Genomic DNA, 55,987 nt, shown 5'->3' on the forward strand with positions numbered 1-55,987 from the left:
CCGAAGGCGTGCACTTCTTCACCCGCGGCAAGGTCGTCACCACCCGCTGGCTCGACCCCAGCCACGGCGGACTCAACCTCGGCTTCCCCCAGAACGCATAGGTACTGGTTCTCCGCGCCGGACCGTCCGCGGTCCGGCGCGGAGTCCGTTCGATCGAAAGGAACTTCATGAGCGACACCTCTCTCGCCCGCCGTCATCGGGTCGTGGTCATCGGATCGGGATTCGGCGGCCTCTTCGCCACCAAGGCTCTGAAACGGACGGACGTCGATGTCACTCTGATCGATCGCACGACACACCACCTGTTCCAGCCGTTGCTGTACCAGGTGGCGACGGGAATCCTGTCCGAGGGTGAGATCGCGCCCGCGACGCGACTCGTCCTCGAGGACCAGCAGAACGCGTCCGTCCTGATCGGCGGAGTCGAGAAGATCGACGTCGCCGACCGGACCGTCACGTCCACACACCGCGGCCGCACCACCGTCACCGAGTACGACAGCCTCGTCGTCTCGGCAGGTGCCCGTCAATCCTATTTCGGCAACGACCATTTCGCCGAACACGCACCCGGCATGAAAACGATCGACGACGCCCTCGAGCTGCGCGGCCGCATCCTCGGCGCCTTCGAAAGCGCCGAGGTGAGCGCCGACCCCGCCGAGCGGGCGCGACTCCTGACGTTCGTCGTGGTCGGCGCCGGGCCCACCGGAGTCGAGATGGCCGGCGAGATCGCCCAGCTCGCGCACCGCACTCTCGCCGGCGCCTACCGCACCATCGATCCCCGTGAGGCGCGGATCATCCTCCTCGACGCGGCGCCCACGGTGCTCCCGCCCTTCGACGAGAAGCTGCGTCGAGCTGCCGCCGATACGCTGGAGGATCTCGGTGTCGAGATCCAGCTCGGCGCGATGGTGACCGACGTCGACGACGACGGACTCACCGTCCGCGACCAGGACGGCGTCGAGCGGCGGATCGAGGCCGCCTGCAAGATCTGGTCCGCAGGTGTCGCAGCCAGTCCGTTGGGCCGGCAACTGGCCGAACAGACCGGCGCCGACACCGACCGCGCGGGCCGTGTCCTCGTCGAACCCGACCTCACACTGCCCGGCCACAGCAACGTCTTCGTCGTCGGGGACATGATGAACCGCGACGGCCTTCCCGGTGTCGCGCAGGTCGCGATCCAGGGCGGCCGTTACGCCGCGCAGCTGATCGCCGCGGAGGTGCGGGCCCACCGGAAAGGTCGCGACAAGCCCGAACGCACCCCGTTCCGCTACACCGACAAGGGCAGCATGGCCATGATCTCCCGATTCCACGCGGTCGCGAAGGTCGGCCGCCTCCAACTGACCGGGCTGCTCGCCTGGCTGCTCTGGCTCCTGATCCACCTGGTCTACATCGTCGGATTCAAGAGCCGACTCGCGACCGCCATGTCCTGGACATGGTCGTTCCTGGGCAGGACCCGGGGACACCTGGCGGTCACGGAGCAACAGGTGGTCGCGAGGACGGCGATCAACCGGCTCGATGCCTGGGAGGATTCTTCCCGGGCGGTACCCGAGGCGGCGACGGCCTCCGCACGGTGAGTACCGTCCCCTCCGTGCCTGCTTCCGCTCTCACCGTCGGCATCGACGTCGGTGGTACCAGTATCCGTGCCTGCGTGGTCGACGAGACCGGCGAGGTACTCGACTCCGTCCAGGCACCCACACCGCAGTCGGCGAAAGCCCTCGAGGACGCGCTCGACCGCGCCGTCCGCGAGCTCGCGTCCCGTCATCGGATCGCCGCCGTCGGTCTCGCCGTGGCCGGATTCATCAGCTCCGACCTCACCACGGTGCGCTTCGCCCCGCACCTGCCGTGGAAGAACGTGCCGGTCGCGAACGATCTGAGCGACCGGCTCGGACTGCCGGTGGTCCTCGAACACGACGCGAACGCGGCGGCGTGGGCGGAGCACCGGTTCGGTGCCGCCGCCGGTGGTCGCAATGTCGTGATGGTCGCGATCGGCACCGGCATCGGTGCGGCGCTGCTCATCGACGGCACGCTCTACCGCGGCAGTTACGGCGTCGCTCCCGAACTGGGCCACCTCCAGGTGGTCCCGGGCGGCAGACCGTGCGCGTGCGGCAAACGGGGGTGCTGGGAACGGTATTGCAGCGGAACCGCGCTCGTCGACACGGCCATCGAACTCCTCGCCGCCGACCCGACGAGTTCGACGGTCCTTGCACGCGAGGTCGCGAGCGATCCGGGATCGCTCACCGGCCGCCGTATCGCGAGCGCCGCGCGGGACGGCGACCCCCTCGCCGTCCGCACCATGGAGGAGTTCGCCCGGTGGCTGGGCGTCGGACTCGCCATGGTCGGTGACGTCTACGACCCCGATCTCGTCGTCGTCTCCGGTGGCGTCAGTGGCTCGGCTCCGCTGTTCCTCGACCACGCGCGCGACGTCTACGCCTCTCTCGCAACCGGTTCCGGACACCGCCCCCTCGCCCGCATCCGCGAAACCCAACTCGGCGAATCGGCCCAGCGGATCGGGGCCGCCACGATGGCAAGGGACGCGCTGCTGAGCGGAGCTCCGCTCCCCGTGCGTGGTTGACGAGTCTCTGGACTCCTCGAGCACTCACGGGCGCGGCCGCATCGGCCCGCCAAGTTGTGGCGGTTACCGAGTTCTACGACCTCTGCTGCGACGAGGACGAGCGCCGCGGCATCAACCCGGCCCACTCCGGCTCCCATACCTCATCGCCCGTCACGACCCCGACAGCATCGCCCACCGCAGCACACTCGCGGTCGCCGATCGCGACGTATGGATCCGCCCCGCGGAGAACGGTATGGCCTACCTCGACGGACACCTTCCCGCAGCCGACGCCCACACCCTCGCGATGCGGTTGCGGGAGATGTCGATCCACGACGTATGCGCCGACGACCCGCGTACACTCCCCCAGCGGCGAGCCGACGCTCTCACTACCCTCGTCCCCCAAGCACTTCGTGCAGGGAGGTACCCCCAGATAGCACCGGGCACCTCACGTGCCACTGCGGTCGGGAACAGTGCCCGGCCCGTGTCGCCACCGCGGGGACACGGCGGGCACCTCTCATTCAGGTCGTCGTCAACGCCTCGACGCTCCTCGGACTCGACGACCTTCCCGCCCACCTCGAGGGATACGGGCCGATCTGCCCCCAAGTACTTCGTACAGGGAGGTACCCCCAGCGGACTCCGCGCGTACATTGGCCGCCGACGGTGTCTTCCAGCGCATCCACACAATGGCCACCGAAGGCGACGCAGGTGGGCACGTCCTCGGGATCAGTCCCGTTCAGAAGACTCACGGCATACCCGTGACCTACATCCGGAACACAGCAACCAAACCCGAACTCACCTACGCACCGGGGACGGCTCTCGGCCGCAGGATCCGGGCCCGCGACGGCAACTGCCGCTTCCCCAACTGCCAGGTCCCGGCGCGGCTCGCGACATCGACCACACGACGCCGTTCGACCACCCCGAGAACGGTGGTCTCACCGTCGAGTCGAATCTCGCGTGCCTGTGCCGACGCCACCACCGGCTGAAAACCGACGGCTCCTGAACCGTGCGCCAGACCGGGGCAGGGAACCTCGAATGGACCACACCGCGCGGCGACATCATCCGAACCGAACCCGAAGGGGCAGCAATCGAACTCACCCACAACCACATCCGAGGGGTACAGCGCTCCCGTACCCTCCGACTGCTCACCGAGCGCTCCCACGACCAGCAGGACGCGAAATACTTGAACGAACTGCACGGGAGACGAGCCACACACCACCACGCACCGGCACCACCACCCGAAGGCGGCGGCACCGGTGCGTGAGAGCGTGCGATCAGTGGGCGGCGACGGCGGCGGTGGTGCCCGCGGCGGACGCGTCGGGCCTGCCTGCGCCGAGGCGGTCCTCCAACTCTTCGAGGCTGCGCCCCTTGGTTTCCGGGACGAAGCGGTACACGAAGTACACCGATACCAGGTTGACGAGGACGAACAGGCCGAACGTTCCGGTGGACCCGAGGACGGAGTTCAGGATCGGGAAGACGAACGAGATCAAGGCGTTCGTCGTCCAGAGCACGAAGACCGCGATGCCCATCGCGAACCCGCGGATGGCCATCGGGAAGATCTCCGAGAGCAGCAACCACACGCAGGTTCCGATGAAGCACTGCACGAAGGCGACGAACACCATCATCGCGGCGAGGATGATGTAGCTGCGACCCGTGGACGAGGGCAGCAGGAACACCAGCGACAACGCGGCCTGCGAGGATGCCACACCAATGAAACCGGTCAGCAGCATCGTGCGACGATTCACGTAGCCCAGCAGGATGATTCCGAGAATTGTCATGACCACCGACGTGACACCGACCGCGATGGTGGCCACCAGGGACGCGCTGACACCCAACCCGCTCTGTTCCAGGATCGTCGGGGCGTAGTAGTTGACCGTGTTGATGCCCGTCGCCTGCTGCACGATGGCCAGACCGCAGCCGATCCAGAGGATCCGGCGCATCCACGGGTAGTCGCGCAGATAGTGGACGGCGCCACTGACCTTCGAGTTCCGGTCGCGGGCGGCATGGAGGCTGATGCTGGCGTACTCGACTGCGGCCTCCGACTCGCTGCGGCTCAACTCGAGGGTGCTGCGCGTCTCGGTGAGCCGGCCCTTCGACGCGTACCAGCGCGGTGAATCCGGGAGCACGAGCATGCCGAGCATCAGTAGAACTGCGGGCACCGAGGCGATGGCCAGCATGTACCGCCACACCGTCGGATCCTCGATGAGGTGATCGAGTAGCGCGTTGATCGAGAAGGCGAGCATCTGACCGGTGACGATCATCAGTTCGTTGATGGTCACCATCCGCCCGCGACGCTCGACCGGCGCCATCTCGGCCAGGTAGAGCGGGCAGGTGACGGCGGCGGCGCCCACACCGAGACCGAGGACGATCCGCGCCAGCACCATGATCTCCACGTTGGGGGCCATCGCACACCCGAGGGCGCCGACGAGAAACAGACCCGCACAGACGAGGAGCGTGCGCTTGCGGCCGAGAGCGTCCGACAGCCGGCCTCCGAGCAGCGCACCGACGGCGGCCCCCGGGAAGAGCAGCGAGCTCACGACGGTGGCTTCGCCGACGGCGCTGAGGTTCAGCTCGTCCTTCATGTAGAGCAGCGCACCGGAGATCACACCGGTGTCGTAGCCGAACAACAGGCCGCCGAGCGTGGAGATGACGGTGAGCTTGGTCAGGAAGCGTTTGTGACTGCGCTCGTTGCGCGCAGCGCCGCCGCTTCCGCGGGCACTGGCAGCCGAGTGGGTTGTCGACATCAGGTGTTGGCCTTTCTGGGGAATGCTCACGCATCGCGACACGGAAGATCAGTTCACGTGTCGATACCGCCCGAGTGCGCTCGGCTCGATGCAGCCGAAGGGGCGTACTTTGCTGAACTGAAGCGCTTCACTAACGCGCTTCAGTTATCTACTATGATGTGAATCACAGAGGGTGTCAAGGGCAGAGATCGGGCTGCGTGAGAATGCCCCCTGACGACGCAACCGAGGGAGATCGAGATGCTCGACGATCGAGCCGCCGCGCACGACGGTGCGGAGCGGCTACCGGCCGGCCTGCACCGACGCCCCACGATGGCCGATGTCGCGACGCGGGCCGGGGTGTCGCGCACCCTGGTGTCACTGATCTTCAGCAACAAGCCCGGAGCGTCCGACGAAACCCGGGACCGCGTCCTCCAGGCTGCAGACGACCTCGGTTATCGGCTCGACCGGGCCGCCCGCATGCTCGCGCGCGGCCGCAGCCGCACCCTCGGCGTGCTCATCGACGTCCACCAGACGTTCCAGGCCGACCTGATCGGAACCGTCTACGCGGAGGCGGAGGCCGCCGGATACGAAGTCCTGCTTTCCGCGAGCGCACCCACCCGGGACGAACACAAGGCGATCGAAGCCCTCCTCAGCCACCGGTGCGAGGGCCTGATCCTGCTCGGCCCGCTCTCCGAGGTGGCGTATCTGCGCACGCTCGCGGACCGTGCCGTCGTCACCGTCGTCGGCCGCGCACTCCCTCACACCGCCGTCGACACCGTGCGGACAGCGGACGCCAAGGGCATCCGGCAGTCCGTCGACCACCTGGTCGAACTCGGGCATCGCGAGATCGTGCACGTCGACGGCGGCGCGGACCCGGGCTCACCCGAACGGCGTCGCGCGTACCTCGCGGCGATGCGCAGGCACGACCTCTCCGACCACATTCGCGTCATTCCCGGCCAGCACACCGAGGACGCAGGCATCGCCGCCGCGAACACCCTGCTGGCCGAGGACCGCCTGCCGACCGCCGTGCTCGCCGGCAACGACCGCTGCGCCATCGGTCTCATGGACGTGTTCACCCGCGCTCACGTCGACGTGCCGGGAGACATCTCGATCGTCGGGTACGACGACAGCCACCTTGCCCAGTTGTACCGGATCGACCTCACCACCGTGCGGCAGGACACGGAGGGCCTGGCGCGGCACGCCGTGCAGTTCGCCATCGGCCGGCTCGAGAACGACGACCTCGACCCGCAGGATTTCGTGATCGACCCCCACCTGGTGGTGCGCGGCNCCGGTCCGGCCCGGTCGTAGCCGCGCCCCGCCGGCACGATTCAGCGCAGAGGCGACGGCCTCACCGCGTGATGCTCCTCAGGTATTCGACGCTCCTGACCACGTCGCGCACGGGACCTTCGTCCTCCGGCTCCGACGAGAGAATGGTGTCCTGTTCGAGGACGTACCAGCCGTCGTAGCCCTGATTCTGCAGCCGCTCGACCACCCCGGCGATATCCACGTCCCCGGTGCCCAGTGGCGTGTACATCCCCTGCGCGACAGCCTCGGTGTAGGTGAGCTCGCCCACCCGGACCCGCGCGAGAAGCGCCGCGTCGACATCCTTCAGGTGCGCGTGGGCGATTCGTTCGGGGGCCGTGGTGACGAGGTCGAGGGGGTCGGTGCCGCCGATCAGCAGGTGCCCGGTGTCCAGGCACAGCGGAATCGACGAGCCGTCCAGGATGCGGTCCACCTCGGCACGGTTCTCGATCATCGTCCCCACGTGGGGGTGGATGACCGCCCGGAGCCCGCGGTCGGCAGCGGCCGACGACAGACGGTCGAGGTTGCGCAACAACGTCTTCCATCCCGAGTCGTCGAGTTCCGGTCGCGAATCGTAACCGACGGCTCCCGTCACCGCCGCCAGGACCATCACCTCCGACCCCGACGCGACGAGTGACTCGATCGCCCCGCCGACCGCAGCGACCGCGTCATGATCCGGATCGTGGAGCAGCACCGGAACGAATCCCCCGACCGCAGTCAGGTCGTACCGGGCGAGAGTGTCCGTCAGCTCGAACGGATCCGAGGGGAGGAATCCGTCCGGACCCAGTTCGGTGGCAGCCAGGCCGGCGTCACGCATCTCGGTGAGCACCCGGTCGGGGCCGAGCTGGTGACCCCAGCCCTCCACCTCACACACTCCCCACGAAATGGGCGCACCTGCAAGTCGAATCGTCATTGTCCTCTTTCATCCCATCGCACCGGTCGGTGCTGTTGTAGTGACAATGTGGCCGCGTCGGGAATCCCGCTCACGGCTGTCGCCGGGCGGTCTGCGCGACCAGACGTTCTGCGAGTACCACTGGATCGACGCTCTCCCGCAACGCTTCCCACACCGTGTCCACCTGAGTGGCCGGCGCGAGACTGTGCACCGGTTGATCGTGGTCGAGATTGGTGGGGAACGGGTAACACTCGGCCGTCGCGACGACGGCATTGCGGAGGGTGCGCTCACTCGCCCCGGCACTCTGCAGTGCCAGCAGGGCGGGGTACACGGCGTTCGCCATGCCCTCCCGGTCCAGCACCTCCATCGCCCTGCCGAACGGCGACGAGACCTGGAGCAGATTGGCCATCCGCCGGATCGCGTCCGAACGGTTGTGGCCTGCGCCGTGGTAGAGCGCCGGGTTGAAGAACACCGCGTCGCCCTTCCTCAGCGGCAGCTGAACATGACTGGCGCGGAAGAACTCGACGAACTCCGGTAGGGAGACCGCCAGGTAGCCCGCCTCGAACAGTTGCGAGTACGGCAGGTACAGGGTGGGACCGCTCTCGACGGGCATGTCGCAGTGCGCCACCGCCCCTTGCAGTGTCAGCGTGGCCGACATCCGATGCAGGTGCGCCGGATACTCGGCCAGCTCGTGCCGGGGCACGATGCCCAGGTGGTAGTCGCGATGCGGCACCTGCGCGGCGCCGCCGGGGTTGACCACGTTGACCTGCGACGTCACCTGATACAGCGGGCCCAGCCAGCTCTGGCAGATCAACGCGAGGATGTCGTTGGCGTAGTACTCGGCGAACACATCGGGGGCGCCGAAAGCCAGCTTCTGCGCGGCGTTCCAGATGCGGTCGTTGGCGCCCACCTTGCCGAAGTGGTCACCCACCACACCACCCGACGCGTGTTGCTGCGCGATGAGGAGGTCGAACTGTTCCGTGGCGCGATCCAGTACGCCGAGATCACTGAAGGCATTCTGGAACAACACGATTCCGGGACCGTCCGTGAGCGCGCGCCCGAGTTCGGTCTGCACGGCGCGGCGGGACTGCGCGTCGTCGAGGTGGGGCTTCAGCAAGTCACTGCGGTACAGCAGGACGTTCTGCTCCACGGAGTGAGCGAACGGGTAGTCGGCGAGGTTCGTCGAGCGATCCACGGAGACGCGAAACGCGTCGAGGTCGCAGTCGGAGTCGCGGATCCACTCACGCCGGCCGGTCGGCGGAGGAGTCGTGATGGTCATGGAGATAGTCTTGCCGTGATGTGAGTGGCAAACAACAGCAGAAATCCATCATTTTCACCTCAGGAGGCGGCCGTGAAGCACCGCTACAAGGTCCGTGAGATCGCCCAGCAGTCGGGATTGAGCGAGGCCACGGTCGACCGCGTGCTCCACGAACGCCCCGGCGTACGGGAATCGACGAGAGCGGAAGTGCAGCAAGCGATCCGCGATCTCGACAAACAACGCACCCAGTTGAAGCTGAGTGGACGCAAGTTCCTCGTCGACGTCGTCATGCAGTCCCCCGAACGCTTCACCACCGCGTTCCGCGCGGCCGTGGAGGCGGAACTGCCCGCTCTCGCCCCCGCCGTCGTGCGATCGCGGTTCCATTTCCGGGAAACCGGCTCGACACCGGCGATGGTCGAGACCCTCGATCGGATCGGGGCCCGCGGCACACAGGGCGTGATCGTGAAGGCGCCCGACTCCGTCGAGGTCGTCGAGGCCATCGACCGGCTCACCGCGGCGGGGATACCGGTGGTCACCTATGCCACCGACGTGCCGGGCAGCTCGCGGGCCGGCTACGTCGGGATCGACAACCGGGCCGCGGGGGCGACTGCCGCGTACCTCGTCGACCAGTGGCTCGGCGACCTGTCGTCCGCCGTCCTGATCACGCTGAGCAGCAATGCCTTCCGTGGCGAGGAGGAACGGGAGATGGGGTTCCGAGCCGCACTGCGAAGTTTCGGCACCGACCGTGCGGTGATCGACATCGCGGAGAGCGACGGGCTCGACGCGACCATCGAGAGCCTGGTGCTCCGGGCGCTCGAGCAGAACCCGGACATCGCGGCCGTCTACTCGATCGGCGGCGGCAACGTGGCCACGGCCCGCGCATTCGAACGCACCGGCCGCACCTGTCGCGTGTTCATCGCCCACGACCTCGACGAGGACAATACGCGGCTGTTGCGGGCCGGCACGCTCTCCGCCGTGCTGCACCACGATCTGCGGGCCGACGCCCATCTGGCGTGCCGCATGTTGCTGCAGGCCCGGGGCGCGCTCGGCGGTGTCGCGACCGCCGCCTCACCCATCCGGGTGGTCACCCCGTACAACCAGCCCTGACGGCGTGGATCAGCGCCTAGCCCTGCCCCTGGGGGACGGGCACGCCGCGGGACTGGAACCAGCCCGCCGGATCCATCTTGGTTCCGTTGACCGCCCACACCTCGTAGTGCAGGTGCGGGCCGGTCGACTGACCCCGGTTGCCCATGGTGGCGATCTGGTCGCCGGCCCGGACCTGCTGACCGACCGACACCAATGACTGGTCGATGTGGCCGTACACGCCGGTGGTGCCGTCGTCCTGCTGGATGCGGACCCACAATCCGAATCCCGACGCCGGACCGGTCTCGATCACAGTGCCGTTGGTGACGGCCTTGATCGGGGTGCCGATGGAGTTGGCGATGTCGATGCCGTTGTGGTTGGTGCCCCACCGCGGACCGAAGCCCGAGGTGAAGGTGCCGTCGGCCGGGACCAGCACAGCGGGTCGGCGTGCCGCTTCCGCGGCCGCAGCCGCGCGTGCAGCCTGTTCTGCGGCCTCGCGAGCCAGCCGCTCGACCTCGGCCTTCTCGAACGCGAGCCGCTCGACCTCACGCTGGGCGGCGCGCTGGAGTTGCTCGGCGTAGTCGACGGGCACTGGGCGCGTGACCTGTAGGAACTGGGGCGGTGTCGAGAGAGACACGCCTGTCTCGGTCGACGCCTGCGCTACCTCACCGGTGGCCGCGGAGGCGATCCCCCCGGATGCGAGCAGTGCAGCGGCCGCCAGCGAGGTCGCGACCAGCCGTCTACGGGAGGTCGTTGTCGAACGGAGGCGCCGGGTGCGCCGGGCGTGCGGGACGGTGTTCGGGTGTAGAGCCAAAACCACATTCCTCTGTCGAGTTCGTGATCGATAACGAAACGGTCACGGTTTCGACACAGGTTAGTACGGATCGGGCTAAATCCTGCGCGTCGCATTGACGAATGTGCTGCGATCTCGCGTCCCGAACCGGATTTTCCGGTCTCATCAGTCACATGCACCCCGTGAGCGCACATCGACGACAGTGGTCACGCACAAGAAGTGTCAGAAGTCACGGAGCCCGCGGTCGTGACCGCGGGCTCCGTGACCTTCGAATCAACCGCTCAGCCGGCGGCCCGCAGCTGCGCCGCCAAACGCATCGCGGAGTTCGCGTCCCCGTAACCCTCGTAGCCGCCGACGCGTTGCACCACCTCGAAGAACAGATCGGCGCCCACCGTCTGGGTGAACAGGTGGAAGAACTCGCCATGGGCATCGGCGTCGTACATGATGCCCGACCCACTCATCCGGTCCAGGAGCTCGCGGGAGAGTCCGAAGCGGGCCTCGAGATCGTCGTAGTAGTTCGGCGAGATCACGAGGGCCTCGAACCCGTTGGACTGCATGGTCGCGGCGGCGGTGAAAATGTCCGTGCACGAGAACGCGACGTGGCTGATGCCGCCGCGCCGGGCCGCGGCGATGTGGGAGTTGCCCGACACCGCACCCGGAACCATGTTCAAGGAGATGCGCAGCGGACGGTCGATGCCGTCGGCACCCGTCTGATCCATCGTCAGGGCCTGACTGCGCATCATGCCGACCGCGTCGGTGACGTCGAGGCCCTCGTGCGGCGCCATCGCGAACACCGAACGGAGCAGCAGCATGATGCCGTCCCAGTTGTCGGACGGCACGGCGAGCGCCACGTGATCGACCCCGGTGAACACGGGCACCTCGTCCTGCCAGCGCGACTCCGTCGGATACAGATCGAACGCCGACTGCCACGAGGCGGCACTGCCCGGGCCGCGCAGATCCAGCGACGTCGCATCGGTGATCTTCAGACGCACCACATCCGATTCGGGGGCCGTGTCCACACCGGGCAATAGGACCTCGTGCACCGGGACCTCGAGCGCCGCGGCGCGCTCACCCCACGCATCGGGATCGCTCGACCGGATACCGATCTGGGTGAGCACCGGCAGGTGCGCAGGCAGGCCCGGAGCGGTCCACACGGTGCCCGCGGTCGCGTCCACCACGATGGTCATCCGGCCGTGCCGCCACAGCTGGAGGTCGTGGCTGCGGTGGCGGCCCACCAGACGGAATCCGATGTGCTGCAGCGCCTGCCGAAGGTCGGAATCCTTGCCGGGACCGGCCGCGAGCCGGAGCGACACGATGCCTTCGAGGGGTGCGCGCGGCGGCGGCTCGAACAGGGCCAGACCGCGCCCGGTGTCCTCACCGTGCTCGGCCTGCACGCGTGCGACCTCCTCCTGGAGGTACAGCAGCGAGCGGTGAGCGTCGGCTGCCGTGCGGCCCGTGGACGACTGCCGGAACGTGTCGTTGAAGATCTCGAGCGACCACGGTCCGGTGTATCCGGCGGCCTGGACGTGCGCGCCGAACGTCGCGAGATCGAAGTTGCCCTGCCCCGGGAAGTTCCGGTGGTGCCGGCTCCACTGCAGGATGTCCATCGACATGCGGGGCGCGTCGGCGAGCTGGAGGAAGAAGATCTTCTCCCCCGGGATGTCACGGATGCCGGACGGGTCGTCGCCGCGGGAGAGGATGTGGAAGCTGTCGAGGCAGGTGCCGAGGGCCGGATGATCCGCGTCCTGCACGATCTTCCACGCGTGCCGGTACGTATTGACGTGCGTGCCCCAGGCCAGCGCCTCGTAGGCGATGCGGAGTCCCCGGCTGTGTGCGCGCTCGGCGAGGGTGTGGAGTTGCTCGGTCAGGCGGGCGTCGTCCCGCACCGCCTCGGGCAACGGCGAGGAGCACACCAGCAGGGTGTCGCAGCCGAGCTGCTCCATGATGTCGAACTTGCGCTCGGCTCGGATCAGGTTGCGAGCGAACGTCGTGTCGTCCACGGAGTCCAGATCGCGGAACGGCTGATACAGATCGAGGGTGAGTCCGAGATCCGCTGCGCGGGAAGCCAGCTCACGCGGCGACCACGGCGAGCTCACGAAATCGGGTTCGAACACCTCGAATCCGTCGAACCCGGCTGCCGCGATCGCGGTGACCTTCTCCTCCAGCGATCCGCTCAGGGATACCGTGGCAACGCTCGTACGAACCTGTCGTCCCATGTGGCGTCAGCCCTTGTTGCAGATGAAGTCGACGGCCAGCGCATAGCCGAGAATGCCGAGTCCGGCGATCACACCGGTCGCGACTCCGGACACGTACGAGTGGTGCCGGAATTCCTCGCGGGCGTGCACGTTGCTGATGTGCACCTCGACGAGCGGCACCTCGAGCGTCACCAGGGCGTCGCGCAACGCCACCGACGTGTGCGTGAAACCGCCGGGGTTGATCACGACGCCCGACGCCGTGGTCCGGGCCTCGTGCACCCAGTCGATCAGATGGCCCTCGTGGTTGGACTGCCGCGCGACGATCTCACGTCCGGCTTTCGCAGCAGCCGTGCGGCACAACTCGACCACGTCGTCGAGCGTCTCCCGCCCGTACACCTCGGGTTGCCGTTGCCCCAGCAGGTTCAGGTTGGGGCCGTTGAGAACAAAGATCGGTCCGGGAGCGGTCATCGCGCGCTTTACCTCCATTTGTACGAACTAGTGAGTTAGTTCGCACCCAGGATACAGCGCACTCCCGCCTAGGCGGACTTGTCTCGGCGTTCTCCCCGCTCCGGCTTGCGCGGAACGATGGTCGGAAGCACGTTGTCGTTGACCGTCTCGGCGCTGACCACGACCTTCTCGACGTCGTCACGGCTCGGGATGTCGTACATGACCGGCAGCAGGACTTCCTCCATGATCGCGCGCAGTCCACGAGCACCGGTTCCGCGGAGGATCGCCTGGTCGGCGATGGCCTCGAGCGCGTCCGTGGTGAACTCCAACTCCACGCCGTCCATGTCGAACAACCGGTTGTACTGCTTGACCAGCGCGTTCTTCGGCTCGGACAGGATCTGGACGAGCGATTCCTTGTCGAGGTTCGTCACCGACGCCACCACGGGAAGACGACCGATGAACTCGGGGATGAGCCCGAACTTGATCAGGTCTTCCGGCATGACCTCCGCGAAGTGGTCCTGGGTGTCGATCTCCGCCTTGGACCGCACCTCCGCACCGAAACCGATGCCGCGCTTGCCCACGCGATCGGACACGATCCGCTCGAGGCCGGCGAACGCCCCCGCCACGATGAACAGGACGTTCGTCGTGTCGATCTGGATGAACTCCTGATGCGGGTGCTTGCGACCGCCCTGCGGCGGCACGCTGGCCTGCGTGCCCTCGAGGATCTTCAGCAAAGCCTGCTGCACACCCTCGCCGGACACGTCCCGCGTGATCGACGGGTTCTCGCTCTTGCGGGCGATCTTGTCGACCTCGTCGATGTAGATGATGCCGGTCTCGGCGCGCTTGACGTCGTAGTCGGCGGCCTGGATCAGCTTGAGGAGAATGTTCTCGACGTCCTCACCGACGTAGCCGGCTTCGGTGAGCGCCGTCGCATCGGCGATCGCGAACGGGACGTTGAGCATCTTCGCCAGCGTCTGAGCCAGATACGTCTTGCCGCAGCCCGTGGGACCGAGCATGAGAATGTTCGATTTCGCCAGCTCGACCGTCTCGCCGCGCGCATCACGACCCTTGTCGCCGGCCTGGATGCGCTTGTAGTGGTTGTAGACCGCAACGGCGAGAGTCCGCTTGGCGGCATCCTGGCCGATCACGTAGTTCTCGAGGAAGTCGCGGATCTCGGCCGGCTTCGGCAGCTCGTCGAGCTTCACCTCGCTGGACTCGGCCAGCTCCTCTTCGATGATCTCGTTGCACAGGTCGATGCACTCGTCGCAGATGTACACCCCAGGCCCAGCAATGAGCTTCTTGACCTGCTTCTGGCTCTTACCGCAGAAAGAGCACTTGAGCAGATCCCCGCCGTCACCGATGCGTGCCATCTCGTCAGGTCCCTACTTCCTTCGTCTACGTGCAACCATCGAACCGATCCCACGCCGTGCGCGCACCGACCGAAAACGAAAGCCCGTTATGTGACCGTACCCGCAGATCGCGAGCGAGGTCGACTGGTTGTCGGTGATTCGCGCACCGATCTTCCGGGAAAGCCAGCCTTGCCGATCCCGCACCCGGCTCGCGGCAACCGCGCCGTCACGGCGTGTCGCCCGAGCCGGGGCGGCAGGAAATCACTTCTGGGCGCTGAGTTTGCGGTACTCGAGCACGTCGTCGATGATCCCGTATTCCTTGGCCTCGGCGGCCGTGAGGATCTTGTCGCGGTCGGTGTCCTTGCGGATCACGTCGGCGTCCTTGCCGGTGTGCTTCGCGAGGGTGGTCTCCATCAGGCGACGCATCCGCTCGATCTCGGCGGCCTGGATCTCGAGGTCGGAGACCTGACCCTGGATGCCGCCGGTGGCGGGCTGGTGGATGAGGACACGAGCGTTCGGCAGGGCGAGACGCTTGCCGGGGCTACCGGCCGCCAGCAGCACCGCGGCAGCCGAGGCCGCCTGGCCGAGGCACACCGTCGTGATGTCGGCGCGCACGTACTGCATGGTGTCGTAGATCGCCATCAGCGAGGTGAACGAGCCACCCGGCGAGTTGATGTACATGGTGATGTCGCGATCGGGGTCCAGCGACTCGAGAACGAGAAGCTGAGCCATCACGTCGTTGGCCGACGCATCGTCCACCTGCACGCCGAGGAAGATGATGCGCTCCTCGAACAGCTTGTTGTACGGGTTGGACTCCTTGACGCCGTAGCTCGAGTGCTCGATGAAGGACGGCAGGATGTAACGCGACTGGGGGCCTGCGGGCGCCTGGCCTCCCAGGCTGCGGGGATCGAACAGGTTGGTCATCAGTTCTCCAAGGGATGTGTGGGAGCGGTCAGTGAGGAAGCCGGGCTGCTACTGCCCGGTCCCGCCCGCCTGCGCCGCGCGGGAGACGACGTGGTCGACGAAACCGTATTCGAGTGCCTGCTTCGCGGTGAACCAGCGGTCACGATCCGAATCGGCGGTGATCTGCTCGACCGTCTGACCGGTGTGCTCGGCGATCAGCTCGGCCATTTCGCGCTTGGTGTGCGCGAACTGTTCGGCCATGATCGCGATGTCACTGGCGGTACCACCGATTCCGGCGGACGGCTGGTGCATCATGATCCGCGCGTGCGGGAGGGCGTAGCGCTTGCCCTTGGCCCCGGCGGAGAGCAGGAACTGGCCCATCGACGCGGCCAGACCCATTCCGAACGTCGCGACGTCGCACTCGGCGAACTGCATCGTGTCGAAGATCGCCATACCGGCGCTGACCGACCCGCCGGGCGAGTTGATGTAGAGGGAGATGTCCCGGCTGGGATCCTCTGCCGACAGCAGCAGGATCTGAGCGCACAGCTTGTTCGCGATGTCGTCGTCGACCTGGGTACCGAGGAAGATGATGCGCTCGCGCAGCAGGCGTTCGTACACCGAGTCGCTGAGGTTCAACCCAGCGGTGGCTGAAGTCATGGCGGGACTCTGCAAAGTCTCCAGGTGATTGGAAGTCACGGTACCTGCCTTCTCCGTAAATCGTTGATTGCTGACACAGACACTAACGAAGGAGGGCGGCACCGGAGTCCCGGTGCCGCCCTACTTCGCTCAAAGCGGAAAACAACTCACAGCCGAACGCGAGAAAAACATCCCGCGACCAGCATTACTTCTGGTCTTCGCTCTCGGTGGAATCCGACGAAGCCTCGTCCGTGGACGCAGCCTCCTCGGCCTCGGCCTCACCGTTGCCGAACAGTTCGGCGGTGTCGACAGCGGCACCCGAGGTGTCGGTGACGGTGGCCTGCTCGACGACACCGGCGAGAGCCTTGCCGCGACGCACGTCCGCGAAGACGGCGCCGAGCTGACCGGCCTGCTGAATCTGCTGGATGAACTGCTCGGGCGCCATGCCGTAGCGCTGCGCCTGGAACAGGATGCGCTCGGTGAGCTCGTCCTGGCCGACGGTGACGTCGGAGGCGTCGGCGATGGCGTCCAGCAGCAGCTGGGTCTTCACCGAGCGCTCGGCGCTCTCCTTGGCGTCCTTGTCGAACTCTTCGCGGCTCGTGCCCTGCTCCTCGAGGAGCTTGTTCAGCGCTTCCTCGTCGTGATCGAGACCGTGCACGGCGTCGTGGAGTGCAGCGTCGACCTCGGCCTTGACGACAGCCTCGGGCAGCGGGACCTCGACGGTCTCCAGGAGGGTCTCGAGGACCTTGTCGCGGATCTGACCGGCCTGCTCGACCTTGCGAACGCGTCCGACGCGCTCACGCAGGTCGGCCTTCAGCTCGTCGAGGGTGTCGAACTCGCTTGCCAGCTGAGCGAACTCGTCGTCCTCGGCGGGCAGCTCGCGCTCCTTGACGGTGCCGACGGTGACGGTGACGACAGCTTCCTTGCCCGCGTGGTCACCGGCGACGAGCGTCGAGGTGAACTCCTTGGACTCGCCGGCCTTGACGCCGACGACGGCCTCGTCGAGGCCCTCGATGAGCTGACCCGAACCGACCTCGTGCGACAGACCGCTCGCGGTGGCCTCGGGAACGGCCTCACCGTCGACGGTGGCCGACAGGTCGATGGAGATGAAGTCTCCGTCCTCGACCGCACGCTCGACACCGGTGAGGGTGCCGAAGCGCTGACGCAGCGACAGCAGCTGCTCCTCGACGGCCTCGTCGGTGATCTCGATCGGATCGACGGTGACGCTCAGCTCGCTGTAGTCGGGCAGCGTGATCTCGGGACGGACGTCGACCTCGGCGGTGAACTCGAGGAGCTCGCCGTCCTCGATCTTCGTGATCTCGATCTCGGGCTGACCGATCGCCTTCACCGAGGCGCTGGTGACGGCCTCGGAGTAGCGGGACGGGAGTGCGTCGTTGACGACCTGCTCCAGGACTGCGCCACGACCGACACGGGCTTCGAGCAACTTGGCCGGTGCCTTGCCCGGACGGAAGCCGGGGAGACGGATCTGTTGCGCGAGGGCCTTGTAGGCCTTGTCGAAATCAGGCTTGAGCTCCTCGAAGGGCACCTCAACGTTGATACGGACTCGCGTCGGGCTGAGCTGCTCGACGGTGCTCTTCACGGACTGGCTCCTTCGTGTGGTCGTGCTTTTTCGGTGCGGCAGTTGCCTGCCCTGTGGTTCTGGTCGGGGTGACAGGATTTGAACCTGCGACCCTCCGCTCCCAAAGCGGATGCGCTACCAAGCTGCGCTACACCCCGGTCGAAGCCGGCTCTCGCCAACCTCGCGAGGACCCGAGGAAGAATCCTACGGCCCCCCGATTATGAAATCCAAAGCGAGGTTGGGTACAGTCACTCATCGCAGACGACATGCATGGCGATCCCAGGTTGTCGAATGCACGGGGATGTAGCTCAATGGTAGAGCCTCAGTCTTCCAAACTGATTACGCGGGTTCGATTCCCGTCATCCCCTCCACACAGGAGCGTTCCCACCCCAGGGAACGCTCCTTTTTTGTCGCGCACGGGCGGTCGCGGACGCCTCGGCTGCTATGACATGCGTCACAGGCGCACGAGACGCGCCCGCGCCTCTCTTCTGCGGACCGCTCCCCCGTTCGCCGAGCGCGTAAGCACGATTTCGGTCAGTACTCTGGGAGATGTCTGATTTGTCCCCTACTCGTGGATGTTGCAGCCCCGCAGCCGGCGGTCCGCGAGAACTCCGGAGGCCCACCGTGGAACTGCTACTCATTCTCGTGATCGTGGCGGCGGTCGCCTTCCTGGTGGTGAGGAGCCGCAACAACCGCGCCGGGCAGACCGCGAACCAGCTCGAGGACGCCAAGGCGGACGCTCGCCAGGCCATCGAACGGCTCGGCGGACAGGTGTACAGCCTCACCGGGTCCGACACCGCCTCGCAGCAGGCACTCGCCGACGCGTCCGAGCGGTACACCGCGGCGGGCTCCCAGATCGATCAGGCCACGACGCCCGTCCAGGCGCGTCTCGCCAAGCAGACGGCGCTCGAGGGTCTCTACTACATCCGCGCCGCCCGGACGGCCATGGGCATGGACCCCGGCCCGGAGATTCCGTCGATCGACGGCCAGAAGTCCGCGGGAGCGGTCACCGAGGACCGTGAGGTCGAGTTCGAGGGGCGGCAGGTCGCGGCGTCGCCGAACCCGTCGTCGAAGACCCCGAACTACTACCCCGGTGGCCGTGTCGCGGGACGCCCGGTTCCCGCCGGCTGGTACTCGGAGCCGTGGTGGAAGCCCGCTCTCGTCGCAGGCGCGTGGGGCCTGGGCTCGATGTTCCTGTTCTCGGCGATGTTCTCGGGGATGGCCGGAGTGGGGTACGACGCGCAGGGCTTCGAGAGCGGAGCGGGCGACGCGTCCCAGGACACCGGTGACGCGGGTGCGGACGGCGGTGGCGACGGCGGTGACGCAGGCGCAGACGGCGGCGGCGACATGGGCGGGGACGCCGGTGGCGACGGCGGCGGATTCGACTTCGGCGGCGGCGGAGACGGCGGCGGGTTCGACTTCGGTGGCGGGTTCGACTTCTAGCCGGCCGTCAGGAGGGCTGGCAGCTCGGGCACCAGAAGAGGTTGCGGCCCTTCATGACCGAGTGGGTGACTGGGGTGCCGCAGATCCGGCACGGTGATCCCGCCCGCCGGTAGACGTACGTCCGGGGACGGTCCTTGGCATACGCCGGATCGCCGTGATCGTCCTCGGGACGGACGACGTGCATCTTGCCGCGGCGGACCCCGACCTTCATCAGGGCGACGAGGTCGGCCCACAGCACGTCCCACTCGGCACGGGACAGCGCACGACCGGGCCTGTCGGGGTTGATGCCGTGCCGGAACAGGACCTCCGCCCGGTACACGTTGCCGATGCCGGCGATCACGGCCTGATCCATCAGCAGTGCCCCGATCGGGGTCTTCGACGCCGAGATGCGCTTCCACGCCTTGTCGGGGTCGGCGTCCGTGCGGAGCGGGTCCGGCCCCAGCCGCGCCTCGATGGCGGCGACCTGAGGCGGATGGAGAACCTCGCAGGCCGTCGGACCGCGGAGGTCGGTGCCGAATTCGGCGCCGACCATCCGCATCCTGACCTGCCCGACCGGCGGTTCCATCGGAACGGCCGATTCCGTGAACGCTCCGTACAGTCCCAGGTGGACGTGCACGACCAGTCCCGACTCGTAGTGATGCCACAGGTGTTTACCCCAGGCCTCGGACTTGACGAGAACGCGGCCGTCGACGAGCGCCGCGTCCTCGGAAAATCTGCCCTGCGGGCTCAGCACCCGCACCGGCGCACCGGCGAACCGGCGTTGGTGTAGCCGGGCCAGCCGGTGCAGGGTGTGACCTTCGGGCAAGGGCGATCAGGCCTCGGGCAGGGCGGGGGCGACGCCGGTCTTCTCGAACTCGGACAGGATGTCGATGCGGCGCTGGTGGCGCTCCTCGTTCGACCACTCGGCGGCGAGGAACGCGTCCACGATCGCGAGGGACTCCTCGAGGGAGTGCATGCGCCCGCCGAGGCCGATCAGCTGAGCGTTGTTGTGCTGGCGGGCCAACTGCGCGGTCTCGACGCTCCACGCCAGGGCACACCGCGCACCCTTCACCTTGTTCGCGGCGATCTGCTCACCGTTGCCGCTGCCGCCCAGCACGATGCCGAGGCTGCCCTCGTCGGCGACGACACGACGGGCCGTCTCGATGCAGAAGGCGGGGTAGTCGTCGAGGGCGTCGTAGACGTGAGCGCCGCAGTCGACGGTCTCGTGGCCCGCGGCCTTCAGGTGTTCGATGATCTCGTTCTTACGTTCGAATCCGGCATGGTCGGCACCCAGGTATACGCGCATGACTGGTGATTCTGTCAGGCGTCGTCGCGAATCGTGTCAGGGGCCCGGGACGCTTATCGTGATCAGCATGTATCCCGACAACGGACAGAACTGGGGACAGTCGTATCCGGGACATCGGCCGGTCTCCGCGCAGCACCAGTGGGGCGTCGGGACGGGATGGAATCCTCCGGTCCCGTTGCCGGGCCTCATGCCGAACGACCGGCCCGCCCGGCACTCGTGGGAGATCCCGCTGCTCGTGGTGGCCATCGTTCTCACCGTCGTCGCCTACGTGGCGGCGATCGTGGCGCTCTTCCTCGGCGTGGTGTCCACGTGGGTGCTCATCGTGCTGGTCGCGCCGATCCTCATCGCCGTCGGCCGCGGCCAGCTCTACGGCTCGCAGCAGGTGAACGGGATCAAGATGACACCCACCCAGTTCCCCGACGGGTACCGGATGGTGGCCGAGGCGGCCGCACGGTTCGGGATGACCGAACCACCCGACGCGTACGTCGTGCTCGGGAACGGCCGGATCAACGCGTTCGCGTCCGGACACGGCTTCCGCCGCTTCGTCGTGGTGTACAGCGATCTGTTCGAGATCGGCGGCGAGGCCCGCGAGCCCGACGCCCTCGCCTTCATCATCGGCCACGAGGTCGGTCACATCGCGGCCGGTCACGCCTCCTACTGGCGGCAACTGGGACAGTTCGCCGCCAACTACATTCCCGTCGTCGGGTCGGCGCTGTTCCGTTCGATGGAATACACCGCGGACAACCACGGCTACTGCGTCCGGCCCCAGGGCGCCCGCGGCGCGATGGGCGTGCTCGGCGCCGGCAAATATCTCGTGAGCATCGTCGGATTCGACGAACTCGCCGACCGGGCCACCACCGAACGCGGGTTCTTCCCGTGGTTCGTGAATCTGCTGTCGGGACATCCGGTGCTCACCTGGCGTGCCGCCGCCCTGCGGAACAGGACCCGGCACGGTCACCTGTTCGTGAAACCCGGCCAGATCTACCGCGATCCGCAGCAACTGCAGTACGCGGCCGATCCGGCCGGGCCCGTCACTCGGTGACCGTGCCCAGGATCGGGGCGGGGCTCAGTCGAACTGGGGGTCCTCGGTCCGGGTGCGCTTGAGCTCGAAGAAGTGCGGGTAGCCGGCCAGCGCGACCGCACCGTCCCACACCTTCCCCGCGTCCTCGCCGCGGGGAATGCGCGACAGGACCGGGCCGAAGAACGCGACACCGTTGACGTGGATCGTCGGGGTTCCGACGTCCGGTCCGACGGCATCCATGCCTGCGGCGTGACTCTCGCGCAGTGCGGCGTCGTACTCCTCCGATTCGGCGGCCTCGGCCAGTTCGGCCGGCAGCCCGACCTCGGCGAGCGACTTGACGATCACGTCGCCGAAGTCCTTGTTGCCCTCGTTGTGGATGAGCGTGCCCATCGCCGTGTACAACGGCAGCAGGATCTCGTCACCGTGCTTCTGCGCGGCCGCGATCAGCACCCGCACCGGCCCCCACGCCTTGGTCATGAGCTCGCGGTATTCCTCCGGCAGATCCCGGCCCTCGTTGAGAACGGCCAGGCTCATCACATGGAAGTTCGCCTGCAGGTCGCGCACCTGCGTGGCCTCGAGGATCCATCGCGACGTGATCCAGCACCACGGGCACAGTGGGTCGAACCAGAAATCAGCGACGTCCTTGGCGGTCCCGGCGTTCGTCCCAGCACTCACGTGATGCTCCTTCTCGGTGATGTACACATTCCCGTCCAGTCAACACCTCCCTGCCGGGAATCCTTCCCGGAGACCCGGCTCGCGGCAGTAGGGTCGAGAGTGGTCGACCGGAAGGGAGCATCCTCACATGTCCTCCACTCGCACGTTCGTCGTCGTCGGCGGCGGCCTCGCCGGAGCAAAAACGGCAGAAGCATTGCGTGACAAGGATTTCGACGGTTCGATCATCCTCCTGTCGGAGGAGGAACATCTTCCCTACGAGCGACCTCCGCTGTCGAAGGAACACTTCGCAGGCAAGAAGGCTCTCGGCGACTTCACCGTCCATCACGGCGACTGGTACCGCGACCATCACGTGGATCTGCGGCTCGGCACCACCGCCACCGCCCTCGACCTCGCCGCCCACACCGTGACGCTGCCGGACGGTTCCACCCTGGGCTACGACAAGCTCGCCCTCGCGACCGGTTCGCGCTCCCGCCGCCCACCGATCTCCGGGTCCGACGCCGAGGGCGTCCACTACCTCCGCACCATCGACGAATCGGACAAGCTCATCGAGGCGGTCGCCGGTGGCCGACGACTCGTGGTGATCGGCGCCGGCTGGATCGGCCTCGAGGTGGGGGCCTCCGCACGGGAGAAGGGCGCCGACGTGACGGTGGTGGAAGCCGCCGAAGTTCCGCTGCTCGGCTCCCTCGGCCCCGAGATCGGCTCGGTCTTCGCCGAACTCCACCGCGAGCACGGCGTTCAACTGCACCTCGGCGCCACGGTCGAGGAAATCGTCGTCGACGACGGCAAGGCCACCGGGGTTCGGCTGGGCGACGGCACCGTCCTTCCCGCCGACGCCGTCCTCGTCGCCGTCGGCGCGGCACCCAATATCGAGATCGCGGAACGGGCCGGACTCGACGTCGACGGCGGCGTTCTCGTCGACGCCGGGTTGCAGACCAGCGACCCCGACGTCGTCGCGGTGGGCGATATCGCCGCGCAATGGCATCCGCAGCTCGGCACCCGAATCCGGGTCGAGCACTGGGCCAATGCGCTCAACCAGCCGTCCGTGGCCGCCGCCACCATGCTCGGGCACGCGGCCGAATACGGGAACCTGCCCTACTTCTTCACCGACCAGTTCGATCTGGGCATGGAGTACGTGGGGTACGCCCCGCACGATTCGTACGACCGGGTGGTCGTGCGCGGCGATTTCGCCGCACGCGAGTTCCTGGCCTTCTGGCTCGACGCGGACAACCACGTCCTCGCCGGCATGAACGTCAACATCTGGGATGTCACCGATCAGATCAAGCAACTGGTGTCGTCGTCCGCCCCGGTCGATCCCGACCGCTTGGCCGACCCCGGGGTGCCGTTGACCGACCTGTCCGGTTAACACCCCGCTCCCACTCGTGATGGGATGGCAGCATCGAGTACGAGCACCGCCGCCGATCACGAGGAGACCTCTGTGGCCCCACCGAACCTGACCCGCGAACAGGCAGCCGAACGAGCCGGACTGCTGACCGTCGACAACTACCTGATCGAACTCGACCTCACCGACGGGACAGGTCAGCCCGGAGTCGAGACGACAATTCAGCCCGGAGTCGAGACGTTCTCCTCTCGCACCACCGTCACGTTCGGGGCCACCCCCGGCGCGTCCACGTTCGTCGACATCGTCGCGGCCCGTGTGCATTCGGCCACGCTGAACGGCTCCCCCGTCGACGTCTCGGATTACGACGAGTCCACCGGCATCACACTCACCGATCTCGCGGAACGCAACGAACTGGTGGTCGAGGCGGACTGCGCGTACTCGCACACCGGTGAAGGGCTACACCGCTTCGTGGACCCGACCGACGACGCGGTGTACCTGTACTCGCAGTTCGAGACCGCCGACGCCAAGCGCATGTTCGCCTGCTTCGACCAGCCCGACCTGAAGGCGACGTTCGACGTGCACGTCACGTCCCCCGCCGACTGGAAGGTGATCTCCAACTCCGCGACCGTCGAGACGGTGGCGCCGGAACCCGGCCGTCACATCTTCCGCACCACACCGAAGATGAGCACCTACCTCGTCGCGCTCATCGCCGGCCCGTACGCGGAGTGGACCGACAACTACTCCGACGAGCACGGCGACATTCCCCTCGCGATCTACTGCCGCGCCTCGCTCGGGAAACACATGGATTCCGAGCGCCTGTTCACGGAAACCAAGCAGGGCTTCGCGTTCTACCACCGCAATTTCGGCACCCCCTACGCGTTCGGGAAGTACGACCAGCTGTTCGTTCCCGAATTCAATGCGGGCGCAATGGAGAACGCCGGCGCCGTGACGTTCCTCGAGGACTACGTCTTCCGGTCCAAGGTGACCCGGGCGTCGTACGAGCGGCGCGCCGAGACCGTGCTGCACGAGATGGCGCACATGTGGTTCGGCGACCTCGTCACCATGCGCTGGTGGGACGACCTGTGGCTCAACGAGTCCTTCGCGACGTTCGCCTCCGTGCTCTGCCAGAGCGAGGCCACCGAATACACCAACGCCTGGACCACGTTCGCCAACGTCGAGAAGTCCTGGGCGTACCGGCAGGATCAGCTGCCGTCGACCCACCCCATCGCCGCCGACATCCCGGACCTCGCCGCGGTCGAGGTGAACTTCGACGGCATCACGTACGCGAAGGGCGCCTCCGTCCTCAAACAGCTCGTCGCGTACGTCGGGCTCGACCCCTTCCTGTCCGGCCTGCGGGACTACTTCCGCGACCACGCCTTCGACAACGCCACGTTCGACGACCTCCTCGGTGCACTCGAGAAGTCCTCGGGCCGCGACCTGTCCGACTGGGGAGCCCAGTGGCTCAAGACCACCGGGCTCAACATCCTGCGTCCCGAATTCGACGTCGACGCGGACGGCAAGTTCACCCGGTTCGCCGTTCTGCAGTCCGGCGCCGCACCCGGTGCCGGTGAGCGACGGGTGCACCGCATCGCCGTCGGCGTGTACGACGACCGGGGCGGCAAGCTCGTGCGCACGAAGCGGGTGGAACTCGACCTCGACGCCACCGAACGCACCGACGTCACCGACCTCGTCGGTGTCGAACGCGGGCAGCTGATCCTCGTCAACGACGACGACCTCACGTACTGCTCGCTGCGGCTCGATCCCGACTCGCTCGCCACCGCCATCGACCGCATCGGCGACATCGACGAGCCCCTCCCCCGCACCCTGGTGTGGTCGGCGGCCTGGGAGATGACGCGTCAGGCCGAACTCAAGGCGCGAGACTTCGTCGCCCTCGTGCAGCGCGGCATCGGTGCCGAAACCGAGGTCGGCGTCGTCCAGCGACTGCTGATGCAGGCCCAGACCGCGCTGCACAGCTACGCCGAACCCGAGTGGGCCAAGGAACACGGCTGGCCGGACTTCGCGAACCGGCTCCTCGAACTGGCACGGGAAGCCGAGTCGGGTTCGGATCACCAGCTGGCGTTCGTCAACGCGCTGGCGGGCGCGCAGCTGTCGGCATGGCACACCGAGGTCCTGCAAGAACTGCTCGACGCCGCACCCGAAACGGTCGGGCTGCCGGGCCTCGTCGTCGACACGGACCTGCGCTGGCGTCTCGTCACCGCGCTCGCCGGGGCCGGTGAGATCGACGCCGAGGGCATCGAGACGCCGTTCATCGACGCCGAAGCCGAACGCGATCCCACCGCGGCAGGCGCTCGCAACGCCGCCGCGGCGGCCACCGTCCGCCCGCAGGCCGCGGTGAAGGAACAGGCCTGGAACCGGGTGGTCGGCGACGACTCCGTGCCGAACATCACCGCCCGCTCGATCATCGGCGCTTTCGCCGGTCACGGGCAGTCCGAGATCCTCGCACCGTACGTGACCCGCTACTTCGCGGACATCCCCGCGGTGTGGGAGCGGCGTTCGAGCGAGGTCGCGCAGACCGTCGTCGTGGGCCTGTACCCGTCGTGGTCGATCAGCGAGGAGTCCGTGGCGGCAGCCGACGAGTTCCTGGCCGGCGACCATCCCCCGGCACTGCGCCGCCTGGTGGTCGAGGGCCGGGCCGGCATCGTCCGGTCGCTCGCGGCCCGGAAGTTCGACGCGAGCTGATCGGTGGCCGATCCTGCCGGCCTAGTCCGGCAGGATCGGCACACTCACACCCTGATCCCGGCCCAGCAGCACCGCGCGGGTGACCGCCGAGGAGCCGAAGCGGTCGCGGAGGCTGTCGAGTGTGCTGTCGAGGGAACTGCTCGTGTACGGGTCGAAGGGCAGGGCGAGCTGTTGCGGGCAGTCGTCCTCGAGGTTGGCGACCGCGATCCCCACCATGGTGATGCCCTCGGATTCGATCATCGGCCACGCGGTGCTCAGCAGGCCCCGGGCCGTGGTGAGGATCGTCTGCGTCTGAGCCGACGGCTGCGCGAGAGTGTGCGAACGCGCGACCCGGGTGAAGTCGTCGAACCGCAGCCGGAGCACCACCGTGCGCCCCACCCGCTTGCCGCGGCGCAGCCTGCCCGCCACCCGGTCGACCAACGTCACCAGAGCGGCGTCCACGTCCTCCCTCGACTTCGGTCTGCGCCCCAGGGCGTGCTGCGCGCCGACGGATCTCCGCCTGCGCCCCACCTGCACGGGCCGCGGGTCGCGTGCCCAGGCGAGCGCGTGGAGGTGGTGGCCCGCCGCGGGTCCGACGATGGACACGAGCAGCTCTTCGGGATAGTGGGCGAGCTGGCCGACGGTGCCGATCCCGGCGTCGCGGAGCTTGACCGACGTCACCGCCCCGACACCCCACAGCCGTTCGACCGGCAGCGGATGGAGGAACCCGATCTCGCGGTCCGGCGGCACGTGCAACAGGCCGTCGGGTTTGCCCACCGCGCTGGCGACCTTCGCGAGAAACTTCGTTCTCGCGATCCCGACCGTGATCGGCAGACCCACCTGCTCGCGTACGTCCCGCCGCAGACGCGCCGCGATGTCGACCGGTGCGCCCGCGATCTTGCGGAGACCGGCGACGTCGAGGAAGGCCTCGTCGATCGACAGTCCCTCGACCAGGGGCGTCGTCCGGCCGAAGACCTCGAACACCGCCTTGCTCGCGGCCGCGTACGCCGACATCCGTGGCCGCACCACGACGGCGTGCGGGCACAGGCGCAGCGCCTGCGCACCGCTGCTGGCCGTGCGCACCCCGTACGCCTTCGCCTCGTAGCTCGCTGCCAGCACGACGCCGCCGCCGACGATCACCGGACGACCCCGCAGGCCGGGGTCGTCCCGCTGCTCCACCGAGGCGTAGAACGCATCGAGGTCGGCGTGCAGGATGGTCGCCTCGGCGCCACTCGAGATGCGCGGGCGCGGCGAATCGGACACGAACATATGTTCGCATCGACCACCGACAGTCCGGGAGCGTCTCGTCTCGTGCGACGAAGACGCGCGCCGACTGGCCTGGTCGATCGTCGACGGCCCCTACCGGCATCACCATGCGTCCGCCCAGGTGAGCGACGACGGCAACGGCGCGACCGTGTTCGTCTGGATCGCGGACATCCTGCCCGCGAGTCTCGCGGACCGGACCGCGCGGATGATGGAACTCGGCATCGACGCCGTCCGGCGGACACTCGAGAGCGCCGACCGCGTCGTCGGCACCCGGTGAGACACCGACGGCCCGATCCGGTTCAGGAGGACTGAGGCGGATCGGGCCGCGCGGACGCTGATCTGTGCAGGTTTACGGCGAGGCGATTGCCGCGCTCATCACGCGGATGGCACTCACGAGACCGTCGATGAGGTCGCCGTCGCCGAACGAGGACACGGCGGCGGTGGCACCGAGCTGGGCGACCCGGTCGGTGACCCGGTTGGCCACGGCCCGGCCGCTGCGGATCTCGACCGTCCGCTGGTTGGGCGAGACCGCGATGAGCACGGACCGTTCCGCCTCAGGCGTCGTCGGGAACAGCGCGTCGGCGCCGGCTGCGGTGTCGGCGCCGAGGTCACCGATGTACGCGTTGAAGCGCACCTTCGTCTTGCGGGTGCCTTCGGTGAGGGCATCGTCGAGGCGGACGAGTTCGTCCGTCGTGAACGGCAGGTCGTCGGTGAACGGCTCACCGACACGGTGCACGCCCGAGATGCGACCACTGGAGGTCACGACGCTGCCGACAGGCAGATTGTCCGCGGATACCGCGGACGCGGGAATCAGGTCACCACTTGCCACTTGCCGAGCCTCCAATCAGGTCTGCCGAACCGGCGTGCGCGCCGTGGTGTCCGCCGTGATGACCGTGCGTGGTCACCTCGTCGACGGCGCTCCACAGCACCGGCGCGTGCGTCCATTCCTCACCGAGGTGGAACGCGGGCGGCACGGGGCCCGGCGTCTTCTTGCCGACGAACGACATCCCCGCGAAGAAGGCGGTGATCAACGCCGGAATTCCTACGAATATCAGCACTGTCTCGAGAATGCTCACAACGCAAACGGTAGCCCAGAACCGTGCGAGGGGAAGCGTCAGGGCCGAACTTCGCGAAGGGGACGCGCGAAACGCTCAGGCGGCACCTTCACCGAGGTAGGGCATCCACGACGGGTGCAGGTCCTTGGTGGACGCCAGCAGTCGCCAGTGCGGCCCCGACGGAGGCACCAGGGACGCCCGGAGCGTCCAGCCGAGTTCGCTCAGCAACTTGTCCGCTTTGCGGTGGTTGCAGGGTGCGCAGCAGGCCACGCAGTTCTCCCACGAATGCTCGCCTCCGCGACTGCGGGGAACCACGTGATCGACGGTCTCGGCCTTGGCGCCGCAATAGGCGCATCGGAACCGGTCCCGGTGCATGAGGGCTGCGCGGGTCATCGGAACGCGGGCGCGATACGGCACGCGCACGTAGTTCCGGAGGCGGATCACGGACGGCACCTGCACGGCCCACTGTTCGGAGTGGACGACCGGGGCCTGGGGATCCTCGTGGACGGTATCGGCCTTACCGCAGGTCATCAACACCACGGCGCGGCGGGCAGGAAGGGCGGTGAGCGGCTCGTAGGTGACATTCAGAAGAAGCACCCGGCGCTTGATCCAGAGCGGAACCGCATTCTCGCCCGGGAAAGAAGGCTCTGCGCTGTGCGCGGAGCCTTCGGTGATCACTTGTAAAGCAAACGCCCCTGAAACCCCGGCACTCCGGGCATCAGTGGGCACGAGTTGTCGGTGCGCGCGGGCGCTGTGTCGATTCTTCATGCGACCTCCGGGAGATTGCCACCAAGTGCACCATGAATTGCCAGCTCGTGCACGTCCATTTCCGACAAAAATGCAGGACATTCGGTGAACAGACGGTGACGAGGACCGTTCGCGCCCGCACGTGCACAATGGAAGGCGCCATGACTGACGTGCAGCAGACCTTCTACGAGGCGGTGGGCGGAGCGGAGACGTTCCGCAAACTCACCGCGCGCTTCTACGAGGAAGTCGCCAAGGACGACATCGTGCGGCCCCTCTACCCCGAGGAAGATCTGGGTCCGGCCGAGCGCCGGATGCGGATGTTCCTCGAGCAGTACTGGGGCGGACCGCACACCTATTCGGACGAGCGCGGCCACCCACGACTGCGGCTGCGTCACCAGCCGTTCAAGATCGGCCCGATCGAGCGGGACGCCTGGCTGCGGTGCATGCACACGGCCATCGCGTCGATCGACTCCGGCACCCTCGACGACGCCCACCGCAAGGCTCTCACCGAGTACATGGACATGGCCGCCGCGTCGATGGTGAACTCCGCCTTCTGAAACCGCCCCGCGCCGATTACGCCGGTCGAGTCGTGGTGCGGGCGATCGTTTGGCACGATGGGCGTTTGTGAGCACTCCCGCCGAAACGTCCGCCGACGACACGCAGTCGGCACCCTGGTGGTCCGACGCCGTCTTCTACCAGATCTATCCCCGCTCGTTCGCCGACGCGAACGGTGACGGTGTCGGCGACCTCCACGGAGTGCGGGACAAGCTGGGATACCTCGAACTGCTCGGTGTCGACGCCCTCTGGCTGAGCCCGGTCATGCGCTCCCCCATGGCCGATCACGGTTACGACGTGTCCGATCCCCGTGACATCGACCCGCTGTTCGGTGACCTCGCGACCATGGACGAGTTGATCGAGGCCGCGCACGCGCGGCAGATCAAGGTGACGATGGATCTGGTGCCCAATCACACCAGCGTCGAGCACGAATGGTTCCGCGCCGCCCTGGCGTCGCCGCCCGGCAGTCCCGAACGGGACCGGTACATCTTCCGCGACGGTCGCGGTGAGGACGGCGCGGAGCCGCCCAACAACTGGCCGAGCATCTTCGGCGGGCCGGCGTGGACGCGGATCACCGAGGCCGACGGCAAGCCCGGCCAGTGGTATCTGCACATCTTCGCGGCGGAGCAGCCCGACCTGAACTGGGACAACCCGGAGGTCGTCGACGATCTCACGAAGACGCTCCGGTTCTGGCTGGACCGCGGCGTCGACGGATTCCGCATCGACGTCGCGCACGGCATGGCCAAGCCGGAAGGTCTGCCGGACCACGACTGGTCCGCCAACGAACTGCTGCAGAACTCGGATGACGATCCGCGGTTCGACAACCCCGCGGTCCACGACATCCACCGCGGCATCCGCAAGGTGCTCGACGAGTACCCGGGCACGATGGCCGTCGGGGAGATCTGGGTTCGCGACAACGAACGCTTCGGCGAGTACATCCGGCCCGACGAACTGCACCTCGGGTTCAACTTCCGGCTGGCCGAGGCCGAGTTCTCGGCGGAGACGGTGCGGGAGGCGATCGAGAACTCCCTGACCGCCGTCGACCAGGTGGGCGGGACACCCACCTGGACCCTGTCGAACCACGACGTCGAACGGGAAGTCACCCGGTACGGCGGCGGCGAGATCGGCACGGCACGCGCCCGGGCCATGATCCTCGTCGAACTGGCGTTGCCGGGTGCGGCGTTCCTGTACAACGGTGCCGAACTCGGCCTGCCCAATGTCGACCTCCCCGATTCGGCGTTGCAGGATCCGGTGTGGGAACGGTCCGGTCACACCGAACGCGGCCGCGACGGCTGCCGGGTGCCCGTGCCGTGGGAGGGCACCGAACCACCGTTCGGGTTCAGCACCGGCGAGCCCTGGCTGCCGATGCCCCCCGAGTGGGCGGACCTCACCGTCGAGGCGCAACTCGAGGACGTCACGTCGACGCTGTCGCTGTACCGGGCCGCACTCGAACTGCGCTCGCTGCGTCCGGAGTTCTCCGGTCCCGGGGTCGACTGGTACGGGAGCCCCGCGGGCTGCTTCGCCTTCCGCAGGCGCGGCGGGCTGATCTGCGCCCTCAACGCCACCGACGCGCCGATCTCGCTGCCACCCGGTGAGGTGCTGCTCAGCAGCGCGCCGCTCGTCGAGGGGCAGCTCCCACCGAACGCGGCTGCGTGGCTCATCTGACCCGCACTCCCGCAGTTGCGGCGGTCGTCGCCGCATCGATCCTGTTCGCCACCACGGGAACCGCGCAGGCCCTCGCGTCCCGCTCCCTCGGATACGACCTCGACCCGCTGGCCGTCGGCTCGGCCCGGGTCGTGGCCGCGGGCGCGCTCCTCGCGGCATTCGCGGCGCTGCGCGGCGGACTCGGGTTCGGTGACGGCTCCGGGATTCGCCGCTACGCGCCCGCCGTGTGGGGCGGGATCGGGGTCGCGGCGTACCAACTCGGATTCTTCAGTGGCGTGCAAAGTGCCGGGGTGGCCGCAGGAACCATGATCGCGCTGGGATCGGGGCCCGCGTTCACCGGCGCGCTGCAATGGGCGGTGCACCGGCACCGCCCCGGCCCGGTGTGGGCCGTGTCCACCGTCATCGCCGTCGCCGGCATGGCGTTGATCGTGGCGGGCACGACCGGCGGCTCCGACTCGTCCGGGATCCTCGCGGGTGCACTGCCTGCGCTGATCGCCGGTCTCGGATACGCCGCCTACACAGTTGCCGGGTCTTCTCTGCTCGCGGCGGGTGCGAGCCCCGAGGCGGCGATGGGGCAGATGTTCGGTCTCGGTGGACTGTTCCTGATCCCCGTGCTCGTCGCGACCTGGCCCGGCGGCCTCGACACCGGAGCGGGCGCTGCGGCCGCCGTGTATCTGGCGATCGTCCCGACCGTGCTGGCGTATCTCCTGTTCGCCGCCGGTCTGCGGCGGCTGCCACCCGCGACGGTCGCGACGCTGACCCTCACCGAACCGGTGGTCGCGGCACTGCTCGGGACCGCGGTGCTCGGCGAACAGCTGACCCTGGTCGCGGGGCTGGGCATGGCGGCCGTCGTCGCGTCGCTCGCCGTGCTGGCCACCAGCACGCTGCGGTCCGGCTGACGGCGCGCTACCGCGCGACCGACAACGGAATCCCCCCACCGCGGTGCCGGTAGATCGACCCGAACCGGGCGTCCACCCGCAGCCACGACGCGGTGGCACGCACCCGGACCAGTTCGGAGGCGTCGATGCGCTCGAGGTCGATGTCGGCGGTCAGCCGATCCGAGCCCGCGTGCGGAACGAACCCCATCGCGGTGAGAGCGAACACCACCCGCATCGGGATGCCGACCGTGTGCTCCGCGCCCGCCACCTGCAGGACTTCCTGGTCGAGGAGCGATGCGGGCGGGCCGTGGCCGCTGCCGTGCTCCTGCGCCAGGGCCGCACCGCGCTGCGCGAGGTCGACGAGAACACGCGCCGGGACGTCGTCGACGTGAACGAAGCCCTCCGTCGGAGGCAGCGCGCCCCGCCACGCCGAATCCATCGAGAACCCCGGATCGATGTCGGCTGCGGTCGCCGCTTCGAGAGCGGCGAGCAGTTGGTCGCCGGCAGCCGACGTGTCGTCGGGGGTGATGGTCCCCGCGACCGTGCGCACCGCCAGCGCGTCGAAACCGGTCGCCGCCCAGATCGTCAGTCGGCCGGGTCCGCGTTGACGCAGACGCACCACCGTCGACTCGTCCAACCGGACCACCCGGGTGAGGAACGTGGCGAGATCACCGCGCTCCGTGGCGTCCGGGATCGACAGGACGCGCTCATACACGCTGCCAGCTCTCCAGGTACGCCCGCTCGACGTCGGTGATTCTGCGCAGGCGCTGGGTGTCGATGTCGAACGCCGCGATCTGCGTCGACGCGATGATGGACGGCGCGACCGAAACGTCGACGCCCTTCGGCCGGACCTCGTAGTTGATCGTGAAATCGACGGCGCGCACCTTTTCCACCCACATCAGGACGTCGAGCGGTGAATCGCTGTGCCGGAGTTGCCCGCGGTAGCGCACATGGAGATCCGCGATGACCGCGCCGTCACGCAACGTGACGGTCGGACGGTCGTCCTCGAACAGCCAGGGAATCCGCGCCTCCTCCAGCAACGTCACCATCCGTGCGTGGTTGATGTGCTGGAAGACGTCCATGTCCGACCATCGAACTTCGACCTCCGCGTGAAAACCCTCGCTCAACGTCATACCTCCGATCGGGTGCCCATACCTCGCACCATGCTGCGTACCTGACGCGCCGCCACCGAGAGCGTCGCGAGGTCAAGGGTCCCAGACTCGAATATTTCGGTGAGAGCGGACCTCGCCCTGGCCAGCCGGGACGCGTTCGTCGACTCCCAGTCGTCGATCTTCTCCTGCGGCGTCTCGTGAGGTTCACCACCCAGGAGCACTTCCATCGTGAGCTGACGCAGCGAACTGTAGAGGTCGTCGCGCAACGCGAGGCGGGCCAGCGAATGCCAGCGGTCACCCCGCGCGAGAGTGGACACGGCGCTCAGCAGCCAGTCGATGCCGAGGTGCGCGTCAAGCTCGTAGTACAGCTCGGCGACCTCGTCGATGTCGCGTTCGGCGATGTCGGCGATATCGCTGATGTCGAGCAGACAGAACTTGTCCAGAAGCCGGAACACCTCGAACGCGAGGTCCTCGGGCGCGCCGCGGACGACGAGCGGCCGCGCCCGCGTCTCCACGTCGGCGAGCTGATGCCCCCGCACGAGCTGCGGCACCCTCGGCGAGAGTGCACGGAAGTCGGCCGAGTACCGGGCGATCTCGGCGCCCACGGCGAGGGGCTGAGGCCGATTGGTCAGGAACCAGCGGGACGCGCGGTCGAGAACCCGGCCGGACTCGAGAATCAGGTCGTCCTCGATGTCCGCCGCGATGTCCGCCGACCGGATCCTCGACCACAGCTCGGGCAGGGCAAAGATCTCGGTGACCGCCGCGTAGGCGCGGATGGCGTCGGTGCTGCTCGCACCCGCCTCGTCCGCCAACCGGTACGCGAACGTGATGCCGCCGTTGTCAATGGTCTCGTTCGCGAGCATCGTCGCCACGATCTGCCTGCGCAGAGGATGCGCCTTGATCGCCGTGCGGAACCGCTTGCGCAACACCGTCGGGAAGTACCGCGGCAGCCGCGGCGCGAACGTCTCGCTGTCGGGCAGGTCCGTCGCGAGGAGGTCGTCCTTGAGCGTGAGCTTCACGTGCGCGGTGAGGGTCGCGAGTTCCGGAGACGTCAGTCCCTGTCCGGCCTGCCTGCGTCGGGCGATCTCCTCGTCGGTGGGCAGGGCCTCGAGCTTCCGGTCGAGTCCGCGACGCGACGCCAGGTGCTCGATCTGCCGGCGATGCACGCTCAGCATCGGTGCCGCGCTGGTCCGGGAGACACCGAGGAGATTGTTCTGCGCGATGTTGTTCGCGAGCACGAGTTGGGCGACCTCGTCGGTCATCGACGCCAGCAGCGGATTGCGTTCCTCCCGCGGCAGTCCGCCGCTGCTCACCAGCGAGTCCAGCAGGATCTTGATGTTCACCTCGTGATCGGAGCAGTCGACGCCCGCGGAGTTGTCGATGGCGTCGGTGTTGATCCGGCCGCCGTTCTGGCTGTACTCGATCCGGCCGAGCGCCGTCACCCCGAGGTTGCCGCCCTCGCCGACCACCTTCGCCCGCACCTCGTTGCCGTCGACGCGCACGGAGTCGTTGCTCTTGTCGCCCACCATCGCATTGGTCTCGGTGGACGCCTTGACGTACGTGCCGATGCCGCCGTTCCACAGCAGATCCACCGGGGCACGCAGGATCGCCCGGACCAGTTCCGGCGGGGAGAGTTCGGTAACGGCGTCGTCGAGTCCGAGCGCGGCACGCGCGGCGGCACTGATCGGGACCGATTTGCGGGTCCGGTCCCACACTCCCCCGCCCTCGCTGATGATGCTGGTGTCGTAGTCGGCCCACGACGACCGGGGCAGCGCGAACATCCGGGACCGCTCCGCGAAGGACCTGGCGGGGTCCGGATCGGGGTCGAGGAAGATGTGCCGGTGGTCGAACGCCGCCACCAGCCGGATGTGCCGGCTCAGAAGCATGCCGTTTCCGAACACGTCGCCGCTCATGTCGCCGACACCGACCGCGGCGAAGTCCTGGGTCTGGGTGTCGACCCCCATTTCCCGGAAGTGCCGTTTCACGCTCTCCCAGGCACCGCGCGCGGTGATGCCCATCCCCTTGTGGTCGTACCCGGCCGACCCGCCCGACGCGAACGCGTCGCCGAGCCAGAATTTGTACTGCTCCGCAACAGAATTGGCGAGGTCGGAGAATTTTGCGGTGCCCTTGTCCGCGGCCACGACGAGATACCGGTCGTCGCCGTCGCGCCGCACCACCCGGGCCGGGGGCACGATCTCCCCCGACACCTGATCAACGTTGTCGGTGAGGTCCAGGAGCCCGCAGATGAAGGTGCGGTAGCAGTCCTGGCCCGCCTCGAGAGCGGCGGCGCGGTCGGTCGCCGCGTCCCCCGAGGGTGTCGGCGGATTCTTGACGACGAAGCCGCCCTTTGCACCGACCGGGACGATCACCGCGTTCTTCACGGCCTGGGCCTTCGCCAACCCCAGGATCTCGGTGCGGAAATCCTCACGCCGGTCCGACCAGCGCAGCCCGCCGCGGGCGACGGACCCGAACCGCAGGTGCACACCCTCGACGTCGGGTGAGTACACGAAGATCTCGTACTTCGGGCGGGGCTTCGGCAGTTCCTGGATCGACGTCGGATCGAGCTTGATCGACAGGTACGTGGGCGGCTCCCCGGTCTCGCCGACGACGAAATAGTTGGTGCGCAGCGTCGACTTGATCAGCCCGAACAAACCGCGCAGGATGCGGTCCGCGTCGAGGCTGACCACGGCGTCGATGTACTCCCGCAGACGGGTGTCGAGTTCGGACACCAGATCGGGTGAGGGCGTCTCCGGATCGAACATCGCCTCGAACAACTCGACGAGTGTGTACGCCGAACGGGGATTCGCCAGCGCAACCCCCTCGATGTGGAACTGACTGTACGGAAAACCCGCCTGACGCAGGTACTTTGCGTACGCCCGCAGGATCACGGCCTGCCGCCACGACACTCCCGCCCGCAGGATCAGCTCGTTGAACCGGTCGGCCTCGGCCCTACCGAACCAGACCGCGGTGAAGGCATCCGTGAACCGTTCCTGAAGCTTCGGTGCGGCAGCGGACGCCTCCTCGGCCGCGAGTTCGGCATCCAGGTCGTCCTCCACCGAGGAGCGGAGCAACTCCGCGGGCACCGACAACCCGAAATCGTAGATCCAGCAGGTCAACCCATCCGGCCGCGGAATCAGATAGGGCCGTTCGTCGAGCACCTCCACACCCAGGCTCTGCAGCACCGGAAGCACCTGGCTCAGCGAAATACCGTCCCCGCCCACGTACAGGGTGAATCGCCAGTGCCCGACCTCCGCCCCGGGATCGCGGTAGAGCAGCAGATCGATGGAACCGTCTTCGAGCTCCTCCAGCCTCGCGAGATCCGACAACGCGCGTGTGGCGTCGAAATCCTCCTTGTACCCCTCGGGCAGGACGGCGGCATAACGCTGCGCCAGAACGGGATCCACACCTGTGGTCACCGGGAGGAGGTCGCCGAGATGGTCGTCCCAGCTGCGGCTCGCCTCGGCCAGCATGGCCTGGACCCGTTCGCGGTCGGCGTCCGAGAGGTCGAGCCGCGACCCCATCTGTTCGGCGCTCTTGCGGATCGTCACGTGCAGCAACGCCAGGTCGGACTCGGTGACGCGCGCGGTGTATTCCAAAGTGCCGCCGCCGAATTCCCGCAGCAGGATGTCCTGCATCGCGAGCCGGACCCGGGTGGTGTACCGGTCGCGGGGCAGATAGATCAGGCAGGAGACGAATCGCCCGAGGAAATCCTCGCGCACGAACAGACGCACCTGACGCCGGAGCCCGATGCTGTGCACGGCGGTCACCGTGTCGAACAGTGTGTCGGCGTCGCTCGAGAACAGCTCGGTACGCGGGAACGACTGGATGACCTCCAGCATCGCCTGCCCCGAATACGAGTTCAACTGGAACCCCGCACGGTCGATCACCTTGCGCACCCGGCGAGCGATCACGGGAATGTCGAGGACGTTCTCGTGCAGCGCCGTGACCGTGAAGACCCCGAGGAACCGGTGCTCACCGGTGATGTTGCCGTTCTCATCGAGAATGCTCACGCCGACGAAGAACGGGTAGACCGAGCGGTGCACGGTCGCGGGGAACGAGCCCTGCGTGAGCACGAGCAGGGGACGGTCGGGGATCTCGGCGGCCGGCGGCAGACTCAGCGGGCCTTCGGTGACCGTGTCGGAGCGCAGCAGTCCGAGACCGCTGCCCGGCACCACCTGCAGGCTGCGGGCGCCGGAACTGTCCGGCTCCCCCAGTTCGAAGCGGCGGTAGCCGAGGGCCGCATAGTTGCCCTGCGACATCCACCGCAGCAGATCGGCACAGTCCTCCAGGTCGTCCTTCGACACGCCGGGACACGGTGTGGACGTCTCGAGTTCGTCGGCGAGTGTCCGCTCGAGCTTGCGCATGATGTCGGTGTCCCGGACCACCTGGCGCACGTCGGCGAGGACGGTGCCCACTTCCTTCTCGAGTGTGTCGAGAACCGCGGAGTCGGCACGTGGATCGAGTTGGACGTGAATCCACGACTCGGCGAGGCTGCCCTCGTCGGCATCCTTGGCCTTGTCTCCCATGAGGATTCCGCGCAGCGCACCGATCGGATCGCGCCGGACCGAGACGATGGGATGCACGAATTCGCTGATCCCGATGCCCAGGCGGTTCAGCAGCGCGGTGATCGATTCGACGAGCAGCGGCATGTCGTCCGTCACGATCTGCAGGGACGCACCGAGTTCGCGCCCGTCACCCGGGCGGTAGACCCGGGTGACCGCGCGCTCCGGCGGACGATGCAGGGCAAGTGTCAGATGTGCGCCGAGCACGGCCCCGGAGGCGCCGTTGACGGCGCTCTCGCTGTCACCGCGATCGACGTGACGGAAATACACGGCTGCGAGAGTCGGCACCTGAGACCGGAGACCTTCGGGCAGATTCCGCGCCCACTCCGCATCTTTCAGTGCTGCCGATTCCGTCATCGGGGCTCACTTCCTCTTCGTTCCGATCGCCGCGGGCAACTCTCTCGAGACTAGCCCGCGGCGATGGGAACAGAGGGTGAACTTCGGGCACCGCGCGCGCCGGATCCGTCAGCCGGTGGTCACCGGCGCGAGGTACCGCTCGAGCGCGTCCCGTTCCGCCTCGGAGAGCGGACGCGAACGTTCGGCCTTCGCGTCGAACGCCACCATCAGGGCGTCGCCCGTCGCGCAGCGAACCCCGTCGCGGTTCGTGACGACGTGCCGGATCGTGTACGACGAAGTGCCGACATGGAGCACCGACACGTCGATCGTCAGCGGACCGGAGGCATCGGTGACGGGACGCAGGAATTCCACGTCCATCTTGCGCACCACCGTGGCGCCCGCCCGGGCACCCACCGACTCCAGCTCCGACGACAGGAAATGCACACGTGCTTCCTGCATGTACTCGACGAAGCGGGTGTTGTTGACGTGACCCAGCCGGTCGGAGTCACCCCACCGGACCTGGATCTCGTACGTGAAGACCTTCGACTCCACCAAGGGTCAGTCCCTCGTGAGCTTGCGGTGCGTCACCCGGTGCGGACGCGCCGCGTCCGGTCCGAGCCGCTCGACCTTGTTGGCCTCGTAACCCTCGAAGTTGCCCTCGTACCAGTACCAGGCGGCTTCGTTGTCGCCGAAGCCGCCCTCCCACGCGAGGATGTGCGTGCAGGTGCGGTCGAGGAACCAGCGGTCGTGGGAGATCACGACGGCGCAGCCGGGGAACTGCTCGAGGGCGTTCTCCAGCGAACCGAGGGTCTCGACGTCGAGGTCGTTGGTCGGTTCGTCGAGCAGGATCAGGTTTCCGCCCTGCTTGAGAGTCATCGCGAGGTTCAGGCGGTTGCGCTCACCACCGGAGAGAACGCCCGCCGGCTTCTGCTGATCGTGGCCCTTGAACCCGAACGAGCTGATGTACGCGCGCGACGGCATCTCCGTCTGGCCGACCACGATGTGATCGAGACCGTCGGACACGACCTCCCACACCGTCTTGTCGGGGTTGATGCCCGTACGGTTCTGGTCGACGTAGCTGAGCTTGACGGTCTGACCGATCTTCACCTCACCGGCGTCCGGCTCCTCGAGCCCGACGATGGTCTTGAACAGCGTCGTCTTACCGACACCGTTGGGGCCGATCACGCCGACGATGCCGTTACGCGGCAGGGTGAACGACAGGTCCTTGATCAGAACCCGGCCGTCGAAGCCCTTGTCGAGGCTCGAAACCTCGACCACGACGTCGCCGAGACGCGGCGGCGCCGGGATCTGGATCTCGTCGAAGTCCAGCTTGCGGGTCTTCTCGGCTTCGTTGGCCATCTCCTCGTAGCGGTCGAGGCGGGCCTTGTTCTTGGCCTGACGGGCCTTCGCTCCCGAGCGGACCCAGGCCAGCTCCTCCTTGAGGCGCTTCTGCAGCTTCTGGTCCTTCTTGCCCGCGACCTCGAGCCTGGCGGCCTTCTGCTCCAGGTAGGTGGAGTAGTTGCCCTCGTAGGGGTACAGGCGGCCGCGGTCGACCTCACAGATCCACTGGGCGACGTGGTCGAGGAAGTACCGGTCGTGGGTGACGGCCAGGATCGCGCCCGGGTAGGCGGCCAGGTGCTGCTCCAGCCACAGGACGCTCTCCGCGTCGAGGTGGTTGGTCGGCTCGTCGAGCAGCAGCAGGTCGGGCTTGCTGAGCAGGAGCTTGCAGAGGGCGACGCGGCGCTTCTCACCACCGGAGAGGTGAGTGACCATCTCCTCCGGCGGCGGACAGCGCAGAGCGTCCATCGCCTGCTCGAGCTGGGAATCGATCTCCCACGCGTCGGCATGGTCGAGCTTCTCCTGGAGCTCGCCCATCTCCTCCATCAGCTCGTCGGAGTAGTCGGTGGCCATCAGCTCGGCGATCTCGTTGTACCGCTTGAGCTGGACCATGGTTTCACCGAGGCCCTCTTCGACGTTCTCGCGAACGGTCTTGGTCTCGTCCAAGTGCGGTTCCTGCATGAGGATCCCGACGGTGGCACCCGGAGCGATGAACGCTTCACCGTTGCCCGGCTGATCCAGCCCCGCCATGATCTTGAGGATGCTGGACTTACCCGCGCCGTTCGGGCCGACCACACCGATCTTGGCGCCGGGGTAGAAGCTCATCGTGACGTCATCGAGGATGACCTTGTCACCGTGCGCCTTGCGCACCTTCTTCATCGTGTAAATGAACTCAGCCATGGGGCCAGCCTAATGGTGAAGTGCGATGAACCCACATCGCGGAGGGTCGGGGACGTGATCGGGGGCTTCGCAGGAAGAAGCCGCGGGCACCGGCGCCGCGGGCACGGGGTCGGCGCCGATACCCGCTGGTGCGCTACGCGACGAGGGACCGAGTGGCGACCTGTTCCGTCGCCGGGGTCGCCGCACCCCCGTCCGCGGTTCTGGGCGCGCGCTCGAGGACGACCGTGCAGCGGGCGAGATCCGGTCCGATCGCGGTCGCGCTCAGCTCCAGGTCGGAGCGGGCGATGCCGTCCCGCGTCGTGTACTCCGTGGTGCGCAACTCGCCGGTCACGATGACCGGATCCCCCTTCGCGATCGATTGGACGACGCCGGCCATCAGTCGCCGCCTGCAGGTCACCGTGAGGTAGAGCGTGCTCCCGTCGCGCCACTCGCCCGTCGTGTGATCGCGGCGCCGGACCGTGCTCGCCATCCGGAAATTGAGGAACTCGTCACCGGCCGCGTTCGACCGGGTGACCGGGCTGGTGATGACCGTTCCGACCACGGTGCCGTGTGTTTCGTACATTTCGCTCTACCCCCTGTGAGTGCGGCAAGGTGCCGTCACTCACAGCGTGCCGTCCGGATGGGAGATTGCCGGACGGCATCCGAAATCTGTGGAGAAATAGAGCGCTTGTGGAGAGAACGGCCGGCACGGCCGCCGAGCCTCCGAACGTGTCGGCACCCCGTGCTAGCGGTCAGTGCCCGGCTTCTCGGTCCCGTCGCGCCAGTTCCGCGAACATCGCATTGTGCGCTGCCAGGTCGGCGTCGTCGTCGCGGTCGGCAGCCCGGTCGACCCGCCGTGCGGTGCGGCCGTCGCTGCGGGACCACTGGATGAGCAGCGCCATCATCACCAGCACCAGCGGGATCTCGCCGGTCGCCCACGCGATGCTGCCACCCAGTTGCTGGTCACCCACCAGGTCGGCGTTCCAGCCCAGTCCGAGCGACCGGTAGTACCACTCGCCCATCACCGCACCCATGCTCATCAGCGCCACACCGAAGAACGCGTGGAACGGCAGCGAGCCGAACACCATCGCGAGCTTCGTCACCGGCTGCAGTTTGCGCGGCGACGGGTCGACGCCGATGGCGACCCAGTAGAAGAGGTAGCCGCTCAGCAGGAAGTGCAGGTTCATCAGGACGTGCGCGGAGTGCGAGTCGACGGCGGCCTCGAAGATCCCGCCGAGGTACAGGGCGTAGAACCCGCCCACGAACAGCACCGCCGCGACGACGGGATGGGTGATGAACCGGGAGAACGGGCTGTGCAGCGCCGTCAGGATCCACTCGCGCAGGCCCGGCACACCGTTCTTGCCCGCCGGATCGAGGGCACGCAGGGCGAGGGTGATCGGCGCACCGAGCACCAGCAGGACCGGGGTCAGCATCGACAGCGCCATGTGCGCGCCCATGTGCACGCTGAACACGGCCGGTGAATAACGCCCGACACCCGACGACGTCGCCACGAGGAGCACCACGCATCCGCACATCCACGCGACGGTCCGGCCGACGGGCCAGCTGTCGCCGCGACGCCGGAGTTTGCGCAATCCGAGCGCGTAGACGACGGCCAGCACGATCGCAGCGGTGCCGTAGAGGAGGTCGAATCGCCAGTCCAGCATCAGCCTGGCGAACGTCGGCGGCCCCGCCAGGTTGTAACCGAGTTCCACCTCCGTGAGGGTGGGCGCCGCGGTCGGAGGGGGCGGGGGCGTGCGGCCGAGCCCGACGGCGAGACCGATCGTGGCGGCGAACACCATGACCTCCGCGCCGGCGAACCGGATCAGATTGCCGCGGCTGGCCGGATCCTTCTGAAGCGCGGGCAGGGCGCGTCGACGCTGCGCCCAACCGAAGACCCCCAGGATGACGAGCGCCACGATCTTCGCGACCACCAGGCGTCCGTATGTCGTGTCGACGAGGTCACCGATCTGGACGCGTACGAGCGCGTTCACCACACCACTGACCGCCATGACGACGAAGCAGACCGTCGCGACCGCAGAGAACCGGCGCGCCGCCACGTCGGTGTAGGCGCCGCGCCTGCGGGCATGGGCGAGGAGAGCGAACAGGCCACCCGCCCACAGCGAGGCCGCGACGAGGTGCAGGATCAGACTGTTCGTCGCCATGTCGTGCGAACCGCCCGACGACGAGTGCCCCGTCAACGCGAGCGGCATCAGCCCGAGGATGCCGACGACCAGAAGGATCGGCGTCCACCACCAGCGCAGCACGAGCCGGGATGCGATCGCGAGGACGATCGCGATGATCGCGGTCCAGCGCCAGGCGCCGGCGAGTTCGACCTGATCGATCGAATTGAAGATGTTGGCCGGTTCGACCGCCTCGGCGAAGGGTTGCCCGGAGGTGTCCGACAACGTCAGCGGGACCAGGACGAGGGCGGTCGCGGCCCACACGATCGCGGCGTACGACGCCGTCCGGACCGCACGGTAGCCGTCCACGTCCAGGACACCGGACTTCTGCGGCGGCACGAAGAACGCCGCGAGCAGCAGCGATCCGATGGCGATGACGGCAGCGATCTCCGACACAGCCCGCATCGCGGGCAGTCCGTAGGTGGTGATCGGGCCGGGATCCGGAATTCCCAGCAGCACGAGCGCCTGAGCAGCGGAAAGTCCGACGACGATTGCCGCTACCAGACCGGCGATGAGTCCGCCGACGACGAACAGGGCGGTCGAATCGGCGCGATTCGGGGGTTTCGATGCCGGGTCGGACGCCGCGAGCTGGGGTGTAGCCATACATCAAGGGTAGGACCTACGACAGGCCGTCGGAGACGCGAGGGTTCCGTCGCCGCTCCGGTTACCGTCGACAGGGACGTGTCCCGAGGGAGCGAGAGTATGAGATGGCTGAGTTTCTGATCATCGCGGTGGCGCTGTTCTTCGCGGGCATGGGTGTGTACGGGCTCGCCGCGCCTGCCCGGCTGGTCGCCCCGTTCGCCCTGTCCGCGGATTCGGCGATCTCCCGCGCCGAGGTGCGCGCGGTCTACGGCGGCTTCGGTGTCGCGGTGGCGGCCCTGCTGTTCTTCGCGGCTTTCGACGCGTACGGCATCCGATCCGTCGCCTCGGTGACCGTGGCCGTCGCCCTGCTGGGGATGGCCTTCGGCCGGATAGTGTCGGCCGTCGCCGACCGGCCGACCCGCTTCTACCCCGTGTGGTTCTACTTCGTGGTCGAGCTCGTTCTGTCGGGACTTCTGCTCTCCGCGGCCGCCGTGGGCTCGTGACCCGGACACCCCAGCCCCGGTCGGAGCGCTCGGGACGGCAGGTAATATTTGCTGCGCGCCTCCGTAGCTCAGGGGATAGAGCAAGAGCCTTCTAATCTCTTGGTCGCAGGTTCGAATCCTGCCGGGGGCACTCATCCGACGGAGCACCGACAGACGAAAACCCCCGACCACCTGGACGAACAGGGATCGGGGGTTTCGCGTCAGTCCTTCAGGAACGCCAGCAGGTCGGCGTTGATCGTCTCCGCCTGCGTGGTGGGCATGCCGTGCGGGAAGTCCTTGTACGTCTTCAGCGTGCCGTTCGCGAGAAGCTTCGCGGACAGTGGTCCCGCGTCGGCGTAGGGGACGATCTGGTCGTCTTCGCTGTGCATCACCAGCACCGGCACCGTGATCTTCTTCAGGTCCTCGGTGAAATCGGTCTGCGAGAAGGCGACGATACCGTCGTAGTGAGCTTTGGCCCCGCCCATCATCCCCTGGCGCCACCAGTTCTCGATTATCGCCTCCGAGGATTCCACGCCCGGTCGGTTGAATCCGTAGAACGGGCCCGACGGCAGGTCGCGATAGAACTTCGAACGATTGGCGGCGAGCTGTGCCTGCAGGTCGTCGAACACATCCTTGGGAAGGCCGCCCGGGTTCGCCTCCGTCTTCACCATCAGCGGCGGTACCGCGCTGATCAGTGCGGCCTTCGACACCCGGCTCTCGCCGTGCCGCGCGAGATAGTGCACCACCTCGCCGCCGCCCGTCGAATGGCCGACGTGGATGGCGTCCTGCAGGTCGAGATGCGCGGTCAGCTCCGCGAGGTCGTCGGCGTAGTGGTCCATGTCGTGGCCGTCGCCGGTCTGTGTCGAGCGTCCGTGACCGCGCCGATCGTGGGCGATGACGCGATAGCCGTGCTGGAGGAAGAACAGCATCTGTGTGTCCCAGTCGTCGGCCGACAGCGGCCAGCCGTGGCTGAACACGATGGGTTGACCGGTTCCCCAGTCCTTGTAGAAGATCTCCGTGCCATCCTGGGTAGTGATCGTGCCCATGTGGTTGCCTTCCTTGACCGCTCTGGGGATGACGCCGATGTGGACGCAATTTCAGTACATCAAACTTCGGTACGTCGCAGGGCGGCTTCGACCGCAGCATCCTGTACGACCGTCCGATAGGTATTGCGCCCGTCGTCCGTACCCGGAGTTCCGTACTCGCGCGTAACAAACCGACCAATTAGTCTTGTTCGCGCATCGCCCCAACCCGACGGGGCAAGGGTGCACCGGGACCCGCCACCATCCTCCGCGAGTGGCGGGTTTCCCGCGTTCAGCTGCCGTTACTCGCGCATCCGGTGTCAGCTCTCCGGCGGAACCTCGAACACCAGCAGGGTGCTGCTCGCGGTGGCGACGAGGCGGCCCTGCGAGTCCGTGACCTCCCCTTCCGCGAACGCGATGCGGCGACCCGACTTCTTCACGACGCCGGTGGCCGTGAGGGCCCCCGAGTCCCGGGTCGCCCCGCGGATGTAGTTGACCTTGATCTCGACCGACGTGTAGCCCCACCCCGCGGGCAACGTGGTGTGCACGGCGCATCCGGCGACCGAATCGAGCAGGGTGCACACGGCGCCCCCGTGGATGGCGCCGATCGGGTTGTACTGCGACTCGTCGGGGTCCAGCGCGAAGACGACCCTTCCGGGTTCGGCCTCGAGGAACCGCAGGTTCATCAGGCTCGCGATCGGGGGTGCGGGAATCTCGCCACCGAGGATCGCCCGCAGGTAGCCGAGGCCGTCGAGTTCTCGCGCTTTCCGCGCCGGACCCGCCGGGTCGCGCCATTCGACGGTCCTCGATCGCACCTCTCCCCACTCCGCGTCCGCCACGCCCTCGACGGTCGACACCGCGCCGTTTCCGGACTCGCTCACTATGCCGCCCCCTGCCGCGCCGGTTGCGGATAGAGGACGTCGAGGTCACCCGACAGTGCCGCCTTGACGGTGCGGGAGGTGTCGTCCGCGAGGACTTCGTTGGCGCCGGACTCGATGCCGTCGAAGGCCAGTCGCGCGACCTCGGCCGCGGAGATCTTCGGCACGTCCAGTCCGCTCGTCATATCGGTGTCCATGTACCCGAGGTGCAGCCCGACCACCTGGATGTTCTGCGCCGCGAGTTCGGCACGCATCGCGTTGGTGGCACTCCACAGGGCGGCTTTCGAGACGCTGTACGAGCCGCCGACGGCCAGCCAGGACAGGACGGAGTGCACGTTGAGGATCGCGCCGCCCCCATTGGCGGCGATGATCGGTGCGAGCACGCGAGTGACGTTGAGCGGCCCGTAGAGGTTGGTTTCGAGTTCGCGGCGCATTCCGTCGAGATCACCCGTGAGCGGCGACTCGCCGATGAGGATGCCGGCGTTGTTGATCAGGACGCCGAGGTCCCCCACGTGCTCCGCGGCGGCGTAGACCGATTCGGGGTTCGTGACGTCCAGCTCGACGGGCACGACCCGCGGATGCTCCTCGATCGTCGACGTGTCACGCGCCGACGCATAGACCGTGCGCGCTCCTCGCGCGAGCGCCTCGGCGACGAAGGCACGCCCGAGTCCGCGGCCGGCTCCGGTGACCAGCACCGTTCGATCTTGAATCGTGGTCATGACGACCCCTTCGAATGAGTAAGTCTGCTTTTCCAACTAACTACGGTCACGACAGTAATCCCTATTAGTTGGAAAACACAACCCTCTATGATGGAGGGCATGACCAACGGCGACACCGAGCGAGCGACACCCGAGATCGTCATGGACCGCATGCCACTGGCGCCGAGACCCTGCGCGATCGCCGCCACCATGGAACTGATCGGCGACCGCTGGTCCATGCTGGTGATCCGCGAACTGAGCTACGGGGTGCACCGCTTCGACCGGATTGCCGGGTACATCGGCGTCTCGCGCGACATCCTCACCGCGCGACTGCGCAAGCTCGAGGAGGTCGGCGTCATCGAACGCAGGCAGTACTCCGAGCACCCTCCCCGCTTCGAGTACCACCTCACCGCGGCGGGCGAGGACCTGCGACCGCTGCTGCTCTCGTTGTTCCAATGGGGCAGCAAGTGGGCCGTCGACGAGGCCCCGTCGGTGCTCGTGCACGAATGCGGGCACTCACTGGAGCTGGAACACCGCTGCGCGCACTGCGGCGAGGCAGTCGAGAACACCTCTGTCGCAATGCATTCCCGCACACCACTGCGGAAGCCCTAACCTTTCCGCCCGGCCCAATACAGGACACCCGACATCAGGTCTATAGTTTCCAAAGTAAACGTCAGGTAACGAATTCCTCACACGTCAGGCAGGTGGGTCTGTGTCAACGCGCGACCAGGTAGCAGAGATCTACGAGCAGGTCCGCCTGCGGAACGCCGGCGAACCCGAGTTCCACCAGGCAGCCGCCGAGGTCTTCGAGTCGCTGCAGGTCGTGCTCGACCACCACCCCCACTACGCCGACTCCGGATTGATCGAGCGGCTGTGCGAGCCCGAGCGGCAGATCATCTTCCGGGTGCCGTGGGTCGACGACTCCGGCAACGTGCACGTCAACCGCGGTTTCCGCGTGCAGTACAACAGTGTGCTCGGCCCCTACAAAGGCGGCCTGCGGTTTCACCCCAGCGTGAACCTGGGAATCGTGAAATTCCTCGGCTTCGAGCAGATCTTCAAGAACGCCCTCACCGGACTTCCGATCGGCGGCGGCAAGGGTGGTTCCGACTTCGACCCCAAGGGTCGCTCGGAGGCCGAGATCATGCGGTTCTGCCAGTCGTTCATGACCGAACTGCATCGCCACATCGGCGAGTACACCGATGTCCCGGCAGGTGACATCGGCGTCGGCGGCCGCGAGATCGGCTACCTGTTCGGCCAGTACAAGCGCCTCACCAACTCCTACGAGTCGGGGGTCCTCACCGGTAAGGGCCTCACCTGGGGCGGCTCGCAGGTGCGTCGCGAGGCGACCGGGTACGGCGTCGCCTACTTCGTCGCCGAGATGCTGAAAGCCGCGAACAGCTCACTGGGCGGCAAGACCGTCGTCGTCTCCGGTTCCGGAAACGTCGCGATCTATGCGATCGAGAAGGTGCACCAACTCGGCGGAATCGCGATTGCGAGCTCCGATTCTTCCGGATACGTCGTCGACGAGAAGGGCATCGACCTCGAGCTCCTGAAGGAGATCAAGGAGGTACGGCGCGGACGGATCGGTGAGTACGCGGACACGGTGCCGCATGCCCGGTTCGTGCCGAACGGATCCATCTGGGACGTGCCGTGCGACGTCGCGCTCCCCTGCGCCACCCAGAACGAACTCGACGAAGCGGCCGCCAAGACGCTGGTGGCGAACGGCGTGCAGGCGGTGGCCGAGGGCGCGAACATGCCCACGACCCCGCAGGGCGTCCAGGTGTTCCGCGATGCCGCGGTGGCGTTCGCCCCGGGCAAGGCGGCCAACGCGGGCGGCGTCGCCACGTCGGCACTCGAGATGCAGCAGAACGCATCCCGCGACTCGTGGGGCTTCGAATACACGGACGAGCGGTTGGCCGGAATCATGCGCGGCATCCACGAACGCACCGTGGCCACGGCCGCCGAGTACGGCATGCCGGGCGACTACGTGCACGGCGCGAACATCGCCGGTTTCGTGAAGGTGGCCGACGCCATGATCTCGCTCGGCGTCATCTAGCAGAACGAACAGGGGCGCGGCCGTCGCCGGCCGCGCCCCGTTCGAGGCGCGAACGTGTCAGCTCACCTGACACTGTGTCTGCCCCCATTCGACCCAGCACATCTGCTTGACGTCGGGCCGGGGGTTCTTGGTGGGCAGCGGCTGCGAACAGCCGGTCTCGCAGATCGGCTTGGCCGACGCCATGCCGGCGGCACCGGTCAGCGAAATGGCAAGGGCTGCAAAGCCGGCGAGCGCGATACGCGCTGTGGTGGAGATTGTGATGGGGGACATGGGTTCCTCTCGGCGGGCGGTTTCGTGCTGCACCCAGCATTGACCGGAGCCCTGTCCGCAGAAAGGCCGCCGAGGGTGCAATGAACGCACCCTCGGCGGCCGGATCTCTACCCTGGGCGAAACGCCCGGTCGGCTTACTCAGTCGACCGGTTCGGCCTCGCCCTCGTCGTCACGGGCCTTCTTCGCGGCCTCGCGCATCTCGATGCCGTCGGACACCCAGTCACCGATCTCCCGGGTGACGTCCCGGACGGCGCCCGCGATGATCGTCGCGATCTGGCCCACGTGCGTTGCCGCGGACTCCGTCAGTTCCTGCACGGTGTCCTTGCGCCGCTCGAACTTCCCCACCATGTTTTTCGCCTCTCAGGCTGCAGTCTTCTGCCGCTCGACGATAACACCGGGAGGGGTGTCGGACGAGACGAGACCGGGCGGCAGCGCGAACTTGAAGATCTTCCCCCACACGGAGCCGATCTGCTTGAAGAAGCCACCGGTGTTGTAGGGCAGCCCGTGCTTCTCGCACAGCGCCTTCACGACGGGCGCCATCTCCGGGTACCGGTGGGCGGGCAGGTCCGGGAACAGGTGGTGCTCGATCTGGTGCGACAGGTTGCCCGACATGATGTGGAACAGCGGGCTCCCCTCGATGTTCGCGCTTCCGAGCATCTGCCGGACGTACCACTCGCCGCGAGTTTCCTCCGCGGTCTCGTCCTCGGTGAAACTCTGCACGCCGGTGGGGAAATGGCCGCAGAAGATGATGGAGTACGCCCACACGTTGCGGATCAGGTTGGCGGTCACGTTGCCGAGCAGTGTGGGGACGAACAGTGGCCCGGTGAGCGCCGGGAAGATCACGTAGTCCTTGAGTACCTGCCGACCGGCCTTGCGCCACCAGCCCTTCAGCAGCGGCTTGACGTCGTGCCACTTCCGCTTGCCCTGGATCACGTTCTCCGCTTCCAGGTCGTGCATCATGACGCCCCACTCGAACAGCATCATCAGGAAGAAGGCGTAGACCGGGTTCCCCAGATAGTAGGGGTTCCACTTCTGCGCCTCGTCGATCCGGAGGATGCCGTAGCCGATGTCCCGGTCCCGGCCGAGGATGTTGGTGTACGTGTGGTGCATGTAGTTGTGGGAATGTTTCCACTGATCGGCCGGGCAGACGGTGTCCCACTCGAACACGCGGGAGTTCAGGCCCGGTTCACGCATCCAGTCGTACTGGCCGTGCATGACGTTGTGGCCGATCTCCATGTTGTCGAGGATCTTCGACACACCGAGAGCACCGACCCCGGCGATCCAGGCCGGCGGGAAGAAACCGAGATACATCAGCCCGCGACCGGCGACCTCGAATCCCCTCTGCGCCTTGATGATCTTGTAGATGTATTCGCGGTCCTCGGCGCCGAGGTCCGCAACTGTCCGGTCGCGGAGGGCGTCCAGTTCCCGGCCGATCTCTTCGACCTGGTCGTGACTGAGCACCACCGGGGCGTCGTTGCGGGAACCGTCGGAGCCGTCGACGAACGGGAGGAACGAGAGTGAGAGTCCAAACATGTCGGTCTCCAAGCGTTGAATGTCTTGTGAAAGTCAGATGTCGAGGGCGACGTCGCCCACCGGAACCGAGACGCACAGCTGGATCGCCTTGTCCGGGTCGGTGTCGGTGTCGCCGGTGCGGACGTTCTTGGTGCACCCCGACTTCTTCACCGTCGTGCAGGAGAAGCAGATGCCCATCCGGCACCCGTACTCGGGATGGAGCCCGGCGGCCTCCGCCTGTTCGAGCAGCGTGGCGCCGGAATTGTCCGCGGTGACACCGCTGGCGGTGAAGGACACCTCGCCACCGGCCTCGCCCTCCGCCGGGGCTGCGGCGGGAGCGAATTCCTCGGTATGCAGACGGTCCTCGATGCCGAGTTCGCGATACACCTCCCGAACGCCACGCATCAGTCCGGGCGGGCCGCACAGGAAGGTTTCGGCGTCCGCGTACCAGGGCGCCACCGCGTCGAGGTGCTCCTGACCGAAGAACCCGTGGAGATGGCCGCCGGCCTCCTGATCGGTGTACGCCAACACGAGGGAGACGTTGGCGTTCGCGTCCGCGAGTGCGCGCAACTCGTCGAGGTACGCGACGTCGTTCTCGGTGTACGCGTAGTGCAGAAAAGTGATGCTTCCGAAGTGCTGCTCGTCGACGAGCGTGCGCAGCATCGACAGAACGGGGGTGATTCCGCTGCCTCCGCTCACCAGCAGGAGCCGGCGAGGGCGCGGAGACGGGAGGGTGAATTCGCCCGCCGCCTGAGACAGGTCGAGCACCAGACCGGGGTGCGCGTGCGCGTGCAGGTACTGCGAGACCAGACCCTCGGGGTGCGCCTTGATCGTCAGCTCGACGAACCCGTCGGTGGACGCCTGTGCATTGGCCGGTGAGTAGCACCGGGTGTGCCGAACCCCGTCGATCACGACGCCCACCTGCACGAACTGCCCCGCACGGAATCCCCGCCACTGACGGGTGGGACGCAGCGTGAGGGTGACGGTGTCGGCGGTGGACCGCCGGACCTCGACCACTTCGGCTCGCAGGTCGCGCACGGTGACCATGGGAGTGACCAGTTCGAGGTAGCGGTCGAGCTGGTGCGGAGTGGCCATCGCCTCGAACAACGACAGCAGCGAGAACCTGCGTCCCTCCGCCGGACGACTGGTGTGGGCAACTGACACGTCAGCCTCCTCCATTTGAGTGCACGGTTGTACACTGACAATAGTGTGACAGAGAGAGACAGGAACTTGTCAATCGAAATGTGACCGCACGCACACCCCAGACAGCGATCGGATACGCATGCCGGATGACGAGTACGAGTACCCGGAGATGACGGGTGTCGGCACCGCCACGAATACACTCACTGCCGTGAGTCAGTCGACCGGCGCCGAACCGGAGAGCAGGGCAGCCCGCAAGGAGCGCACGAGGAAGGCCCTTCTCGACGGCACACTCGAACTCATGGCGGACCGTAGTTTCGCCGGCGTGAGCCTGCGCGAGATCGCCCGCACCGCGGGAATCGTGCCCACCGCGTTCTACCGCCACTTCGCGTCCATCGAGGAGCTCGGCGTGGTGCTCGTCGAGGAGGGCATGCGAATTCTGCGGCAGATGCTCCGCGACGCCCGCCGCACCCCGAGCACCAAGAGCGCAGGCGCATCCCTCGACATCCTCGTGCGGCAGGTCCGCACCCACGAGGCGCAGTTCCGGTTCCTCAGCCGCGAACGCTACGGGGGCGTCCCGGAAATTCGCCGGGCGATCGCGACCGAGATGAAGCTGTTCGTCAGCGAACTCACGGTTGACCTGTCCCGCATCGACGGTCTGCAGTCCTGGGACCACGACGACCTGGAGATGGCGGCCGACCTGATCGTGTCCACCATGTTCGCCGTCGTCGTCGATCTGCTCGAGGCCGATCGTCCCGGAAGCCGAAGTGAGGCCGAAGTGGTCGCGCGTGCCGAACGGCAACTGCGCCTGATCATGCTCGGCATGAGCGGGTGGAATCCCGCGAAGTAGTGGCGCTCTCGCCGTACGGTGGGGGCATGTTGTCAACCTCGGAACACGCGCACATCACCCTCGGCGACCTGACGTTCGACGTCACCACCAGCGGTCCGGCCGACGGCGTCCCCGTCGTTCTCCTGCACGGGTTTCCGGAGAGCGCCGCGTCCTGGGAACCGGTCAGCGCCCTGCTGAACGAGTCCGGTCTGCGGACGTTCGCCCCGAACCAGCGCGGATACTCGCCCGGTGCGCGACCCGACGGAGTCGACTCCTACCGGATCGACCACCTCGTCGCGGACGTAATCGGATTGCTCGACGCACTCGGTCTCGACTCGGCACATCTCGTCGGGCACGACTGGGGAGCCGCCGTGGCGTGGGTCGTCGCGGCGCGGCACCCCGACCGGATCACCTCGCTCACCACCGTGTCGGTGCCACATCCGGGCGCGTTCGGCTGGGCCTTGCGCGAGGACGCCGATCAGAAGGAACGCTCCTCCTACATTCGTCTCCTCAGGACGGAAGGCAAGGCCGAGCGGGTCCTCCTCGAGGAGAACGCGCGGGCGCTGCGCGCGATGTTCGGTGACGTCGTCGCGCCGGCGCTCGTCGACCGGCACGTCGCGCTGCTCGGCGAACCGGGAGCGCTCACCGGCGCGCTGAACTGGTACCGCGCGATGACGAGCGACTTCGAGCAGACGCCTGCCGTCACCGTTCCGACGACCTACGTCTGGAGCACCGGTGACCAGGCGCTGGGGCGTGCGGGAGCGGAAAGGTGCGGCGAGTTCGTCGATGCGCCCTACGAGTTCGTCGTCCTGGACGGTGCCACGCACTGGATCCCGGAGCAGCGGCCCGACGCCCTCGCAGACGCTATCCTCGCCCGCACCGCAGCCGCACCGAATTGAAATCCGCTCTTCCCCTCGACGGGGCGTGCGTTCTGGTTTGATTGCACTACTCGTCTCGTGCACCGTGGGAGGGCACCATGAGTGGCATCGCAATCCTTCTGGTCGGCGCCGTTCTGTGCTTCGCCGGTGTCGGTTCACTCCACGTCGCCGTTCTCGCCTCGGGTTTCGGCCTCGGCTGGCTCCTGGCCGATCTGCTGTCGCTGTCGCTCGAGACGACGTTCCTGGTCGCGGCGATCGGGGCAGTCGTGGCGTGGGTGGCCACGACCCTGATCTTCAAGTTCGCCGCATTCTTTCTCGGGATCATCACCGGCGCCGTCATCGGGGCCAAGCTCAGTCGTGTCCTGCAACCCGACGACGCGAATTGGCTCCTCAGCGGAGTCGTGATCGTCGCGCTCGCCGTCGCCTGTGGTTTCCTCGCCGACCGGTACCGGGCGCGGGCGTTGTTGTGGCTCACCGCGCTCGGCGGCGCCAGCATGGTCCTGACCGGGCTCGGCCTGGCCATCCCCCCGCTGGGTTTCTTGGAGGATCCGAACGAGGGCAGCCAGCAGTTCTTCGCCACGCTGATCTGGATCGTCGTGGCGGCGGCGGGCTGGCTGACACAGCGGCGGCTGTTCCCGGAGAAGCTCCGGATCGATGACGATCGCGCGCGGCGCTAGTCGCGCTCGGGTGCCCTCACCACCGTCAGCGCGGCGAGCCCGATCGCGAGCACGATCACCAGTCCGATGATCCCGGCCCGATCCGCCGCGAACCACCAGGCGAACAGCCCGAAGAGGGTGGGCGAGAGGAACGACACCGCGCGACCGGTGGTCGCGTACAGACCGAACATCTGCCCCTCCCGGCCCGGCGGTGTGATCCGGGCCAGGAACGTCCGCGCGGATGACTGCGCGGGACCGACGAACAGGCACAGCAGCAGTCCGAAGATCCAGAACATGGCCGGTCCGGAGACGGCCGTCAGTACGACGCCGACCACGATCATCGCGATCAGGGACGTCATGATGACGGTCTTCGGTCCGATCCGATCGTCGAACCGGCCGGCGGTGAGCGCGCCGAGCGCGGAGACGACGTTGGCCGCGACGCCGAACAGCAGCACGTCACCCGCGCCGATGCCGTAGACGTTGACGGCGAGGACGGCGCCGAACGTGAAGACACCGGCCAGTCCGTCGCGGAACAGCGCACTCGCCACCAGGAAGTACACGGTGCGCCGGTCGGCGACCCAGAGGTCGCGCAGATCGCGCCACAGCACCCGGTACGACTCGACGAAGCCGGCCTTGTCGGCACCCGGATCCGCGTGGGGGCGGGGTAGCTCGGGGACCTTCAGCAGGACGGGGATCGCGAAGATCGCGAACCAGACGGCGGCGAGCAGCGCCACCATCCGGATGTTCAGTCCGCCGTCGGTGGTGAGCCCGAGGAATCCCCGGTTGTCGCCGTCACCGGAGATGAATCCGAAGTAGCACAGCAGCAGCAGCACGATCCCGCCGAAATAGCCCATCGCCCAGCCGAACCCGGACACCCGGCCGATGTTCGCCGGCGTCGACACCTGCCTGAGCATCGCGTTGTACGGGACGCCGGCCAGTTCGAAGATCACCGAACCCGCGGCCAGCAGCACCAGCCCGAGCCACAGGTACTGATACGAGTCGCGGACGAAGAACATCGCCGCCATGCACCCGACCGTCGCGAACGTGAGGACACCGAGCGCCCACTTACGTCGTCCGGCGGCGTCGAATCGCTGACCGGTGACAGGGGCGAGCACGGCGATGAGAAAACCGGCGATGCCGAGCGACCATCCCAGCCACGTGCTCGCGGAAATCGACCCCGGCAGGTCCTCCCCCACGGCGTCCGTCAGGTACACGGAGAAGACGAACGTGAGGATCACGGCGTTGAAGGCGGCCGAACCCCAGTCCCACAACCCCCACGCGACAACCTGTCTGCGCGTCGCGGCCTCGCCGATCCCGGCCGGCGGACGAACCTCGGTGCTCATGCCCGCGAGCCTATGCGAGCGAACGGGGAGTTCGTACGGTCCGACGCGACGAGCGTCCCGCTCGGACGGACCACTGAGTGTGCACTCAGTTGCATACGCACCTCGTTGCATACATACTTCGGTTCGTGGCACTCGAACATGCGCTCCTCGTCTCCCTCACCGAGCACTCCGGCTCGGGCTACGAATTGGCGCGCCGGTTCGACAAATCCATCGGCTTCTTCCAGAGCGCCACCCACCAGCAGATCTACCGCGTCCTCAAACGCATGGACGAGTCCGGATGGGTCGACGCCGAGGTCGTGGCGCAGGACAGCAGACCCGACAAGAAGGTGTACCGGGTCAGCGCGGCCGGGCGCGCGGAACTCGAGCGCTGGATCGCCGAACCGACCGAGCCCAACCACCTGCGCAACGAGCTGGCAGTGAAGATCCGCGCCGCTCAGCACGGTGACATCGCCGCACTCACGGCCGAGGTCGCTCGCCACCGCGACGGCCACGCCGCCCGGCTCGAGGTCTACCGCATGATCGAAAAACGTGACTTTCCCGCACCGGACCAGCTCTCCGGGGCAGCCCTGCACCAGTACCTCGTCCTGCGCGGCGGAATCCGCGTCGAAGAGGGATTCGCCGACTGGTGCCAAGAAGTACTCGACGCGCTCGCACAGTAAGGACACGCCGCCAATGACCCAGTTCCCGCAGCTCCTCGCTCCCCTCGACCTCGGTTTCACGACGCTGAAGAACCGGGTGATCATGGGTTCCATCCACACCGGGCTCGAAGATCGCGCCAAGGACGTTCCCCGTCTGGCCGAGTACTTCGCCGAGCGCGCCCGCGGAGGTGTCGCGCTGATCGTCACCGGCGGCTACGCGCCCAACCGGACGGGCTGGCTGCTGCCGTTCGGCGCCAAGCTCACCAACCGAGTCGAGGCCCGCAGGCACCGCGCG

The 55,987-nt window shown here is 67.4% G+C and carries 53 protein-coding genes, 3 tRNA genes and 2 pseudogenes (1 of these 58 cut by a window edge); 24 read left to right on the forward strand and 34 right to left on the reverse strand.

Annotated elements, in window-relative coordinates:
• The 4 genes and pseudogenes from ACNJ7E_RS23580 to ACNJ7E_RS23595 all read left to right on the forward strand — a co-directional run.
• Positions 1-101, forward strand: a pseudogene (locus ACNJ7E_RS23580) (methylmalonate-semialdehyde dehydrogenase); the annotation flags it as partial.
• A 66-nt stretch (positions 102-167) separates the two neighbouring features.
• Positions 168-1,559: an NAD(P)/FAD-dependent oxidoreductase gene (locus tag ACNJ7E_RS23585; RefSeq protein WP_280782357.1), complete on the forward strand. Its 1,392-nt coding sequence runs from the start codon at positions 168-170 to the stop codon at positions 1,557-1,559.
• Entirely contained in the window at positions 1,556-2,557 is a 1,002-nt protein-coding gene (locus ACNJ7E_RS23590; RefSeq protein WP_280782356.1) for an ROK family protein, read from the forward strand. The genes ACNJ7E_RS23585 and ACNJ7E_RS23590 overlap by 4 nt, the downstream gene beginning before the upstream one ends.
• A pseudogene (locus tag ACNJ7E_RS23595) lies at positions 2,550-2,957 on the forward strand (DUF222 domain-containing protein); the annotation flags it as partial. The gene ACNJ7E_RS23590 and the pseudogene ACNJ7E_RS23595, both read left to right, overlap by 8 nt.
• A 375-nt stretch (positions 2,958-3,332) precedes the next feature.
• Here the strand turns inward: ACNJ7E_RS23595 and ACNJ7E_RS23600 are convergent.
• Together ACNJ7E_RS23600 and ACNJ7E_RS23605 are read right to left on the reverse strand one after the other, a co-directional pair.
• A complete protein-coding gene (locus ACNJ7E_RS23600) occupies positions 3,333-3,731 on the reverse strand; it encodes a hypothetical protein (RefSeq protein ID WP_418341134.1) in 399 nt (132 codons plus the stop codon).
• A gap of 76 nt (positions 3,732-3,807) precedes the next feature.
• Positions 3,808-5,277, reverse strand: a complete 1,470-nt coding sequence (locus tag ACNJ7E_RS23605) for a sugar porter family MFS transporter (protein WP_280782354.1) — start codon at positions 5,275-5,277, stop codon at positions 3,808-3,810.
• A gap of 237 nt (positions 5,278-5,514) precedes the next feature.
• Between ACNJ7E_RS23605 and ACNJ7E_RS23610 the strand changes: the two genes are divergently transcribed.
• The gene (locus ACNJ7E_RS23610; RefSeq protein ID WP_418341097.1) at positions 5,515-6,564 is read left to right on the forward strand and encodes a LacI family DNA-binding transcriptional regulator; all 1,050 of its coding nucleotides are present in this window, start codon (positions 5,515-5,517) and stop codon (positions 6,562-6,564) included.
• A gap of 40 nt (positions 6,565-6,604) precedes the next feature.
• On the opposite strand, the gene ACNJ7E_RS23615 is transcribed toward ACNJ7E_RS23610, so the two are convergent.
• Together ACNJ7E_RS23615 and ACNJ7E_RS23620 are read right to left on the reverse strand one after the other, a co-directional pair.
• Positions 6,605-7,471, reverse strand: coding sequence for a sugar phosphate isomerase/epimerase family protein (locus ACNJ7E_RS23615; RefSeq protein WP_280782352.1), 867 nt, complete (start codon positions 7,469-7,471; stop codon positions 6,605-6,607).
• Positions 7,472-7,541: 70 nt separating this feature from the next.
• On the reverse strand, positions 7,542-8,729 hold the full coding sequence (locus ACNJ7E_RS23620; protein ID WP_280782351.1) for a phytanoyl-CoA dioxygenase family protein: 1,188 nt from the start codon (positions 8,727-8,729) through the stop codon (positions 7,542-7,544).
• A 72-nt stretch (positions 8,730-8,801) separates the two neighbouring features.
• Between ACNJ7E_RS23620 and ACNJ7E_RS23625 the strand changes: the two genes are divergently transcribed.
• Positions 8,802-9,815 (forward strand): LacI family DNA-binding transcriptional regulator, encoded by a 1,014-nt coding sequence (locus ACNJ7E_RS23625; protein WP_280782350.1) that lies wholly within the window; start codon positions 8,802-8,804, stop codon positions 9,813-9,815.
• Positions 9,816-9,831: 16 nt separating this feature from the next.
• Here ACNJ7E_RS23625 and ACNJ7E_RS23630 read toward each other — a convergent pair whose 3' ends face one another.
• From ACNJ7E_RS23630 to ACNJ7E_RS23665, 8 genes are all read right to left on the reverse strand, one after another.
• Positions 9,832-10,605 carry a M23 family metallopeptidase gene (locus ACNJ7E_RS23630; RefSeq protein WP_105417192.1) on the reverse strand — a complete coding sequence of 258 codons (774 nt, stop codon included), beginning with the start codon at positions 10,603-10,605 and terminating at the stop codon, positions 9,832-9,834.
• Between the two features lie 260 nt (positions 10,606-10,865).
• Positions 10,866-12,800, reverse strand: a complete 1,935-nt coding sequence (locus ACNJ7E_RS23635) for a sugar phosphate isomerase/epimerase and 4-hydroxyphenylpyruvate domain-containing protein (RefSeq protein WP_418341098.1) — start codon at positions 12,798-12,800, stop codon at positions 10,866-10,868.
• A gap of 6 nt (positions 12,801-12,806) precedes the next feature.
• Positions 12,807-13,247: a type II 3-dehydroquinate dehydratase gene (gene aroQ / locus ACNJ7E_RS23640; RefSeq protein WP_005248177.1), complete on the reverse strand. Its 441-nt coding sequence runs from the start codon at positions 13,245-13,247 to the stop codon at positions 12,807-12,809.
• A 68-nt stretch (positions 13,248-13,315) separates the two neighbouring features.
• A complete protein-coding gene (clpX, locus tag ACNJ7E_RS23645) occupies positions 13,316-14,596 on the reverse strand; it encodes an ATP-dependent Clp protease ATP-binding subunit ClpX (protein ID WP_005248181.1) in 1,281 nt (426 codons plus the stop codon).
• Between the two features lie 240 nt (positions 14,597-14,836).
• Positions 14,837-15,499, reverse strand: coding sequence for an ATP-dependent Clp protease proteolytic subunit (locus tag ACNJ7E_RS23650; protein ID WP_037236299.1), 663 nt, complete (start codon positions 15,497-15,499; stop codon positions 14,837-14,839).
• Positions 15,500-15,547: 48 nt separating this feature from the next.
• Positions 15,548-16,135: an ATP-dependent Clp protease proteolytic subunit gene (locus tag ACNJ7E_RS23655; protein WP_105417063.1), complete on the reverse strand. Its 588-nt coding sequence runs from the start codon at positions 16,133-16,135 to the stop codon at positions 15,548-15,550.
• A 184-nt stretch (positions 16,136-16,319) separates the two neighbouring features.
• Positions 16,320-17,714: a trigger factor gene (gene tig, locus ACNJ7E_RS23660; protein ID WP_280782347.1), complete on the reverse strand. Its 1,395-nt coding sequence runs from the start codon at positions 17,712-17,714 to the stop codon at positions 16,320-16,322.
• A gap of 60 nt (positions 17,715-17,774) precedes the next feature.
• Positions 17,775-17,851 (reverse strand) — tRNA-Pro (locus tag ACNJ7E_RS23665).
• A gap of 139 nt (positions 17,852-17,990) precedes the next feature.
• Between ACNJ7E_RS23665 and ACNJ7E_RS23670 the strand changes: the two genes are divergently transcribed.
• Both ACNJ7E_RS23670 and ACNJ7E_RS23675 read left to right on the forward strand, forming a co-directional pair.
• Positions 17,991-18,064, forward strand: a tRNA-Gly gene (locus ACNJ7E_RS23670).
• A 253-nt stretch (positions 18,065-18,317) separates the two neighbouring features.
• Positions 18,318-19,136: a hypothetical protein gene (locus ACNJ7E_RS23675; RefSeq protein WP_009474078.1), complete on the forward strand. Its 819-nt coding sequence runs from the start codon at positions 18,318-18,320 to the stop codon at positions 19,134-19,136.
• A 7-nt stretch (positions 19,137-19,143) separates the two neighbouring features.
• Here ACNJ7E_RS23675 and ACNJ7E_RS23680 read toward each other — a convergent pair whose 3' ends face one another.
• Positions 19,144-19,941, reverse strand: a complete 798-nt coding sequence (locus ACNJ7E_RS23680; protein WP_418341099.1) for an Fpg/Nei family DNA glycosylase — start codon at positions 19,939-19,941, stop codon at positions 19,144-19,146.
• A 6-nt stretch (positions 19,942-19,947) separates the two neighbouring features.
• Positions 19,948-20,421 (reverse strand): ribose-5-phosphate isomerase, encoded by a 474-nt coding sequence (locus tag ACNJ7E_RS23685; protein ID WP_005248193.1) that lies wholly within the window; start codon positions 20,419-20,421, stop codon positions 19,948-19,950.
• A gap of 67 nt (positions 20,422-20,488) precedes the next feature.
• On the opposite strand from ACNJ7E_RS23685, the gene ACNJ7E_RS23690 reads away from it, so the two are divergent.
• Entirely contained in the window at positions 20,489-21,463 is a 975-nt protein-coding gene (locus ACNJ7E_RS23690; RefSeq protein ID WP_418341100.1) for a M48 family metallopeptidase, read from the forward strand.
• Positions 21,464-21,487: 24 nt separating this feature from the next.
• On the opposite strand, the gene ACNJ7E_RS23695 is transcribed toward ACNJ7E_RS23690, so the two are convergent.
• Positions 21,488-22,117, reverse strand: a complete 630-nt coding sequence (locus tag ACNJ7E_RS23695; RefSeq protein ID WP_283333577.1) for a DsbA family protein — start codon at positions 22,115-22,117, stop codon at positions 21,488-21,490.
• A gap of 127 nt (positions 22,118-22,244) precedes the next feature.
• On the opposite strand from ACNJ7E_RS23695, the gene ACNJ7E_RS23700 reads away from it, so the two are divergent.
• Positions 22,245-23,480, forward strand: a complete 1,236-nt coding sequence (locus ACNJ7E_RS23700) for an NAD(P)/FAD-dependent oxidoreductase (protein ID WP_418341101.1) — start codon at positions 22,245-22,247, stop codon at positions 23,478-23,480.
• A gap of 72 nt (positions 23,481-23,552) precedes the next feature.
• The gene (gene pepN, locus ACNJ7E_RS23705) at positions 23,553-26,156 is read left to right on the forward strand and encodes an aminopeptidase N (protein ID WP_418341102.1); all 2,604 of its coding nucleotides are present in this window, start codon (positions 23,553-23,555) and stop codon (positions 26,154-26,156) included.
• A gap of 21 nt (positions 26,157-26,177) precedes the next feature.
• Here pepN and dinB read toward each other — a convergent pair whose 3' ends face one another.
• Positions 26,178-27,404: a DNA polymerase IV gene (gene dinB / locus ACNJ7E_RS23710; RefSeq protein ID WP_418341103.1), complete on the reverse strand. Its 1,227-nt coding sequence runs from the start codon at positions 27,402-27,404 to the stop codon at positions 26,178-26,180.
• Here dinB and ACNJ7E_RS44030 point away from each other — a divergent pair.
• Complete coding sequence (locus ACNJ7E_RS44030; RefSeq protein ID WP_280782339.1) at positions 27,373-27,678, forward strand: SRPBCC family protein; 306 nt, start codon at positions 27,373-27,375, stop codon at positions 27,676-27,678. The genes dinB and ACNJ7E_RS44030 overlap by 32 nt on opposite strands.
• Positions 27,679-27,750: 72 nt before the next feature.
• Here the strand turns inward: ACNJ7E_RS44030 and ACNJ7E_RS23720 are convergent, their stop codons facing one another.
• From ACNJ7E_RS23720 to ACNJ7E_RS23730, 3 genes are all read right to left on the reverse strand, one after another.
• Positions 27,751-28,230 (reverse strand): DUF5130 family protein, encoded by a 480-nt coding sequence (locus ACNJ7E_RS23720; RefSeq protein ID WP_005264322.1) that lies wholly within the window; start codon positions 28,228-28,230, stop codon positions 27,751-27,753.
• Positions 28,217-28,477, reverse strand: coding sequence for an aa3-type cytochrome oxidase subunit CtaJ (gene ctaJ / locus ACNJ7E_RS23725; protein ID WP_005248217.1), 261 nt, complete (start codon positions 28,475-28,477; stop codon positions 28,217-28,219). The genes ACNJ7E_RS23720 and ctaJ overlap by 14 nt, the downstream gene beginning before the upstream one ends.
• Positions 28,478-28,552: 75 nt before the next feature.
• Positions 28,553-29,224 carry an HNH endonuclease gene (locus tag ACNJ7E_RS23730; RefSeq protein ID WP_198602110.1) on the reverse strand — a complete coding sequence of 224 codons (672 nt, stop codon included), beginning with the start codon at positions 29,222-29,224 and terminating at the stop codon, positions 28,553-28,555.
• A 140-nt stretch (positions 29,225-29,364) separates the two neighbouring features.
• On the opposite strand from ACNJ7E_RS23730, the gene ACNJ7E_RS23735 reads away from it, so the two are divergent.
• The 3 genes from ACNJ7E_RS23735 (at position 29,365) to ACNJ7E_RS23745 (ending at position 32,322) form a co-directional block, all read left to right on the forward strand.
• Positions 29,365-29,760 carry a globin gene (locus tag ACNJ7E_RS23735; protein ID WP_029537133.1) on the forward strand — a complete coding sequence of 132 codons (396 nt, stop codon included), beginning with the start codon at positions 29,365-29,367 and terminating at the stop codon, positions 29,758-29,760.
• Positions 29,761-29,827: 67 nt separating this feature from the next.
• A complete protein-coding gene (locus ACNJ7E_RS23740) occupies positions 29,828-31,423 on the forward strand; it encodes a glycoside hydrolase family 13 protein (protein ID WP_418341104.1) in 1,596 nt (531 codons plus the stop codon).
• Entirely contained in the window at positions 31,411-32,322 is a 912-nt protein-coding gene (locus ACNJ7E_RS23745) for a DMT family transporter (protein ID WP_280782335.1), read from the forward strand. Before ACNJ7E_RS23740 ends, ACNJ7E_RS23745 begins: the two co-directional genes overlap by 13 nt.
• A 7-nt stretch (positions 32,323-32,329) precedes the next feature.
• On the opposite strand, the gene ACNJ7E_RS23750 is transcribed toward ACNJ7E_RS23745, so the two are convergent.
• The 7 genes from ACNJ7E_RS23750 to ACNJ7E_RS23780 form a co-directional block, all read right to left on the reverse strand.
• Positions 32,330-33,016 (reverse strand): DUF8010 domain-containing protein, encoded by a 687-nt coding sequence (locus tag ACNJ7E_RS23750; protein ID WP_280782334.1) that lies wholly within the window; start codon positions 33,014-33,016, stop codon positions 32,330-32,332.
• Positions 33,009-33,434 carry an acyl-CoA thioesterase gene (locus tag ACNJ7E_RS23755; protein ID WP_009474093.1) on the reverse strand — a complete coding sequence of 142 codons (426 nt, stop codon included), beginning with the start codon at positions 33,432-33,434 and terminating at the stop codon, positions 33,009-33,011. Before ACNJ7E_RS23755 ends, ACNJ7E_RS23750 begins: the two co-directional genes overlap by 8 nt.
• Positions 33,431-38,332 (reverse strand): NAD-glutamate dehydrogenase, encoded by a 4,902-nt coding sequence (locus tag ACNJ7E_RS23760; protein ID WP_418341105.1) that lies wholly within the window; start codon positions 38,330-38,332, stop codon positions 33,431-33,433. Before ACNJ7E_RS23760 ends, ACNJ7E_RS23755 begins: the two co-directional genes overlap by 4 nt.
• A gap of 108 nt (positions 38,333-38,440) precedes the next feature.
• Entirely contained in the window at positions 38,441-38,866 is a 426-nt protein-coding gene (locus ACNJ7E_RS23765) for an acyl-CoA thioesterase (RefSeq protein WP_280782332.1), read from the reverse strand.
• A gap of 3 nt (positions 38,867-38,869) precedes the next feature.
• On the reverse strand, positions 38,870-40,549 hold the full coding sequence (gene ettA / locus ACNJ7E_RS23770; RefSeq protein ID WP_005248242.1) for an energy-dependent translational throttle protein EttA: 1,680 nt from the start codon (positions 40,547-40,549) through the stop codon (positions 38,870-38,872).
• A 133-nt stretch (positions 40,550-40,682) separates the two neighbouring features.
• Positions 40,683-41,111, reverse strand: coding sequence for a single-stranded DNA-binding protein (locus ACNJ7E_RS23775; protein WP_280782331.1), 429 nt, complete (start codon positions 41,109-41,111; stop codon positions 40,683-40,685).
• A 169-nt stretch (positions 41,112-41,280) separates the two neighbouring features.
• Complete coding sequence (locus ACNJ7E_RS23780) at positions 41,281-43,311, reverse strand: bifunctional copper resistance protein CopD/cytochrome c oxidase assembly protein (protein ID WP_280782330.1); 2,031 nt, start codon at positions 43,309-43,311, stop codon at positions 41,281-41,283.
• A gap of 104 nt (positions 43,312-43,415) precedes the next feature.
• Here ACNJ7E_RS23780 and ACNJ7E_RS23785 point away from each other — a divergent pair, with 104 nt between their 5' ends.
• Together ACNJ7E_RS23785 and ACNJ7E_RS23790 are read left to right on the forward strand one after the other, a co-directional pair.
• Positions 43,416-43,793, forward strand: coding sequence for a DUF4345 family protein (locus ACNJ7E_RS23785; RefSeq protein ID WP_418341106.1), 378 nt, complete (start codon positions 43,416-43,418; stop codon positions 43,791-43,793).
• Positions 43,794-43,850: 57 nt separating this feature from the next.
• Positions 43,851-43,923: transfer RNA gene (locus tag ACNJ7E_RS23790), tRNA-Arg, on the forward strand.
• Positions 43,924-43,993: 70 nt separating this feature from the next.
• Here the strand turns inward: ACNJ7E_RS23790 and ACNJ7E_RS23795 are convergent.
• The 3 genes from ACNJ7E_RS23795 to ACNJ7E_RS23805 form a co-directional block, all read right to left on the reverse strand.
• Positions 43,994-44,818 carry an alpha/beta fold hydrolase gene (locus ACNJ7E_RS23795; RefSeq protein WP_317567560.1) on the reverse strand — a complete coding sequence of 275 codons (825 nt, stop codon included), beginning with the start codon at positions 44,816-44,818 and terminating at the stop codon, positions 43,994-43,996.
• 296 nt (positions 44,819-45,114) lie between these two features.
• Positions 45,115-45,675 (reverse strand): PaaI family thioesterase, encoded by a 561-nt coding sequence (locus ACNJ7E_RS23800; RefSeq protein ID WP_280782327.1) that lies wholly within the window; start codon positions 45,673-45,675, stop codon positions 45,115-45,117.
• The gene (locus ACNJ7E_RS23805) at positions 45,675-46,391 is read right to left on the reverse strand and encodes an SDR family oxidoreductase (RefSeq protein ID WP_418341107.1); all 717 of its coding nucleotides are present in this window, start codon (positions 46,389-46,391) and stop codon (positions 45,675-45,677) included. Before ACNJ7E_RS23805 ends, ACNJ7E_RS23800 begins: the two co-directional genes overlap by 1 nt.
• Positions 46,392-46,478: 87 nt before the next feature.
• Between ACNJ7E_RS23805 and ACNJ7E_RS23810 the strand changes: the two genes are divergently transcribed.
• Positions 46,479-46,982: a winged helix-turn-helix transcriptional regulator gene (locus ACNJ7E_RS23810; RefSeq protein ID WP_283333563.1), complete on the forward strand. Its 504-nt coding sequence runs from the start codon at positions 46,479-46,481 to the stop codon at positions 46,980-46,982.
• A gap of 100 nt (positions 46,983-47,082) precedes the next feature.
• Positions 47,083-48,426 carry an NADP-specific glutamate dehydrogenase gene (gene gdhA / locus ACNJ7E_RS23815; RefSeq protein WP_283333562.1) on the forward strand — a complete coding sequence of 448 codons (1,344 nt, stop codon included), beginning with the start codon at positions 47,083-47,085 and terminating at the stop codon, positions 48,424-48,426.
• Positions 48,427-48,483: 57 nt separating this feature from the next.
• Here the strand turns inward: gdhA and ACNJ7E_RS23820 are convergent, their stop codons facing one another.
• The 4 genes from ACNJ7E_RS23820 to ACNJ7E_RS23835 form a co-directional block, all read right to left on the reverse strand.
• The gene (locus ACNJ7E_RS23820; protein WP_226955530.1) at positions 48,484-48,696 is read right to left on the reverse strand and encodes a hypothetical protein; all 213 of its coding nucleotides are present in this window, start codon (positions 48,694-48,696) and stop codon (positions 48,484-48,486) included.
• Positions 48,697-48,834: 138 nt separating this feature from the next.
• On the reverse strand, positions 48,835-49,044 hold the full coding sequence (locus ACNJ7E_RS23825; protein ID WP_009474106.1) for a hypothetical protein: 210 nt from the start codon (positions 49,042-49,044) through the stop codon (positions 48,835-48,837).
• 12 nt (positions 49,045-49,056) lie between these two features.
• Positions 49,057-50,229, reverse strand: coding sequence for a fatty acid desaturase family protein (locus tag ACNJ7E_RS23830; protein ID WP_009474107.1), 1,173 nt, complete (start codon positions 50,227-50,229; stop codon positions 49,057-49,059).
• A 33-nt stretch (positions 50,230-50,262) separates the two neighbouring features.
• The gene (locus tag ACNJ7E_RS23835) at positions 50,263-51,372 is read right to left on the reverse strand and encodes a ferredoxin reductase (RefSeq protein ID WP_280782323.1); all 1,110 of its coding nucleotides are present in this window, start codon (positions 51,370-51,372) and stop codon (positions 50,263-50,265) included.
• Positions 51,373-51,490: 118 nt separating this feature from the next.
• Here ACNJ7E_RS23835 and ACNJ7E_RS23840 point away from each other — a divergent pair, with 118 nt between their 5' ends.
• The 3 genes from ACNJ7E_RS23840 (at position 51,491) to ACNJ7E_RS23850 (ending at position 53,732) form a co-directional block, all read left to right on the forward strand.
• Positions 51,491-52,198 carry a TetR family transcriptional regulator gene (locus ACNJ7E_RS23840; protein ID WP_280782322.1) on the forward strand — a complete coding sequence of 236 codons (708 nt, stop codon included), beginning with the start codon at positions 51,491-51,493 and terminating at the stop codon, positions 52,196-52,198.
• 26 nt (positions 52,199-52,224) lie between these two features.
• Positions 52,225-53,076, forward strand: coding sequence for an alpha/beta fold hydrolase (locus ACNJ7E_RS23845; protein WP_418341108.1), 852 nt, complete (start codon positions 52,225-52,227; stop codon positions 53,074-53,076).
• A gap of 77 nt (positions 53,077-53,153) precedes the next feature.
• Positions 53,154-53,732: a DUF4203 domain-containing protein gene (locus tag ACNJ7E_RS23850; RefSeq protein WP_418341109.1), complete on the forward strand. Its 579-nt coding sequence runs from the start codon at positions 53,154-53,156 to the stop codon at positions 53,730-53,732.
• Here ACNJ7E_RS23850 and ACNJ7E_RS23855 read toward each other — a convergent pair.
• Positions 53,729-55,054, reverse strand: coding sequence for an MFS transporter (locus tag ACNJ7E_RS23855; protein ID WP_418341110.1), 1,326 nt, complete (start codon positions 55,052-55,054; stop codon positions 53,729-53,731). The two genes, ACNJ7E_RS23850 and ACNJ7E_RS23855, sit on opposite strands and share 4 nt — an antisense overlap.
• Before the next feature lie 125 nt (positions 55,055-55,179).
• On the opposite strand from ACNJ7E_RS23855, the gene ACNJ7E_RS23860 reads away from it, so the two are divergent.
• Both ACNJ7E_RS23860 and ACNJ7E_RS23865 read left to right on the forward strand, forming a co-directional pair.
• On the forward strand, positions 55,180-55,713 hold the full coding sequence (locus ACNJ7E_RS23860) for a PadR family transcriptional regulator (protein WP_280784716.1): 534 nt from the start codon (positions 55,180-55,182) through the stop codon (positions 55,711-55,713).
• Positions 55,714-55,726: 13 nt separating this feature from the next.
• On the forward strand, positions 55,727-55,987 hold the beginning of the coding sequence (locus ACNJ7E_RS23865) for an FAD-dependent oxidoreductase (protein ID WP_418341111.1). The gene runs 1,764 nt beyond the window's last position; only the first 261 of its 2,025 coding nucleotides appear in the window; the start codon lies at positions 55,727-55,729; its stop codon lies off the right edge, out of view.

It is taken from the genome of Rhodococcus mengyinensis (assembly GCF_048381435.1).
Classification (GTDB): Bacteria; Actinomycetota; Actinomycetes; order Mycobacteriales; family Mycobacteriaceae; genus Rhodococcus_F; species Rhodococcus_F opacus_D.

Bases quoted from the DNA above. Each gene is read 5' to 3' on its own strand.
- ACNJ7E_RS23825 (WP_009474106.1), bottom strand. From the start codon at position 49,044: ATGGTGGGGAAGTTCGAGCGGCGCAAGGACACCGTGCAGGAACTGACG.
- ACNJ7E_RS23755 (WP_009474093.1), bottom strand. From the start codon at position 33,434: ATGACGTTGAGCGAGGGTTTTCACGCGGAGGTCGAAGTTCGATGGTCG.
- aroQ (WP_005248177.1), bottom strand. From the start codon at position 13,247: ATGACCGCTCCCGGACCGATCTTTGTTCTCAACGGCCCCAACCTGAAC.
- ACNJ7E_RS23650 (WP_037236299.1), bottom strand. From the start codon at position 15,499: ATGACCAACCTGTTCGATCCCCGCAGCCTGGGAGGCCAGGCGCCCGCA.
- ACNJ7E_RS23615 (WP_280782352.1), bottom strand. From the start codon at position 7,471: ATGACGATTCGACTTGCAGGTGCGCCCATTTCGTGGGGAGTGTGTGAG.
- ACNJ7E_RS23780 (WP_280782330.1), bottom strand. From the start codon at position 43,311: ATGGCTACACCCCAGCTCGCGGCGTCCGACCCGGCATCGAAACCCCCG.
- ACNJ7E_RS23845 (WP_418341108.1), top strand. From the start codon at position 52,225: ATGTTGTCAACCTCGGAACACGCGCACATCACCCTCGGCGACCTGACG.
- clpX (WP_005248181.1), bottom strand. From the start codon at position 14,596: ATGGCACGCATCGGTGACGGCGGGGATCTGCTCAAGTGCTCTTTCTGC.
- ACNJ7E_RS23730 (WP_198602110.1), bottom strand. From the start codon at position 29,224: ATGAAGAATCGACACAGCGCCCGCGCGCACCGACAACTCGTGCCCACT.
- ACNJ7E_RS23620 (WP_280782351.1), bottom strand. From the start codon at position 8,729: ATGACCATCACGACTCCTCCGCCGACCGGCCGGCGTGAGTGGATCCGC.
- ACNJ7E_RS23820 (WP_226955530.1), bottom strand. From the start codon at position 48,696: ATGTCCCCCATCACAATCTCCACCACAGCGCGTATCGCGCTCGCCGGC.
- ACNJ7E_RS23605 (WP_280782354.1), bottom strand. From the start codon at position 5,277: ATGTCGACAACCCACTCGGCTGCCAGTGCCCGCGGAAGCGGCGGCGCT.
- ACNJ7E_RS23830 (WP_009474107.1), bottom strand. From the start codon at position 50,229: ATGTTTGGACTCTCACTCTCGTTCCTCCCGTTCGTCGACGGCTCCGAC.
- ACNJ7E_RS23700 (WP_418341101.1), top strand. From the start codon at position 22,245: ATGTCCTCCACTCGCACGTTCGTCGTCGTCGGCGGCGGCCTCGCCGGA.
- ACNJ7E_RS23735 (WP_029537133.1), top strand. From the start codon at position 29,365: ATGACTGACGTGCAGCAGACCTTCTACGAGGCGGTGGGCGGAGCGGAG.
- ACNJ7E_RS23795 (WP_317567560.1), bottom strand. From the start codon at position 44,818: ATGGGCACGATCACTACCCAGGATGGCACGGAGATCTTCTACAAGGAC.
- ACNJ7E_RS23655 (WP_105417063.1), bottom strand. From the start codon at position 16,135: ATGACTTCAGCCACCGCTGGGTTGAACCTCAGCGACTCGGTGTACGAA.
- ACNJ7E_RS23775 (WP_280782331.1), bottom strand. From the start codon at position 41,111: ATGTACGAAACACACGGCACCGTGGTCGGAACGGTCATCACCAGCCCG.
- ACNJ7E_RS44030 (WP_280782339.1), top strand. From the start codon at position 27,373: ATGCGCGGGCGCGGCGAATCGGACACGAACATATGTTCGCATCGACCA.
- ACNJ7E_RS23810 (WP_283333563.1), top strand. From the start codon at position 46,479: ATGATGGAGGGCATGACCAACGGCGACACCGAGCGAGCGACACCCGAG.
- ACNJ7E_RS23690 (WP_418341100.1), top strand. From the start codon at position 20,489: ATGTATCCCGACAACGGACAGAACTGGGGACAGTCGTATCCGGGACAT.
- ACNJ7E_RS23855 (WP_418341110.1), bottom strand. From the start codon at position 55,054: ATGAGCACCGAGGTTCGTCCGCCGGCCGGGATCGGCGAGGCCGCGACG.
- dinB (WP_418341103.1), bottom strand. From the start codon at position 27,404: ATGTTCGTGTCCGATTCGCCGCGCCCGCGCATCTCGAGTGGCGCCGAG.
- ACNJ7E_RS23805 (WP_418341107.1), bottom strand. From the start codon at position 46,391: ATGACCACGATTCAAGATCGAACGGTGCTGGTCACCGGAGCCGGCCGC.
- ACNJ7E_RS23785 (WP_418341106.1), top strand. From the start codon at position 43,416: ATGGCTGAGTTTCTGATCATCGCGGTGGCGCTGTTCTTCGCGGGCATG.
- ACNJ7E_RS23635 (WP_418341098.1), bottom strand. From the start codon at position 12,800: ATGGGACGACAGGTTCGTACGAGCGTTGCCACGGTATCCCTGAGCGGA.
- ACNJ7E_RS23585 (WP_280782357.1), top strand. From the start codon at position 168: ATGAGCGACACCTCTCTCGCCCGCCGTCATCGGGTCGTGGTCATCGGA.
- ACNJ7E_RS23685 (WP_005248193.1), bottom strand. From the start codon at position 20,421: ATGCGCGTATACCTGGGTGCCGACCATGCCGGATTCGAACGTAAGAAC.
- ACNJ7E_RS23760 (WP_418341105.1), bottom strand. From the start codon at position 38,332: ATGACGGAATCGGCAGCACTGAAAGATGCGGAGTGGGCGCGGAATCTG.
- ettA (WP_005248242.1), bottom strand. From the start codon at position 40,549: ATGGCTGAGTTCATTTACACGATGAAGAAGGTGCGCAAGGCGCACGGT.
- ACNJ7E_RS23850 (WP_418341109.1), top strand. From the start codon at position 53,154: ATGAGTGGCATCGCAATCCTTCTGGTCGGCGCCGTTCTGTGCTTCGCC.
- ACNJ7E_RS23840 (WP_280782322.1), top strand. From the start codon at position 51,491: ATGCCGGATGACGAGTACGAGTACCCGGAGATGACGGGTGTCGGCACC.